The sequence below is a fragment of the Streptomyces sp. NPDC058284 genome (assembly GCF_042881135.1).
GTDB lineage: Bacteria > Actinomycetota > Actinomycetes > Streptomycetales > Streptomycetaceae > Streptomyces.
The window spans coordinates 170,877-225,580 of the sequence record NZ_JBHVYE010000001.1; the positions used below are offsets into that span (position 1 = coordinate 170,877).

Here is a 54,704-nt window from a genome sequence, read left to right on the forward strand (position 1 = left end):
GTTCGCTCGCCGGCATCGACTGGACCGGCGCGGGACTGCTCGTCCTCACTCTCGGCCTGGTCAACTTCGCGCTCACCCGCGGCGAGGACCAGGGCTGGGGCTCCGCCGCCACCCTCGTCCAGCTCGGCGTCTCCGCTGTGCTGTTGACCGGCTTCCTGCTCCTGGAGCGCCGGGTCGCGACGCCGACCCTGGACCTGACGCTGTTCAAGGTGCCGACCTTCGTGGCGGCCACCCTCATCGCCTTCTTCTCCCGCTTCGCCACCATCGGCGGTTCGGTCTACTACATCCTGTACTTCCAGAGCGCCCGCGGACTCAATCCGCTGGAGACCGGCCTGATGATGATGGCCATCTTCGCGCCGCAGCTGGGCATGGGCCTGGTCGCGGGCAAGCTGCAGGCCAAGTACTCCCCCTCGCACATCATCGGCGCCGGTTTCGGCATCCTGGCCCTCGGCGGACTCACCATGTCCTGGGCCTTCGACCAGGGCCACACCATCTGGGCGGCGCTGCCCGGCCTCCTGCTGTGGGGCGTGGGCGGCGGCCTCGCGGGCAGCCCGTCCATGTCGCTCGCGGTCAACGTGGTGCCCAAGGAGCGCGCGGGCATGGCGTCCGGCGCGATCAACAGCCTGTTCATGTTCGGCGCCGGCATCGGCGCCGCGATCTTCGGCGTGCTCTTCCGCAGCCGGATCGAGGACCAGGTGGGCGGTGACCTGCGCACGGGTACGGCCGACCACGACGACGTGGTCTCCGCCGCCGCCCAGGGCGACATCTCCCGGGCCGTGCAGGACGTGCCCGACGACCTGGCGGGCCAGGTGCGGCGTGCCCTGGAGTCCGCCATCGCCGACGGCGCCTCGTTCGTGATGCTGTGGGCCGCGGTGGTCTGCGTCGGCACGGCCGCCGTCGCGCTCACCCTCGTACGCAAGAAGGACCTGCTCACCGGCGCTCCCGAGCCCGCCAAGGAGGAGGACAACGCGGCGCCGGAACCGGCCTGATCATCCGGGGCGGCTCCCTGCCCGGAGTCGCCCCGGACCTTTCCCCGCGGTTCCCGACCTTTCCCCGCGCGCCGCACGACCACCCGACGTACGACCCACCCGACGTACGACCCACCCGACGTACGACCCACCCGACGTACGACCCACCCGACGTTCGACCGCCCGCCAGGAGCCGTGATGTCCCCGCATTCCCCCGCAGGTCCGCTGCGGCTGCTGGTCCTCGGCGGCACCGGCTTCGTCTCCGGCGCCGTGGCGGCGGAGGCCGTCGCCCGCGGCCACGACGTCACCTGCGTCGCCCGCGGCACCGGCGGCGCGGCGCCCCCCGAAGGAGCGCGGCTCCTGCGCGCCGACCGGAACACCCCGGACGGCCTCGCCCCGCTGCGCGGCACCCGCTTCGACGCGGTCGTCGAGACCGCGACACTCTCGCTGCCCTGGGTCCAGCGGGCCCTGCGCGACGTGAGCGCCGGCCACTGGACGTTCATCTCCTCGATCAGCGTGTACGCCGACACCTACACCCGCGGCCAGACGGCCCGCACCGCACGGCTGCGCCCCGTCCTGGCCCACGCCGGGACGTACGACCCGGCCCGCGACCCGGAGCCCACCCAGGCCACGTACGGAGGGGTGAAGCTCGCCTGCGAGCAGGCCGTCCGCGAGGCCACCGACGACGCGGCCTTCGTGGTACGCCCCGGCCTGGTCGTGGGCCCCGGGGACGACGTCGGGCCGTTCGGCTACTGGCCGCTGCGGATGGCCCGCGGTCGTGCCACCGCCGTGCCCCCGGCGACCGGCGCCGACGGCCTCGCCCTGCCCGCGCAATGCGTCGACGTGCGGGACCTCGCCGCCTGGATCGTCGACCGGGCGGCGGCGCGGGCGGCCGGGGTGTACGACGCGGCAGGGCCGCCGGTGGCCCTGGACCGCCTGCTCCACGAGGTCGCCGACGCCGTGGGGCACAGCAGCCTGGAACTGGTGCCGGTGCCCGAGGACGTGCTGCGGGACGCCGGGGTGCGGGCGTGGACCGGACGTCCCTCGATGCCCATGTGGCCGCCTCGCGAACTGCACGGCGCGCTCACCCGTGACGTCACGTCGTCCTTCGACGCGGGGCTACGCGTCAGGCCGGTCGCCGAGACGGCGCAGGCGGTCCTGCGCGACCGTCTCGGACGCGGCGCGGGCACACCGCCGGTGGCGGGCCTGACCCCCGTCGAGGAGGCGGCGCTGCTGCGCCTCGCGGGCGTCTGAGGCCCCCGGCCCGTACCTCCGAGAACTTTCGAGAACCCTCCGAGGCCCTCCGAGGCCCTCCGAGAACCCTTCGTGCAACCGGAGTTGGACGCCACGATGCCATCCCGGGGTGGCATACATCCGGCCATGTCCGTTGATACGTTCGGCGCGTTTTTGACGCTTCGAACATGTCAGGAGACGCCGTGGCAACGGCCGTGCCGCCCCTTCCCTCCGCCGCGAGACTGCCCTCGCTCACCGGCCTTCGCTTCGTCGCCGCGTTCGCCGTGTTCGCCTCGCACGCCTATCTGGCGATCTGGTTCGACGGGGTGTGGGAGGGCAACACCCCGGCCATGGTCGCGCTGATCACCGCGCGTTCCGGGGTCGGATTCTTCTTCCTGCTCAGCGGATTCGTCCTGGCCTGGTCGGCGCGGCCCGGCGACGGGGCGGTGTCCTTCTGGCGCAGGCGCGCGGCGAAGATCTACCCGGTGCACGCCGTGACCTGGTTCGCCGCGCTCGTGCTGATCAACTGGACCGGCGGCCAGGTCGCCGCCCGTCAGGCCGTGCCCAATCTGCTCCTCGTGCAGTCCTGGTCCCCCGCGTTCGACGTCTACGACAGCGTCAACGGCGTCTCCTGGTCGCTCTCCTGCGAGGCCTTCTTCTACCTGGCCTTCCCGCTGCTCATCCACGTCATCCGCCGCATACCCGCCCGCAGGCTCTGGGCCTGCGCCGCCGCCGCGGCCCTCGCCGTGATCGCCATGCCGCTGGTCGCCACGGCCGCGTTCTCCTCCGAGCCGGAGTTCTTCGCGTTCCCGGTGACGCTGCACCAGTACTGGTTCATCTACACCTTCCCCCTCACCCGCCTCCTGGAGTTCGTGCTCGGCATCCTTCTGGCCCGCGCGGTCCTGGAGGGCACCCGGGTGACGGTGCGCTTCCGGCACGCGCTGCCCGCGCTCGCGATCGGCTACCCCCTCGCGCTCCAGGTGCCGTTCCTGTACGCGATATCCGCGGTCCTCGTCGTCCCGATGGCCCTGCTCGTGCTCGCGGGCGCGGGGGCCGACATCCGCGGTTCGCGCTCGCCGGTGCGGCAGCGGCCGATGACGTGGCTCGGGGACGTCTCGTTCGCCTTCTACATGGTCCACATGCTCGTGCTGACGTACGTCTACCGGCTGATCGACGAGGAGCACACAGCCTCCGACGGGGTCCGGGCCGGCTCTGCCGTTCTGATCTTCGGCCTCTCCCTGCTGGCGGCGTGGGCGGTGAACGCCCTGGTGGAGCGGCCCTTGACGCGGCGCTGGGGGTCGGGGCGGCCCGCACGTCCCCAGGCCGGGGCGCCGCTCGACGAGAAGCCTGTGGCCCCCTGAACCGTGCGGACACGGCCCGGGGGGCCAACAGGCGGACCGCCCCGTCGGGGGATGCCGGGGCGGGCCGGTCCATGAGGGGTCAGCGCCTGTCTTTCAGCGGACCCCGGTCTCCTTGCGCAGGACCGTGCCGTGCGGGTCCTCGCAGTGCTGTCCGTCTTCGGTGGCTCCGGCGCCGGTCGGCCTCTCGGGAGCGTGGTCGACCTCCAGCGTCGCGTGCTTGATGCCGTGGTCCTCGCGCAGCCGGGCCTGGATGCCCTTGCGCACCGCGTGACAGTCGCCACCGGGCTCCACCAGTACGTGGGCGGAGAGCACCGGCTGACCGGAGGTGATCTCCCAGATGTGCAGGTCGTGGACCTCGACCACGCCGTCGTGGCCGACCATGCCGCTGCCCACGTCGTCCGGGTCCAGGTCGGCGGGGGCGGCCTCCAGGAAGATCCTGCCCGAGGCCCGGACGAGCGAGGTGCCCGACCTGACCATGAGCACGACCACGACCATCGAGGCGATGGTGTCGGCCCTGGCGAAGCCGGTCGTCATCACGACGGCGCCGGAGACGGCCGTCGCGATGAAGCCGTAGAGGTCGGTGAGGATGTGCTGGAAGGCGCCCTCGACGTTGAGCGAGGAGCGGTTGGCCTTCGACATGCACCACGCGGCGGCGATGTTCACCACCACACCCGCCAGCGCGGTCACCAGTACCAGGGTCCCGCCGACCTTCGGCGGGTCGAGGAGCCTCTCGATGTTCTCGTACGTCAGCCAGGCCGAGAGCAGTAGCAGGGTGAGCCCGTTGGCCTGGGCCGAGAGGATCTCCGCGCGCTTGAAGCCGTAGGTGAAGCGCCCGCGCACCGGCCTGCTCGCCAGCTTCATGGCCCACAGGGCGAGTGCGATCGCTCCCGCGTCCGAGAGCATGTGCGCCGCGTCCGCGAGGAGGGCCATCGACTCGGCGACGAACGCGACGACGACTTCCACCGCCATATAGCCGACGATCAGCGCGAGCGAGAGGGCTAACCAACGGCGGTCGGCATCCTCGGCCACCGCGTGGCTGTGCCCCGCGTGACCATGACCATGTCCGTGTCCGTGATCGTGCCCATGGCTGTGTTCGTGGTCATGATCGTGGTCGTGCGTCACCACTGCACCGTCGGCATGCTGGCGCCGATGATTCATCGAATTCCCCATCGCTCTGCGTGGCCTGGGCAAGGAAAGTGAAGCGCATCATTCACGCGATTTCAAAGGCTGCAATGAAGACGGTTATCAATTACCTGCGTCCAGGACGGAGAATTCCGATATTCCGCCAGGTGCCACCTCGGTGTGTCGACCACGCATGGCCGGAAATGAGTCCGAGAAGGGCCGGAAGAAACACGCGGAGTACCGGTCTGCCGGTCTGCCGGTCTGCCGACTCTTCAGGTTCCGTACTTGTCCGTGTATCCGCGGGCGATCTCCAACTGCTCCCGTTCCATCCACTCGGCGGCCACCAACACACCGGGAAGCGCCGCGCGCTCCGTCGTCAGGGCGCGGAACAACCGGGAGACGGTGACGTCGTGACGGGGACGGTGCACCACCTCGATCGCGTCGCCACTGCGGAACTCGCCGGGCTCGATGACCCGCAGCATGGCCCCCGGGGACGCGGCTTCGGTGAAACGCCGCACCCAGCGCGGCTCCCCGAGCCAGGCACCGAAGGTGCGGCACGGCAGGCGGCCTCCGGTCACTTCGAGGACGACCTCAGGGCCGAGCCGCCACCGCTCACCGACCAGGGCGTCACGCAGCTCGATGCCGGTCGTGGTGAGATTCTCCCCGAACGAACCGTTGGCGAGCGGACGGCCGAGGTCCCGCTCCCAGCCGTCCAGGTCCTCCCGCGCGAAAGCGTAGACAGCCCGGTCGTCACCGCCGTGGAAGCGCAGGTCGCAGACCGTGTCGCCGACCAGCCCGCTCGCTCCGACGCCCGCCGCCCCGGGACGGACGACCCGGACCGGCCCTTCGACCGGCCGCTTGTCGATCCCGGTGGTTCCGGAGGGGGCATCGGTGTAATCAACCGACCTGGCCGCACCGGCATTTACGCTCAAGATCTTCATGCGGCTGCATGGTACGTCCGGCGGTGCGTCCGTCTCCCGCCTCCGGGCGCGGTCCGCCCCGGCTGCTTCAGGCCGCTCGGTCGCGGCGACTCTCGCGGCGACTCTCGCGGCGACTCTCGTGGCGGTTCGCGTGACGTTCCCCGTGCCGGCCCTTCGATCCGTGGACGAGCCGGAGGTGACGTCGGTGACGGCCGGCCGGTGGTGAAGCGTTTCCGTTCAACCGGTCCTCGACCCGGTCCATACCGATCAGCAGAAGACCCATGACCGGCAACAACAAGAGAGCGACAACTAGCATCTGCGGCGACCTCCCCGCGGCATCCCTTCTCGCCTGCCCCGCCCGAAGGCCTTCACGGACCGGAAGATGTGAAGGTCCCGCAACGTCGTCCAGCGGCCCGGCCGTCCGCCGAATCGGCGGCCCGAGGCCAACTCGGTCCGCCCGGCGCCCCCTTGACGCCCACGGGCCGATGTTTTGTCGACGCCGACGCGGACATGCGGTTCCCACACCGCCGACGCGGAGCCCCGGTCGGCGCGCACAGCACGGATGCCGCCCGCGGCGGAGAGGACTTGAGCGAATGAACGACAGCGTCCAGGACTCCGGAATCCCGAACGGCCCCATCTCCGCCGCCGGTCTTCTCGGTTACGCGGTGGAGGCGAGCGACGGCTCGTCCGGTGAGGTCGACGCCACCACGGAGGAAGTGGCACCCGACCACCTCGTCATCGACACCGGCGGACCGCTGCTGAGCAAGAAGGTGCTGCTGCCCGTCTGGGTCATCGCGCACGTCGACGAGGCGAACCGCACCGTCCACGTGCCCCGCACGAAGGACCACATCAAGGCCGCACCGCGCTTCGACAGGGACCTCCGCGTCACCGACCCCACCTATCGGGCGCACATCGACGAGCACTACCTCGACGAGCCGGGCGCCTGACCCGGCCCGCGCACCGCGCGCCGCCCCGCGATCAGCGCGTGTCGGTCAGCCCGCCGGTGACGGCGATCATCTCGCCGACGGTGAAGCTGGAGTCCGCGTCCGACGCCAGGTAGACGTAGGCGGGAGCGACCTCCTCGGGCTGGGCGACGCGCCCCATGGGGGCCGAACTGCCCAGGTCCCGCAGGTAGTCGTCGGGGAAGCGCTGGCCCGCCAGATTGAGCACGGTCCAAGTGGGTCCTGGCGAGACGATGTTGGCGCGGACTCCGCGCTGCGCCAGATGGGAGGCGATGGACTTGGTGAACGCCACCACCGCGGCCTTCGAGGCCGCGTAGTCCATCATCATGTCGCTTCCCTTGAGCGCCTCTTCGGAGGCGGTGGCGATCACGGCGTCGCCGTGGGACAGATGCGGCAGAGACGCCATCACCAGGTGGAAGTAGGCGTAGACGTTCGTCTTGAAGACCCGGTCGAAATCGTCGGCGGTCAGCTCCGACAGGTCGTTCTGGCTGTTGAGGTACGCGGCGTTGCTCACCAGGACGTTGAGGCCGCCGAGTTCCGCCACCGTCCGCTCGACGACTTCGGCGCAGAAGGACGGATCACACAGGTCGCCCGGCAGCAGCAGGCACCTGCGTCCCTCCTTCTCCACCGCCTCCCGCGTCTCGACCGCGTCCCGCTCTTCCTCGGGCAGGTAGACGATGGCTACGTCGGCGCCCTCGCGGGCGTAGAGGACGGCCACCGAGCGGCCGATGCCGGAGTCACCTCCGGTGATCAGCCCCACCTTGCCGACGAGCTTTCCGGAGCCGCGGTAGTTCGGCGCGAGGTACCTCGGGCGTACCTCCATGTCCGCTTCGAGGCCGGGACGTTCCTGGCGGTGGAAGCGGTAGGGCGGAGAGATCTCCGCCTCCTCCTGCGGCATCGCCGGACGCTCGTTCGGCGCGCGGTCTGTGGCGTTTCCTTCCGGCATGGCTGCACCTTCACTCTCGGACTTGCCTGCAGAACCGTGGACACGCCATTGCGCCGGCAACGGACCGTGAATCCCTCGTCACCGGCACGCACACGCGTCGCACAACGGCTCGGGTGCCCCGGCCCAGGCCGGTCATTCCCGCGTGTTCACACCCGCGACCGGTCGGGGCCCGGGGCACCCGGGCAGTGCACGTCAGTCCGTGGAGAGGGCCTGGAGCAGGTCGCCGACCTGCGGGTCGTCGAGCGAGCGGGCGACGTCCGCCTGGGCGACCATGCCGACCAGGTCGTGTCCGTCGATCACCGGCAGGCGGCGCACCTTGTGCGTGCTCATCGTGCGCAGGACCTCGCTCACGTCGTCGTCCGCGCCGATGGTCACGGCCTCGCCCTGGGCCAGGTCGCCGGCCGGACAGCCGGCGGGGTCCTTGCCCGCGCCGAGGACCTTCACCACGATGTCCCGGTCGGTGATGACGCCCTTGAGCTTGTTGTCCGTGCCGCAGATCGGCAGGGCACCGACGCCGAGGTCCTTCATCTTGCGGGCCGCGTCAAGCACCGTCTCCTGGGCGCCCACGCACTCGGCCCCGCCCGTCATGATGTCCCGCGCCTTGGTCATGGCATCTCTCCCTGTGTTCGTACGTATCCCCACGCTGCTCGGGGGAACATGGTCTCGGATGTGGCATGAGTACCCGTACGTACGCAGAGGTAACGTTCTGTCCCGTTCTTGAACGGAAATCTCGGGCCGGGATCCGCGCCGCCATGTGCCCGAGGGGGCCACGGCCAGCGGTGGCGGCGGCCCGCGGCGGAGGTCCGCCGCGGGCGGCGGCTCTCGCCGTTCAGCGCCCCAGCGCCTTCTTCAGCTGCTGCTTGTTCATCGAGGAGCGGCCCTCGACGTTCTTCTTCTTGGCCTCTTCGTAGAGCTGGTCCTTCGTGGGGCCCTGGGAGCCGCTGTGCGAACGCTCCCCGCCGCGCTGCGAGGCCGACTTGGGGTCCTTGGTCGACGTCTTGCTCGCGGTCTTCGACTCGCCGGAGCGGGCCCGCTCCTTGTTGACCGTGCGGGCCGCGATCTCCTTGGCGCGGCCCTGGGAGGCTCCGCGGTCCTCGGCGCTGTCCTTGATGTGTTCGTACTGGCGCTCGCGCTTGTTGCTGGATCCAGCCGGCATGGTGACCTCGCTTTCTCATCGCCACCGCACTGCTTGTGTGAGTGTGCGCGGTGGTCTTCTTTGCGGGCATTGCGCCCAGTTTCACACCGGTACCCCTGCCTCGCGCGGTCAATCGGCCCGGTCGGCGGGGACGGTGAGGATCTGCGGTGCCAGGATCTTGATCATCGTGTTGGTCCAGCGCATCTGCCGCAGGCTCCGGGGGTGGCCCGCGGACGCCACGTCGAGCAGGTGGCTGTCGCGAGCGGCCTGCGCGGCCTGCGCGAGCGTCTCCCAGAGGAGCGAGTTCTCGGACGCCCGCAGGTGCAGATGGCGAAGGTCGTGCAGGAGAAGCGCGCCCTCGTCCCCGTCGGCGGGCCCGCAGGCCCCGGTCAGCGCCATCAGGCAACCGGTCTCGCCGGATCCGGCCTCCGGTCCGCTGTCACCGTCCTGTCGCTCGATCTCGGCGGCGAGCCTCTCCTCGTTCTCCCCCGACCAGCGGGCCAGGTCCCGGGCCACGTGGAAGATCTCCTGCTCGTCGCGGTGGCGCTCCGCGACCAGGCGCAGTTCTTCGGCCAGGGTCCGCTCTCCCCTGCGCAGCGCCCACATGGTCGTCACGATGCCGCTCATGCGGTGCCTCCGGCAGGGTCGGCGGGTCCCGGATCCGACGTGGCGTGTGCTCGCGGGCCGCCCTCCGTGGCGGGTACGGCGTCCGCGCCGGGGCCCGCGGGGGCGGACGCGCCGGTGGTCGGGGCGGGCGCTGGACGGCCCCCGCCGCGTTCGACGAGGCGCAGCGCGGCGGCGGCCGTCTTGAACAGGGGCTGCTTGGAGACCGGGTCCCAGTCGGTGACCGTCGTCTCGTTGGCCGCCCGCCCCGGTGCTCCCTCGTCGGGGGCGCACCCGTTCGGGGTGTCCCAGTAGCCGTAGTGGAAGGGGATGAAGAGCAGCCCGGCGCGGATGCCGGTGATCCGCAGCCGGCCGCGCACCGTGCCGCGCGGCGTCGAGACGTCCACCAGATCGCCCTCGCCGAGCCCGAGCGCGGCGGCGTCCTCGGCGGCGGCCTCGACCCACACATCGGGCGCGGCCTCGTTCAACTGGGGGACGCGTCCCGTCTTCGTGCGGGTGTGGAAGTGGTAGATCGTCCGGCCCGTGGTCAGCCGGAAGGGGTACTCCGGGCCCGGTTCCTCGTGCGGCGGGAGGTACTCGGCCGCACGGATCATCGCCTTGCCGTCGGGGTTGGTCGCGCGGTAGTCCGTTTCGGCGTACGCGGCGCCGGTCGCCAGGTCCTTCCCGTACGACTCGCACATGTCGGGGGCCGCCCAGGTGATCCCGTCGGAGTACAGCCGTTCGGTGCCCTCGGGGGCCTTCTCGTTGCAGGGCCACTGGATGCCACTGGCGCCGCGCAGCTTGTCGTAACTGAGACCGGTGTAGTCGCACGGGCGGCCCGCGCTGCACCGTTTCCACGCCTCGAACGCCGCTTCCGGTCCTTCCCAGCTGACCAGGGGCCCGCCGTCCTTGTCGCAAAAGTCCATGGCCTTCGCGTAGGAAAGGAAGATGTCTAGGTCGGGGCGGGCCTGCCCCGGAGGCTCCACCGCCTTCTCGGAGAGGTGCACCGTACGGTCGGCGTTGGTGAACGTTCCGGTCTTCTCGCCCCACGTCGCCGCGGGCAGCACCACGTCCGCGAGCCGCGCGGTCTCCGTCAGGAACAGGTCCTGCGCCACCACGAAGAGCTGCTCCCGCGCCAGGACCGTGCGGACGCGGGAGAGTTCGGGCAGTGAGACGGCGGGGTTGGTGCCGCTGATCCAGAGCATGCCCAGTGAGCCCTGCTCGGCGTAGCGGAAGATCTGCATGGCGTGGGTCGGCGGCGCGTAGTGCGCGATGGTGTCCGGCTCCACGTTCCACACCTTCGCCAGGTCGGCCACGTGCGCGTCGTTCTGCCAGTTGCGAAAGCCCGGAAGGTCGCCGTCGGCGCCGCACTCGCGAGTGTTCTGCGCGGTCGGCTGGCCGTTCATCTGCAGGACTCCGGCGCCTGGCCTGCCCAGCATGCCGCGCACCAGATGGAGGTTGTTGACCTGTACGGCCGCGGCGGTCGCCTGGTGGGACTGGTAGACGCCCTGGAGGACCGTCGAGAGGAGCCGGTCCGCGCCGCCGAGGAGCTCGCCGGCCGCCGTGATCCGGTCGGCCGGTACGCCGCAGATTCCCTCGGCCCACCGCGGTGTGCACCGGGCGACGCCCTCGGCGAGCTCGTCGAAGCCCACGGTGTGCGTCTCGATGAACCGGCGGTCGATCCGGTCGAGCCGGATGACCTCGTGGAGGAGCGCGTTGAGCAGCGCCAGATTGGTGCCGGGGTGCGGGGCCAGATGGACGGTGGCGCGGCGTGCCACCGGGGTGGGGCGCGGGTCCACGCAGAGCAGCCGGGGCGGATTGGATCCCTCCAGCCTGTCCAGGACGCGCATCCACTGGACCGGCTGGGTCTCGGCGATGTTGTGGCCGAACAGCGCGATGACGTCGGCGTGGTCGATGTCGTCGTAGGTGCCCGGCTGCCCGTCGCTGCCGAACGACTCCTTCAGCGCCTCCCCCGCCGTCGCCGTGCACAGCCGGGTGTTGCCGTCGAGGTGGTTGGTGCCGATGCCGGCGCGGGCCAGCACCGCGAGCGTGTAGTACTCCTCCAGGAAGAGCTGCCCGCTGGTGTAGAAGCCGATGGCGCCGGGACCGCGTCGCTCCAGGAGGTCCTTGGAGCGCGCGACGATCCGGTCCATCGCGGTCGGCCAGTCCGTCTCGACCAGCTCGGTGCCCTCCCGCACGAGCGGCCGGGTGAGGCGGTCCGGTGAGGCGTTCGCCTGCCAGCCGAACAGGTCCTTGGGTCCGAGGCGGCCCCGGTTGACGCGGTCGCCCGCCCGGCCCCGCACGCCGACGATGGCGCCGTCCCGCACGGCGATGTCCATGGCGTCCCCGTCGGAATGCAGGACGGAGGCGCTGCGGACCCAGCGCTGGACGGACGCCTCCTCGACGCCTTCGGCGAGATGCGTGTCCGCTCTGACAGGCCACGGGGCGTGCCGGCCGTAGGGCGTGCGCGAGCCCCACGGGCAGGCGATGCGGTCCTCGGAAGCCTTCACCGGTCACCTCTTTCGCGGGACCCCACCTGATCCCTCCGCCGCGGGTGCTGCATCAGCCACACGTACCCGGGCCGCCGGGTCTCACCCGATTCACTGTCGCAGCCGTCCAGGGGATGCGCCGCCTGTGAAAAGCCGTTCCGGGTATACGGCTCTGCGTGAAGGCTCCTCATACGACACTCGAGACACCACAAGCTCCCGCGCCGCTCAAGAAGGCCCTGACCACTCCTCTGCTCTACTTCTTCATCCTCGGAGACGTCCTCGGCGCCGGCGTGTACGTCCTGGTGGGCCAGGTCGCCGCCGACGCGGGAGGCGCGGTGTGGGTGCCGCTCGTCGTGGCGTTGTGCCTGGCCCTGCTGACCGCGACGTCGTACGCGGAGCTGGTCACCAAGTACCCGCGCGCGGGCGGCGCCTCGCACTACGCGACGTTGGCGTTCGGCCCCTTCGCCGGGTTCCTCGCGGGTTTCTGCATGCTCGCCGCCGGCATCGTATCGGTCGCCGCGCTGGCCCGCGGGTTCGGCGGTGACTACCTCTCCGAGTTCGTCACGCTCCCCGTGGCGCTCGTCACCGTCGTCTTCCTGGCCGTCCTCGCACTGCTCAACGCGCGGGGCATCCGCGAGTCGACGCGCGCCAACGCCGTCGCCACGGTCGTCGAGGTGAGCGGGCTGCTGCTCGTGGTCGGGCTCGGGGTCTGGATCGTCGTACGCGGCGACGGAGATCTGGGAAGGCTGACCCAGCTGGGCACCGCGAGCAAGGGGCCTGCCGCGGCCGTGCTGAGCGGCGCCGTGCTCGCGTACTACTCGTTCGTCGGGTTCGAGACGTCCGTCAACGTCGCCGAGGAGACCCGCGATCCCCGGCGCTCGTACCCCAGGGCGCTCTTCGGCGCCCTGGTCACGGCCGGCGCGGTGTACGCCCTGGTCGGCGCCGCCGCCGCGGCAGCCGTGCCGACCAGGACGCTGACGGAGTCCAGCGGGCCGCTGCTCGAAGTCGTGCACAAGGCCGGCGGCGTCCCCGCGGAGCTCTTCAGCGCCGTCGCCCTGGTGGCCGTCGCCAACGGCGCGCTGCTCACGGGCATCATGTCGTCGCGGCTGGCCTACGGCATGGCGCGGGACGGCCTGCTGCCGCGGTTCCTGACGAAGGTGCTGCCGGGGCGGCGCACGCCGTGGGCCTCGATCGCCGTCACGACGGCGCTCTCGCTGCTCCTCGCGCTCACCGGCGACGTGGCCACGCTCGCCTCCACCCTGGTCCTGCTCCTCCTCGTGGTCTTCTTCCTCGTCAACACCGCGGCTCTCGTGCTGCGCCGTGGCGCGCCGCCCGGGGACCACTTCGCGGCGCCGGCCGTCGTGCCGCTCCTGGGCGCCGCGTCCTGTGTGCTCCTGGCGACCCAGATCGAACGCGACGTCTGGCTGAGGGGCCTGGCCGTCCTCGCGGTGGGCGCGGCACTGGGCATCGTCGCCGCCCTGCGGGTACGTCGCGCCCCCGAGGCGGGCCGTTAGCCCGGAGGGATGCACAAGGGAACAGCTGGTAGCCGAAGTCCGTCACCACGCCCGGTTGCCCGTGCTCTCCTCGGTGGGTTCGTCGGCCAGGACGACGGCGGCCTTGATGCGTTTGCCGACGGGCTCGCGGTGCACCTCGAAGCTGCGGCACACCGCCATCACGATCTCCAGACCGTGCTGGCCGATACGCCCGGCGTCCGGGGGCTGCACCACCGGCATCGCCGCGCTGCTGTCCCACACCGTCACCTCGACCGCCCCCTCGCCGACCCCCAGGGTCAGCAGGCACGGTCCCGGAGCGTATTTGCGGGCGTTGGTCACCAGCTCGCTCACCACGAGCTGGATCATGCCAACCACCCGTGCCGACACCGGCACGCCGTGCAGAGTCCGCAACGATGCCAGGAAGTCACGGGCCAGTCCGCGGGCGACAGCGATCTCTTCGCTGCCGTCGAAAGCCGCGGACGTTTCGATCGGGCGGCCCGCGAGAAGCCGCTGCTTCTCGCTCTGTTCAGCCAGGTTCATACAGTTCGCCTCACTGCCGAAGCGTCGTCATTCAACCACCCGCTTACCCCGGAAACATCACCGCATTCCCCGGACATTTCTCCCCGGGATGTTTGAGCGACAGCGGCTCGCGCCGGGGTCCGTAGGGGTCGTTACGACACCCATCAGCCCTCCGGGGATCCCGGGGGTTCCGGAGGCTCCGGCGGGTCCGCCGGATCCGGCAGGTGCAGGCCTTCGTGGACGATGGCGTGGGCCACGTCGGAGAGGTCAGTATGACGCGTGTGGGCGTGGGCGCGCAGGAGGGCCAGTGCCTGGGCGGCGGTGAGGTCGTGGCGGTAACTGATCATGCCGGTGGCCTGGTGGACGAGGGCGTCGGTCGGCAGGAGCCAGGCCTCCGCGACCTCGTCCCCCTCGGGGGCGGGAACGGACAGGAGCAGCAGTTCGGCGGCGTCCGCGTGCGTGCGGGCGGTGTCCAGGTCCTGTTCGGGGAGTGTGCCGGTGCGGTCGCGGTAGAGCGAGAGGACGAGGCCGGGCTGCGGGGTGCTGGGCCGGGGGCCGACGACGGGAAGCGCGAAGACGGCCCGGATGCCGTGGGCGCGGGCCTCCGTCGCGTACATGGGCCAGTCGGCGACGACCTTCTCGTCGTCGAGGTCCGCGGCGAGGACCGGGCGGTAGCGGCGGAGGGCCTCCACGCAGGGGCCCTCGCCCAGATTGATCTGCAGGGCTTCGCCTCGTGCCGCCAGCGGGCCCTCGGCGGCGAGGGAGACGCGCTGGGCCAGCGCGGCGTCCGCCGCGAGCGTGAGACCCACCGAGCAGGACACGCTCAGCGAGGAACGGCACGCTCGGGTGAGGCTCTTTGCGGGGTCGGAGCGGTCCAGATGCAGGGCGGCGAGCTCGACGGCGGGCGCCCGGGGGCCGGTCACGGGATACAGACGTAGGGCACGGACGAGAAGAACGCGCCGGGGTGTGTGCGCATGGCCGCGCTTTCCGATCTTTGGCACTCACTGCCGATGCTGCCCAGGATCGGAAGGAAATGTCAGGGTTGCCGTTACGGGGCAAAACCATCTGATGGATGCGGGCAGCCTGCATTTCCACCCTACGCCCCGCGGACCTCCCGCGAGGTCAGTACTGCCGATGAGTCTTGGCGCCATAGACTTGGGGAAGCCGTTTCCCGTAGGGGTTCGGCCAGGCAGGAGGTGAGTGGCCGTGGCCACGAAGGGCGACCTTGCCGCCGTACTGGGGAGCCTGCGCCCGGAGCCCGGTAGCGGGGGCCTGGTCGGAGCGGATGCGGCGCGGTGCGCCGATGCGCTGGGCTTCGACGGCGTGGCCGTGTCCGTGACGGTCGGCAGCGACTTCAACGAGTTGCTGTGGGCCACCGCGGGGACCAGCACGCACCTGGAGGACCTGCAGTACACGCTGGGGCAGGGGCCGGGCCCCGAGGTCGCCGCGTCGGGTGCGGCCGTCGCGGCTCCGGACCTGGCGCGGGAGCGGGAGAGCCGGTGGCCCGCCCTGCTGCCCGAAGCCCTGGCGCTCGGGATCGGCGCGATCTTCTGCCTGCCGTTGCGGGCGGGCAGCGCCTGCCTCGGCACCATGACGTTGCAGCGTGCCAGACCCGGCCCCCCGGCGGAGCCGCCGCCCGCCGACGCGTGGCTCGTCACGCACGCCCTGACCGCCGCGCTGGTCCAGGACGGCGGCCAGTGGGAGGCCTTCGCCGCCGGAGAGGACGGCTCGCACTTCTACCGCGCCGCCGTGCACCAGGCGGCCGGGATGATCAGTGTGCAGGCGGATGTGTCACTCGCGGAAGCACTGGTCCGGCTGCGTGCCCATGCCTTCCGCCACGGCCGGCCGGTGGTCGAGGTCGCCGATGACGTGGTGGCCCGACGGGTGCACTTTCGCCAAGATGATGGAGACGAGCCGGGCGCCTATGGCCGGCGGAGGGACTGAATGGCCATGACTCGAGAAGAACGCCTGCTGGCGGCCGTCATCGACGCGGTCGACACGCTCGTCGACGACTTCGACCTGATCGACTTCCTGCACACGCTGTGCGATCGCTGCACCGAGCTGCTCGACGTGTCGGCGGTCGGTGTCATGCTCGAAGATCCCGGCGGCACGCTCCAGTTGATCGCCGCCTCGGACGAGCACACCCGGCTCCTTGAGCTCTTCGCCATCCAGCACGAGCAGGGCCCGTGCGTCGACTGTCACCGCACCGGCGCCGTGCGACTGAACATTGACCTCACGTCGCCCGTGCAGACCGCGCCGTTCGCCGTGTTCGCGGCCAAGGCCCGCCAGGCCGGGTTCACCGTGACCCACGCGCTGCCGATGCGGCTGCGCGAAGAGGTCCTCGGCGCGCTGAACCTCTTCGACGTCCGCAGGCAGGACCTGTCCGCCGCCGACGTACGGGTGGCGCAGGCGCTGGCGGACGTGGCGACCATCGCCATCCTGCAGCACCGCACGATCACCCACGCCAACCAGCAACGCGCCCAGATGCACGCGGCCCTGACCAGCCGCGTCGTCATCGAGCAGGCCAAGGGCATCCTCGCCGAGCGCTGGAACACCAACGTGGACGCCGCGTTCGACGCCCTGCGCCGCTACGCCCGTTCCCACCAGCTCGGGCTGACCCAGCTCTGCCGCCAACTCGTCGACGGCGAGGTCGACACCGCTGCCATTGGCCGCCCCTGACCCCCTCCCCCACCCGGCCTTCCACAACTCCCCGTTGGGACACCCGATGCATGAGGACGACCACGCCGCCACTTGGCGCAGGATCGGCGACGCAGGCGGCGGCATCACCCTCGCCACGGCCTCCCGGGCCTGCGCGGCGGATGTGGAGGCCGACTGCCTCGGCGTCTCCCTGGTCGTCGCGGGAGAGCTGCGGCTCCTCGGCTACGCGAGTGACGAGCGTGCCCGAGGCCTGGAGGACGCCCAGCTCACCACGGGAGAGGGGCCCTGCACCGATGCCTTCGTGCAGCGGACCCTGGTCGAGGAGGAGGATCTGCACCGGGCGCACCACCGGTGGCCCGCCTTCGCCCAGGCCGCCGCGGGGCTGAAGGTGCGCTCCGTGACAGCGCTGCCCCTGACCACCGGCCACCTGCGCATCGGTGCCCTGGACATCTACCGCACCACGCCCGGCTCCCTCTCCGACCGGGACAAGTCCGTGGCGTACGCCTACTCCCGCATCCTGGCCATGCTCGCCCTGGACGAGCACCCCTACCTGCTCACCAGCGACCACCGCCCCATCCGGCCCGGACCGCAGGGCTACCCGCCCAGCGTCCACCTGGCCGCGGGCATCCTCGCCGAGAAGTACCAGCTGCCTCCGGACGACGCCCTGGCCCGTATGCGCGCCCACGCCTTCCGCCACGACCGGCCGCTCCACCAGATCGCCGACCACGTCCTGACCCACCGCTCCCTCGACTGAGAGCCTGCCTGTTTCAGCGCGTCGCGGGGGCGGGTTCCAGGGTCGCGAGGAGGTCGGCGAGGCCGCCGGGGGCCCGCCCGCGCAGACGGGCCGCGGTGTGGACGGGGTGGCGGTCGGTGCGGGCCAGCCGATGGCCGCTCGCGGCCAGCCGCCGCACCAGATCGCGGTCCTCGCCGGTGGGCAGCGCGGCGAAGCCGCCCGCGCGCCGGTAGGCCGGAGCGGACAGGCCCATGTTGGCGCCGTGGACGTGCGGGTGCTCCCACGTCGCGGCCATGCCGGCCCGGGGCCTGGAGCGGAAGTAGTCGGCGTCGTGCCGCGCCACGACAAGGGAGCCGGACGGGTTCGGGGCCAGCCGGATGGTGCCGAGGACGGCGTCGTAGCCGCGCCGGGCCCACGCGACCTGGTCGGTGAGCCAGCACTCGGGCACGGTGGTGTCGGCGTCCGTCATCGCCAGCCACACGTCGGGACCGGCGTCCGCGAGCAGTTCAAGGGCGACATCGGTGCCGATCGCCCGTGCGGCTCCGACGTTGTGCCGGTCGATCTCCACGACCTCGGCCTCCTCCGCGGCCAGGGCCGCGGTGGCGTCCGTGCAGGCGTCCGCCACCACCACGATCAGCACGGGCAGCGGCGCCGCCCGTGCCGCCGCTCTGTGCAGGCTGCGCAGGCAGGCCGTTATGCGGTGCTCCTCGTTGTGCGCGGGGACCACCACGGCCAGGGCCCGGGGGGTCACGCAAGCCCTTCCGCGCGGGCCGGCGAGAGCGCCGGGGCCGTGTCCGGGCGGTGTTCGTGGACGGTGAGGGTGAAGTCGGGGTCGTCGTAGCGGGCCAGCGGGCTCAGGCCCGTCAGGGTGTCGAGGCGGGAGGCGATGTCCCGGCCCGTACAGGTGTGTTCGGCGACGGGATGGTTCCAGTGGACCGTGACCAGGTGGCCGCCCGCGTGCAGGCTCCGCACGCTCCGGTCGAGCAGCCGGGCACGGGTGCCTTCGTCGAAGTAGTAGAGGAGTTCCGAAAGGACCACGAGGTCGAAGGACTCCTGCGGCCACTGCTCGGGCACGGTCATCCGGCGCACGTCGACGTGGTCGAGGCCCGCGGTACGCCGGGCGGTCGTCCCGACGGCCGAGGCGGCGCGGTCGGTGGAGAGCAGGCGGTCGCACCGGGCGGCGAGGAGTTCGGTCAGGACGCCCACCGAACAGCCCGGTTCGAACGCCCGCGCGTAGCGGGGGCGGGGCAGGGCCGCGACGGTCAGGTCGTACTTGCGGCGGTCGTACCAGCGCTCGCCCAGGTGCCAGGGGTCGGCGGCGCGGGCGTACTGGTCGTCGAAGTAGGCGGCGGGCGTGTTCATCGCAGCACCGTCTCGAAGGCGCGGGTGTGGTGGGCGATCTCCTGCGCGGGCAGCACCGGGGCGCCGCCGGGCCCGCGCGGCTCCAGCTGGCTGACGAAACGCGCCACGGCCGCCTGCTTCCGTTCGAGCACCTCGTCGCTGAGCGGCAGGACGCCGGAGCGGTGCCACGGGACGCGCAGGTCGTGGGGGCGGGCCCAGTGCCACATCCACACCGGGTACGACCACAGCGGCAGCGAGCTGCGGCGGCAGGCGCGCCCCGCGGCCCGTCCCGCGGCCTCGTGGTCGCTGTGCAGATCGCCCTCCCAGGGCGCCACGCACACCGCCGCCCCGACCCGGCCGAGGAGTTCCCCGATCACATCGGTGGCGTCGTCCTCGTACGCGTCGAGTGCCGTATCGGGCAGGGCGGCGAAGACAGGGTCGGGCAGCGGCCCGAGCTCGGCCAGGGCGGCGGCCAGCTCCGCGCGGCGCCGGGCCGCCAGCTCCGACCGCGCGGACGCGGACGCGGGGCCGTGGGACGCCTCCCCGTCGGTGAGGCACACCGTGTGCACCTCGGTGTGCGCGTCGAGCAGCGCCGCGATGGTGCCGCCGAAGCCCAGGACCTCGTCGTCGGGGTGGGCCGCCACCACCACGACAGGACCGGCCGGAACGGCCAGGTGCGGAAGGCGTTCGGACAGCGCCGCCTCCTGCCACTCGGCCTCGTCGGTCCCCTGGCCGTCGATGGCCGCGGCGGCGGCCCGCCTCGTGAGGGAACGGCCTGCGGTCCGCGCCGCGCTCATCGGTCCGCTCCCGCGGCCTCCACGGTGGCCAGGCGGCCCAGCGCCGCGAGATCCGCCTCGGCGTGGTGCTGGCGTACGTAGACCGTCAGGTCCGCCACCGCGCGGGCGTGCGGTCCGTCGTGGCACAACGGCCCCGCTCCGGTGGCGCGCCCCACGCGGTCGAGGATCTCCGTGCAGGCCTGCGCGACGAACGCCCGCACCCGCAGGCCCCGTATCCGTGCTTGCGCCCGCTCGTCCAGGGGGTCGGCGTCGATGTCCTCGCCCGCCTGCCGTACCAGGGTGTCCGCGGTGTGCAGCAGCAGGTCGACGGCGCCCAGGTGCGTCGCCGCGTGGTCGTTCAGCCGTCCGGCGGCGGCCCGCTCGTACAGCGGCGCGGCCACGGCGTGGGCGCCGCCGAGCCAGCAGGCGGCTACGCCGGCCCCGCCGTGCTCGAAGCCGGGCCGGTCCAGGTAGGCGTCCGCCTCGCCGACGGCGCGCGCGGGGACGTCGGTGAAGGACACGTCGAGGCTATCGCTGCCGGCCATGCCGATCGCGGGCCACGTGCCCGGCACCGGCGCCACGCCGGGCTCCGCGAGCGACACGGCGAAGAGCCGGTAGCCGTCGTCCGCGTCCGCGCTCACCAGGGCGTGCGTGCAGGCGCGGGCGCCCGAGCAGTACGGCTTGAGGCCGCTGAGCGTCCAGCCCTGCCGCGTCCGGGTCGCGCGCACGCCGGGACCCGGCGGACGCGCCGCCCATACGCCCCACCGCTCCCCCGCTCCCGGTGAGGACCCGGCCAACTCGTCGAGGATGGCGACCGCGTCCAGATGCCCCTCGGCGAGCCGTGCCAGGGACAGGTCGCGCCGTCCCAGGGCGGTGAGGGCGGCGAACCGGCGGGCCGTCCCCCGGCCGGGCAGCGGCACACCGGCCGCCTCCTGCTCGACGAAGCGGGCGAACAGGTCCGCGGTGCGCCGCTCCGGGGTGTCGAGCGGCTGAACGGGGGCGGACAGCTCGGGGGGCGTGGTGATCACGCGGGCCTCCTGTACATCCTCGGCGACGTCGTCCCGCCTCTCGTAACCGGAGGATGGGGCTCAAAACCGACGTATACGGAGGTGACGGGCCGGGAGAACAGCATCCACCGGCGTAGGGGCCGCTGCCACTTCGGACACCGGTCCGCCGTGCGGCCGGGGCCGGCACGCCGCACCCTTGAGACATGGCACCGGCCCCGATAGTCGTCCACCGGCCGTCCCCTTCGGGCGGCCGACGGGTGACGGTGCGCGGGCAGATCCTCGGCCTCGCGCACTGCGACCGCGACGTCGTGGAGTTCCTGCGCCGTGCCGGGCTGCCGGACGCGGAGGAGCTGCTCGACGACCGTACGTGGGTGACGTGGCGGGGCGGACGCGCCCACCACTACGAGGCGGCGTAAGAGCCTGTCTTCGAGCGCGTGCGGTGCGCGAGGCGGGCCGTGCGCGTGGCGATGTCGACGGTGTACGCCTCGATCGTCATCGCCCGCTCGGACACCTTGAGCACCATGAAGCCGTGCTCCGAGAAGTTCTGCCAGGCCGAGGGGTGGTCGAAGTGGGCCTTGCCGTCGCCGGACTTGGCGGCGGCGCCGCAGACGACCTGCCGGGTGCCGCCGGTGCTCGGGGTGGGCTCCAGGATCTGCAGCGTGTGGTCGTGGCCGGACAGGATCAGGTCGGCGCGCCCGCACACCACCTCCTCGTACAGCTCCTTGAGGTGGATGCCGCTGGTGTAGTGGCCGATGACGAAGCCGTCGTACGAACCCGCGCTGCCGTGCTGCCCGTTGTTCAGGTAGGGGTGATGGCCGAGCACGACCTTCCAGCGGGCCCGTGAGGCCGTGAGCGCGCCCTCCAGCCAGCCGCGCTGTTCGCGCATGTAGGGGCCGTTCCACCGGTAGTGCGGGTCGGGTTGGGCGACGTACGACGAGACAGGATTGGTGTCGAGGGCGAAGAACTCCACCAGCGGGTCGTCGTCGGTGCCCGGCGCGGCGGGCAGGGCGACGTTGTAGTAGCGGCTCGGCATGTACCAGCGGGGGGAATGCGCGGCGTAGGCGACCTCGCGGTCGCCGCGTGCGGGGGACCCGCCGCTGCCCGGGATCAGTCCGGAGCAGTCGTGGTTGCCGAGGACCATCAACCACGGGATGTCCAGACCGGAGTTGGGGTCCTCGAACTTGGTGCGGAACTCCGAGTCGTCGGCCGACTCGGGGCCGTTCTCGTAGATGTTGTCGCCGAGGCCGACCGCGAGAGCGACACCTTCGGCGCGGCACACCTCGCGGGCCGCCGCGGCCACCGCGTGCTGGGCCTCCTCGCCGGTACCGGCGTCGCCGGTGAGGAGCACGGCGTACTCCCCTGACCGGTTCGGGGCGGTCGGCAGGGGGAACTTGCCGGTGCGGGCGGCGGGCGCGGCGGTGGCCGGTGTCCCGCCCGGCAGGACCGCCAGGGCCGCCGCTCCCGCGACCACGCCGCCGAGCACGGTCCGCCGCCGCGGTGCCCGCATCTGACGGATCCGCTCCCCCACCGGGCCTTCGGCCAGCGCCGGATCGGCCCGCAGCCACTGGTCCTCCGTCAGATCCGCGCGCGGCGGTATCAGCTCGTCATCGCACATGGAGGGTTTTCTCTCACGGGCGCGCGTGCCGATGGTGGGGAACCGATGAACTCCTGGTGGACGAATGGACACGGCTCGCCCTGCGGCAGGGCCGACGGGCCTTCAGGCCACCTCCACGACCTCCGGCGCGTCCGACGGCTCCGTCGGTTCCGTCCCCTTGGCGAACTGTGTCCGGTACAGCTCCGCGTACCGTCCGTCCACGGCGAGGAGTTCCTCGTGCGTGCCGCGTTCCACGATCCGGCCCGCCTCGACGACGAGGATCTGGTCGGCGGAGCGGACCGTGGAGAGCCGGTGGGCGATGACCACGGCGGTACGGCCCTCCAGCGCCTCGCCCAGGGCCTCCTGGACCGCGGCTTCGGAGGTGTTGTCGAGGTGGGCCGTCGCCTCGTCGAGGATGACGACCCGCTGCCCGGCGAGGAGCAGCCGCGCGATGGTCATCCGCTGCCGTTCGCCGCCGGAGAGGCGGTAGCCGCGCTCGCCGACCACGGTGTCGAGGCCGTCGGGCAGGGAGCGTACGAGGTCTTCGAGGCGGGCTCGGCGCAGTACGTCCCACAGGTCGTCCTCGCTCGCGGCCGGCCGGGCGAGGAGCAGGTTGGCGCGGACGGACTCGTGGAAGAGGTGGCCGTCCTGGGTGACCATTCCGAGGGTGGCCCGCATGGACTCGGCGGACAGGTCGCGTACGTCGACGCCCCCGATGCGGACGGCTCCCTCGTCGGTGTCGTACAGCCGGGGCAGCAGTTGCGCGATGGTCGACTTGCCCGCTCCGGAGGACCCGACGAGCGCGACGGTCTGGCCGGGTTCGGCGCGGAAGGAGATGCCGTGCAGGACCTCGTCGCCGCCCCGGGTGTCGAGCGTGGCGACCTCTTCGAGGGAGGCGAGGGAGACCTTGTCGGCGGACGGGTAGCCGAAGCGGACGTTGTCGAACTCGACGGCGACGGGCCCATCGGGCACCGGCACCGGCTCCTCCTTCTCCTCGATGAGCGGCTTCAGGTCGAGCACCTCGAAGACCCGCTCGAAACTGACGAGCGCGCTCATGACCTCGACCCGCGCGCCGGCCAGCGAGGTCAGCGGCGCGTACAGCCGGGTGAGCAGCAGCGCAAGCGATACGACGGCTCCCGCCTTCAGCGAGCCTTCGAGGGCGAAGTACCCGCCGAGGCCGTACACGAGGGCGAGCGCGAGGGCGGAGACCAGGGTGAGCGCGGTGATGAACGCCGACTGCGCCATGGCGGTGCGTACGCCGATGTCCCGCACCCGCTGGGCGCGCTCGGCGAACTCCGCGGATTCGGCACCGGGCCTGCCGAAGAGCTTGATGAGGGTGGCGCCGGGCGCCGAGAATCGCTCGGTCATCCGCGTTCCCATGGCGGCGTTGTGGTGGGCGGCCTCGCGCTGGAGGCGGGCCATGCGGGTGCCCATCCGGCGTGCGGGCACGACGAAGACCGGCAGCAGCACCAGCGCGAGCAGTGTGATCTGCCAGGAGAGCGTCATCATGACGACGAGGGTCAGCAGCAGCGTCACGATGTTCCCGACGACGCCGGACAGCGTGTTGCTGAACGCGCGCTGCGCGCCGACGACGTCGTTGTTGAGCCGGCTGACCAGCGCGCCGGTGCGGGTGCGGGTGAAGAAGGCGACGGGCATGCGCTGTACGTGGTCGAAGACGGCGGTCCGCAGATCGAGGATGAGGCTTTCGCCGAGGTTCGCCGACAGCCAGCGGCTCAGCATCCCCAGGCCGGCCTCGGCCACGGCGATGCCCGCGATGAGCAGGGCGTAGCGGACGACGACGGAGGAGTCGTCGCCCGACACGATGGCGGTGACGACGTATCCGGCGAGGACCGGCGTCGCCACGGCGAGCAGTGCGGTGACGATGCTGAGCAGGACGAACTGCCAGATGCGTCGGCGGTGGGGCCGTGCGAAGACGCCGATGCGGCGAAGCGTGGCACGGGCGAAGGGGCGGCGGTCCTGCTGGGCATGCATGACGCTGTACATCTGCGTCCATGCCGTTGTTTCCATGCTCATGCGGAGAACGTTATGACCTCAACTAAACTTGAGGTCAAGCCTTGTTCGCCTTTTTCACCCTGCGCCTGCCCCGCCGCGGGGCGCCGTGGTGCACGGCTCTCAGCGGCAGAGGGCCGTTTCCACGACGTCGTCGACACGCTGCCTGGCCGCCGCGTCGTCGAGCTGGACGGTCACGGCGATGTTGGCGGCGCGGCCGTCCTCGGTGGCCCCGCCCCGGGTCTCGTAGCCGGGGAAGCTGCCGCCGTGGCCCCAGTAGAGGCCCTCGTGGCGGCCGTCGCACACGAGCGGTTTGCTCACGAGGCCCAGCCCGTAGCGGGCGCCGGGGCCGAAGGTGACGTCGGCGGGGACGGTGTGGGCGCGCATCTGGGCGAGCTGGGCCGGCCGCAGGAGGCGGCCGTCCAGGAGCGCGGAGTAGAACCGGTTGAGGTCGGAGTTGGTGGAGATCAGCTGGCCTGCCGCCCAGCCCCAGGAGGGGTCCATCTCCGTGACGTCGAGCAGGGGCGCGCCGGCCGCGTCCCGGTAGTAGCCGTGCGGGTGGGGCTCCCGGATGGTCGCGTCACCGGGGGCGGGGAAGTAGGTGTGGCGCAGCCCGGCGCGCTTGATGACACGCTCGTCGATCTCCTGGGCGAGGGGGCGGCCGGTGACCTTCTCGACGATCAGTCCCGCCAGTACGTAGTTCGTGTTGCTGTACTTCCAGCCCTTCCCGGGGGCGAAGTCGGCCTTGTGCCGCAGCGCCATGTCCAGGAGTTCGCGGGGTTCGTAGTGCCGGACGTCGTCGTCGAGGTCGCTGGTGTAGTTGGGGAGTCCGCTCGTGTGCTGCAGGAGCTGGCGGACGGTGATGTGCCGGCCGTCGATACCGTCCCCCCGGACGACGCCCGGCAGGTAGGTGTCGACGTTGACTGGCGCGTCGAGGCCAATCTTCCCTTCGCCGACCAGTTGCAGCACCACCACCGCGGTGAACACTTTGGTGTTGCTGCCGATCCGCACCTGGCCGTCCCTGGGCACCTTCGCGCCGGTGGCGATGTCGCCGACCCCGGCGGTGTACGTACGGGTGCGGCCGTGGCGGTCCTCGACGCTGCCGAGGGCGGCCGGCGGCCCGTCGGGGCCGACCAGCGCGTTCAGGCCCTGCCGCACGGGGTCCGGCCTGCCGGTGGCGGATGCCTCGGGCGGCGGCGCCAGGGCACTCAGCGCCACGACGCCGACGGCCACCGCCGCCGCGGCCGACGCGGCCGCGCGCCGGCCGCCCTGCGGTCGCTCGGAAGAACGGAACTTCTGCCATGCCTGCGCACGCACGTGCCAACTCCTGGGGATCGTCGGGAGATATCGACGGAGATCGGGGATCAACGCCGGGACCAGCATGTGCGCAGACGATCTCCCGGACGATCCCGCTACCCGCCCTCCCTCAGGTAGGGCTATCCCCCCTGCGTCCGGCGCGCGGCTAGCCCAGTTCAAGTGAGGTGACGCCGAAGACCCGTTCCTGCGCGTAGGCCCTGACGGGGCCGGTGTACATCCGGGCCGTGTCGAACGTGGGCTTCATGCCGCGTGCCTCGGCGAGCGCCACCGCGTCCCTGTTGGTCTCGGGCACGTCCATCGCGACGAGGTCGCCGTCCGCCTCGGCGGCCAGCGCGTCCAGGAGCGCCTCGGCGTCGGCCCGGGTGTCGGCGAAGAGCGGCCCGACGCGTCGGGCGTCGCGGCCGGGCCGGAGCACGCCGTACCCGGTCAGCCTGCCGTCGACGATGCGGGCGAGCGACCGGTGCCCCGGGGCGGTGAGCCAGGATTCGAGGAAGCGCCGCCGGTCCGCGGGCAGACACGCGTTGTCGTACGCCATGAGCGCCCGCAGGCCCGCCGCCTCGACGGGGCGCACATGTCGGTCGGGCACGTCGGCCGCGGGCAGCGGGCCGACGTAGCGCACCGTCCCGTGGCTGTGCTCGAAGCCGGAGCGGCGGTAGTTGTCCTGCTGGGCGGGGACGCCGTCCAGGCCCACGGTCCGGCCCCCGGCGTGGGCGAGGCCCGCCCGCCAGGTGGCGAGGCCGAGGCCCCGGCCCCGCTGGTCGGGGCGGACGAGGTAGAAGCCGAGAAAGGCGTAGGTCTCCCCGTAGTTGACGACGGAGACCGCGGAGACCGGTTCGCCGTCGAGGCGTCCGAGGAAGAACCCGTCGGGGTCCTGGGCGAAGAACGAGGGGGCGTCGCCGAGGCCGGGGTTCCAGCCCTCGTCCGCCGCCCACTCCGTCACCACTCGCCAGTCGTCGAGCGTCGCCCGTGAGACCGCGAGCCGCCCTGGAGCCGAATCCGTCATCGCCGCACCCTTCTCGATCCGTCACGGTGCGCCGTGGGAACCGCACCGGGTGCATCCTGCCCGACCCGGTGTCAGCCGATGCCCGCCACGTGCCGTTCCCGTGCGGCGCGGAACCCGGCCACGACCTGCGGCACGAGCAGGACGAGCAGGAGGACGAGCGGCACGGTCCAGCTGTGCGAGACGTCGTGGACGGCGCCGAGCAGGGTCGGCCCGGTGGCGGCGAGGATGTAGCCGAAGCACTGGGCCATGCTGGACAGCTGGGCCGCGTGCCGGGCGTCGGGGGCCCGCTGCACGATGAACAGCAGCGCCAGACTGATCGCCGCGCCCTGGCCGAGGCCGAGCAGCGTCATCCACAGGTAGGCGCCGCCGACCGGCGCGATGAGCAGGCCGCCGAAGCCGAGCGCGCAGAGCACCGCCCCGAGCGCGGCCAGGGCCCCCGGCCGCAGCCGCCGCCCGACGATCACCGGGGCGAGGAAGGAGCCCGCGATGCCGAGCAGCGAGGAGAAGGAGAGCATCCAGCCGGCGTCCCCCGCGGCCATCCCCGCGTCCTGGAACACCGTCGGCAGCCACGCCGCCGCCGCGTAGTAGTTGAGGGACTGCAGGCCCATGTACGCGGTGACCTGCCAGGCCAGCGGGGAGCGCCACAGGCCGCGTACGGGATGCGCGGCCTGGCGGGCCGCCGCCGCGTCCACCCTCGTACGGGACCGGATCTGCGGCAGCCACACGAGCAGGGCGACCACCGCGAGCGCGCCCCAACACGCCAGCGTAGTCCGCCAGTTCATGCCACTGGACTGCTGTACGGGCAGGGTGACACCGGCCGCGAGCGCGGCGCCGCCGAACAGCGACATCGAGTACAGGCCCGTCATCAGGCCCGCCTTCGCGGGGAAGTCGCGCTTGATCAGGCCGGGCAGCAGGACGTTGGCGACGGCTATGCCCGCGCCGATGACGATCGTGCCCGCGAAGAGGGCGACGACCGAGTCGAGCAGGCGCAGGGCCGTGCCCGCGCAGATCAGCGCCATGGTGCCGAGCAGCGACCGCTCCATGCCGAAGCGGCGGCCGAGCCGCGGCGCGACGGGCGCGAGCAGGCCGAAGCAGAGCAGCGGGAGGGCGGTGAGGAGGCTGGTCGCGGCGGCCGACATGCCGCTGTCGTCGCGGATGGTGTCGGCGAGCGGGGAGACGGCGACGAGGGCGGGCCGCAGGTTGAGGGCGAGGAGCACGACGCCGAGGGCGAGGTAGAGCGCGCGGCGTCCGGGGGGCGGGGTGGAGGGGGCCGGGGGCGCCGGAACGGCGGTGGTGCCGCTGTGCACGGCAGCCTCGCCACCGGACGCCGTTACCGCTGTCTCACTCATGCGCTGCCGCTCCCGGTCCTCGTCCCGTTTCCGGTTCATGTGCGGCCCCCGCTTCGAGCCTGTCGTCGTCGGATCCGTCCAGCGGCTGCGCGCGCAGTGCGGCCATGCCCTCCGCGAGATGGGCGAGCACCGCCGCCTCCGCGGCCTCGGCGTCGCGTGCCTCGATGGCGTCGACGATCGCCGTGTGCGCTTCGAACTGGTGGCGTACCGAGTCGGGGACGGGCGCGCCGATGACGGACTGCACCGTGGAGCGCAGCGCGTCGCTGAGGTGTGCGTACAGCTCAGCGAGTACGCCGTTGTGCGCGGCCTCCGCGACGGTGCGGTGGAAGGCCATGTCCGCGTCGACGAACGCGGCCGTGTTCCCGCTCCTCCACGCCAGGTCGCGCTCGGCGAGAGCGGCCCGCAGGGTCGCGAGGTCCTCGTCCGTGCGGCGCTCCGCCGCGTACCGGGCGGCATCCCGCTCCAGAGAGGCACGGACCTCGTACGCCTCGAGAACGCCCGCCCTGCGCAGCCGGCGCTGCACGGCGGCCCCGAAGTCGCTGCTTGCCCTGACGTAGGTGCCGTCGCCCTGGCGGGGTTCGAGCATGCCGGTGTGCACGAGCGCGCGGACCGCCTCCCGCACGGTGTTGCGGCCGACGGCGAGCTGCTCCACGAGCAGCGGCTCGGCCGGGATCTTCTCGCCGACCTTCCACTCGCCGTCGGCGATGAGGCTCTCCATCTGGGCGATGACGAGTTCCACGAGGTTGGTCCTTGCGGCACTGCGCAACGGCATGGATCGGCACCTTCTCTCTTGAGGACGCCACACATGGGAACATCCCACGTATATGAGTCATGGGAACATCCCATGTTTCCGCTGTCAAAACGATCAGTCACGTGCGGGCAGCATCAGGTTTTACCTTCGCATCTGGTCTAGACCTTGACAGGTGCAGACCATTTCGCTTGAGTCGCGGCACCCCCATGGCGGCGCGGGCCCCGCGAACCGCCCCGCCCGTAAGGAGAGTTGGCATGATCAGACGCATCACCGGCTTCGCGTCCGCGCTCGCCGCACTCGGCGCCATGCTCGTCCTCGGCCCGGCCGCCGCCCCGGCGTCCGCAGCCGAGTGCGCCGCGCCGTGGAGCTCCTCGTCCGTCTACACCGGCGGCAAGCCGGCCTCGTACGGCGGGCACAACTGGACCGCCAAGTGGTGGACGCAGAACGAGACGCCGGGCCGCTCCGACGTCTGGGCGGACCAGGGCACGTGCGGCGGCGGACCGGGCCCGGGCACCCCCGACCCCTCCGGCTTCGTCGTCAGCGAGGCCCAGTTCAACCAGATGTTCCCGAACCGGAATTCGTTCTACACGTACAAGGGCCTGACGGACGCGCTCAAGTCCTACCCGGGCTTCGCCACCACCGGCAGCGACACGGTCAAGCGCCAGGAGGCGGCGGCGTTCCTCGCCAACGTCAGCCATGAGACGGGCGGCCTGGTGTACGTGGTCGAGCAGAACCAGGGCAACTACCCGCATTATTGCGACAAGACGCAGCCGTACGGGTGCCCGGCCGGGCAGGCCGCCTACTACGGCCGCGGCCCGATCCAGCTCAGCTGGAACTTCAACTACAAGGCCGCGGGCGACGCGCTCGGCATCGACCTGCTCAACCACCCTTACCTGGTGGAGCAGAATCCGGCCGTCGCCTGGCAGACCGGCCTCTGGTACTGGAACACCCAGAACGGTCCCGGCACCATGACACCGCACAACGCCATGGTCAACGGCGCGGGCTTCGGTGAGACCATCCGCGCCATCAACGGCACCCTGGAGTGCAACGGCGGCAACCCCGCCCAGGTCCAGAGCCGCATCGACCGCTACAAGGCCTTCACCCAGATCCTGGGCACCACACCGGGCTCGAATCTGAGCTGCTGACATCGCCCCGCCGGGGCGGGCCCGGCATCCGGGCCCGCCCGCACCTCACGCCGGTGGCACCAGCCGGAACACCGGATGCCGCACCGCCTCCGCGGCGAACTCCTCGTCCGTCGAGTCGGCCGTCACGTCGAAGTACGCGCGGGTGACGGGGACTTCGTCCCAGTACTGCCGCAGCACCGGCACGCTCTCCGCCGGACCGAGCTCGACCACTCCCACACTCTCCGACCTGCCGCCCCTGCTGAGGCCCACCTGCCCCGCCACACGCGCGTTGCGCACCCACTGGGCCACTCCGTAGGCGCCGACCACCCAGCGCTCGCCACCGGCGGACATGACGTCGACCGGAGTGGAGTAGAGCCGCCCGGACTTCCTTCCCGGCACGCTCAGGTTGTGCCGGTACCCCTTGCCGAACCCGAGTGCGGTCATCGTGTGGAACACCCGGTTGATCACACGCGTGCCGAACGACACGCGGTACGTCTTCGCCATCACCCCTCCTTGATCCGAACTGTCGGAGCTTAGAGCCTGTGTCATATCCCCGGTCGGATCAGTGGGCGTCGTCTGGTGCGTGCGATCGCAAGGCGCCGGGAAGTCCTCGTAGCGGAGCTACTAGGGCTTTTCGGCAACGCGGCGAGCGTGCGTGCCAGGCGGCGACCACCCGGCCGGGGATATGACACAGGCTCTTAGCCTGGCGAAGACAGGCCCTTACGGCGCGTGCCACGGCAGCCGGGTGTTTCCCCCGCGTACACGGGGCACCCGGACCGCACACCGACAGGCAAGGAGGTTCACATGACCACCGCACGCGAGATCATGACTCCGGGCGCGGAGTGCGCCGGGGCCGATGAGACGGTGCTCCGGGCGGCCGAGAAGCTCACCGAACTGGGTGTCGGGGCGCTGCCCATCTGCGGCACCGACAACCGTCTCAAGGGCGTCATCACCGACCGGGACATCGTGGTCAAGGTCCTCGGCAAGGGCAAGGACCCCGCCAAGGTCCTCGTGGGTGACCTCGCGCAGAGCGAGGCGGTGACCATCGGCGCGGACGACAGCGTCGACGAGGTGTTCGCGACCATGACCAGCCACAAGGTGCGCCGGCTGCCCGTGATCGACGGCCGCGACCTGGTGGGCATGGTCGCGCTCGCCGACGCCGCCCGCGCCCTGCACGACCCCAAGGCCGGGCAGCTTCTTGAGGCGCTCTCCACGGACTGATCCGCGCGCCCCGGGACCATGACGAACAGCCGCCGTGGGACGGGCCACCCGTCCCACGGCGGCGGGCTGTGCACCGGGCCGTCGGCGCCCCGCATGCCCGCTCGCACGGGTCGGCCTAGGCTGAGAGCCTGTCTTTGAACCCCCGGGGCCGCACCGCTTGCCACCCCCCAGGACCTGGGCACCGAGGACCCCGAGGAGGAACCGCATGCCCATCGCCACGGTCAACCCGGCCACCGGTGAGACCCTCGAGACCTTCGACCCGCTTGCGCCCGACGAGATCGAGCGCCGCCTCGCGACGGCGGAAGCCGCGTACGCCCACCACCGCACCACCGGATTCGCCGAGCGCGCCCGGCTGCTCCACCGCGCCGCCGATCTCCTGGAGGAGGACACCCCGGAGATCGCCCGCACCATGACCACCGAGATGGGCAAGCCGGTGAAGGCGGCCAGGGCCGAGGCGGCCAAGTGCGTCAAGGCCATGCGCTGGTACGCGGAGCGCGCCGAAGGGCTGCTCGCCGACGAGCATCCCGCCCAGGACGATGTGACCGACTCGGGCGCGTCCCGGGCGGTCGTCCGTTACCGTCCGCTCGGCGTCGTGCTGGCCGTGATGCCGTGGAACTTCCCGCTGTGGCAGGTCGTACGCTTCGCCGCCCCCGCCCTGATGGCGGGCAACGTCGCCCTGCTCAAGCACGCGTCGAACGTTCCGCGCACCGCCCTCTACCTCCAGGACCTCTTCACCCGCGCCGGCTACCCGGAAGGCTGCTTCCAGACGCTTCTGATCGGCTCCGGCGCCGTCGAGGACGTCCTGCGCGACCGGCGGGTGGCCGCGGCCACGCTCACCGGCAGCGAGCCCGCGGGCCGCTCGGTGGCGTCCGTCGCGGGCGACGAGATCAAGAAGACCGTCCTCGAACTGGGCGGCAGCGACCCCTACCTCGTCCTGCCCAGCGCCGACGTCGAGCGCGCCGCGACGACCGCGGTGACCGCCCGCGTGCAGAACAACGGCCAGTCCTGCATCGCCGCCAAGCGCTTCATCGTGCACACCGACGTCTACGACGCCTTCCGGGACCGATTCGTCTCCGGCATGCGGGAGTTGACCGTCGGCGACCCGATGGACGAGGGCACCGACGTGGGCCCGCTCTCCTCGGAGCAGGGCCGCGACGACCTGGAGGAACTCGTCCAGGACGCGCTGGGCCGGGGCGCCACCGCGCTGTGCGGCGGGCAGCGGCCCAAGGAGCAGGAGCGGGGCTGGTACTACTCCCCGACCGTGCTGGCGGACATCACCCCGCAGATGCGGATCCACCGGGAGGAGACGTTCGGCCCGGTGGCCACGCTCTACCGCGTGGCGAGCCTGGACGAAGCCGTGGAACTGGCCAACGACACGCCGTTCGGGCTGAGTTCCAATGTGTGGACCCGCGACGATGCGGACGTCGAGCGGTGCGTACGGGACCTCCGGGCGGGCGGCGTCTTCTTCAACGGCATGACCGCCTCCCACCCCGGCCTCCCCTTCGGCGGCGTCAAGCGCTCCGGCTACGGCAGGGAACTCTCGGGCCACGGCATCCGCGAGTTCTGCAACGCGACGACGGTGTGGCACGGCAGCGACTGACCGAGCGCGGGCACGAGAAATCCCGGGGCGCCCTCTTGGCACCCCGGGATACGCGTGCGAGACCGTCCGCCCACCGTTCGACGACAGGCCCTCAAGCCGTCAGCAGCTCAAGCCGTCAGCAGGGAGTCGTCCAAGGTCCGTGCGCCCGGCAGCCGGTGGCCTGCCGCGACGACGGCGGCGTCGATATCGCTGGTGCCGGTCGCCAGGCACAGGCTGTACACGATGTCCTCGTACGCCTGTCGGCTCTCGGCACTGCCCTGGTCGGCGCGGAGCACGGCCAGGGCCTTGTAGCGCTCCAGCAGGTCTTCCAGTACGACGGGGTGCGCCAGCAGCACTAGGGGCCTCCCTCTGGGTCGGGGGTGATGATCGTCGGGGATGAAGATCACTCTGCCTCCCGTCTGCCCGCCCGCGCCGACTCGAATCACTACAGCCGTGTGCGTTTGTTCAGCCGGTCTTTCGTGGGCAGACTCGTGATGTGAACGCGTCGAACAGCGAGGCAGAGGCAGGGAACGGACCCGGTACGCGCGCCCCGGGCGACGACCGTCGCGAGACGGAGAGCGAGCGCGCCGATCGCCGCTGGGGAGAACTGATCCAGGAAGTGCGGGTGGCGCAGACCGGTGTGCAGATCCTGTTCGGCTTCCTCCTGACGGTCGCCTTCACTCCACGCTTCGCGCAGCTGAGCGACACCGACCGCACGATCTACGTCGTGACGGTGATCCTCGGCTCGACGGCGACGGGCGCCCTCATCGGCCCGGTCTCCTTCCACCGCATCGTCTCGGGTCGCAAAATCAAGCCCGAGGCGGTGGTGTGGGCGTCCCGCCTCACGTTCATCGGTCTCGTCCTCCTGCTCGGCACGCTGACGGCCGCCCTCCTGCTCATCCTGCGCGTAGCCACCGACAACGCCGTCGTGCCCTGGCTGGTGGCCGGTGTCGTCACCTGGTACCTGCTGTGCTGGTTCGTGCTGCCCGCGTGGGCGCGACACCGACACACGTCCGCGGACTGAACCGAGCCGGGCTCCGGGGGGCTCAGGTATCGGTGTTCTTGCCGACGTACAGCTCGGCGAAGGCCGCCGCGCCGGTCGGCGAGCCGAGGAGTCTGCGCAGGCGGGCACCGGCGTGGCGGTGGTCTCCGGGGAAGCGGCGCCTCCCCCTCCACTGCGCGCAGGTGTGGATCACCGCGCCGGGGGCACCCAGAGTCAGGACCGAAGCAGGCAGCAAATCCGCACTGTTCACGAAAAGTCACCACCTGTCACCGTTCGAGTGGTGGGCGACCGCGAACTGGCGGAGCGTGGAAGGAGGAGCGCCCTCGTGGAGTTCCCGCAGACGGGAGATGCCGCATGACCACGCACACACGCACACCGATGCCGACGACGGCCCGCCCGGCGCCCCTGCTCACGCTGCCGGGCGTCTACGCGCCGCAACACGACACCGCACTGCTGGTCCGCGCGCTCGACCGGGAGGGCATCGACGACGGCACCTCCGTACTGGACCTGGGAACCGGCTCGGGCGCACTCGCCGTGGCGGCCGCCCGGCGGGGGGCCCGGGTCACGGCCATCGACATCTCCTGGCGAGCGGTGCTCACCGCCCGGCTCAACGCACGGCTCAGCGGCCAGTCGGTCGCCGTGCGCCGCGGCGACCTCACTGCCGAAGTGCCGTCCGGACCGTACGACCTGGTGGTCAGCAACCCGCCCTACGTACCCTCTCCTTCACCTCGGCTGCCCCGGCGCGGGCCCGCCCGCGCCTGGGACGGCGGGCCCGCGGGCCGGTTGGTCGTGGACCGCGTCTGCGACGCCGCTCCCCGGGCCCTGCGGCCCCGAGGCGTCCTGCTGATGGTGCACTCCGCGCTCTGCGACGTGGACGCCACGCTCGACCGGCTCGCGTCGCGGGGCATGGACGCGGAGGTCGCCGACCGGCGGTCCGTCCCCTTCGGCCCGGTGCTGCGATCGCGCCAGGCGTGGCTGCGGCGCCGCAACCTCATCGGCGCCGACGAGACGAGCGAGGAGTTGGTGGTCGTCCGTGCCGAACGCCGCTGAACGCCCCCGCCGCGTCACGGTCGACCCCGAGGGGCCGCTCCTGGTGGAGGGGCCCGTCGAGGTGGTCGCCGACGACGGGACCGTCTCCGCTTCGCGGCGTTTCGCCGTCGCGATCTGCACCTGCCGACGCAGCCGCACCTACCCGTGGTGCGACACGAGCCACCGCCGGCGGGTGAAGCGCCGGCAGGAGGACAATCCGTCCACGACCGACACCGAGGAGCCGGAGGCCTCGTCATGACCGCCCCCGCCGCAACCACCACCACGGCCGCCACGACCGCCGCCGAATCCCGCCACCACAGCCCCGAACTCCCCGCGCCCCGCGGCGAATTGTCCCGCGACGTCCTCACCGCTCTGCGGGGCGGCGGCCCGGTCCCCGAGCCGCGCGAGGCCGAGCGGCCCGCCGCGTACGGAGAAGATCTCCAGCTCACCCTCTACGTCCTCTACGAGCTCCACTACCAGGGGTTCTCCGGGGTGGCCGAGGAGTGGGAGTGGGACCCGGACCTGCTGGCCCTGCGGCGCACGCTGGAGCGGCGCTTCCTGAGCGCCCTGCACGCCGATGTGCCCCGCTGCGAGGACGCCGAAGAGGCCCTGGCCGCGCTCCTCGTGGAACCCGTCGGGCACGACGCGACGAGCGTCAGCCACCACCTCCAGCGCGACGGCGAGGCGTGGCAGGTCCGGGAGTACGCGGCGCTGCGCTCCCTGTACCACCTCAAGGAGGCCGACCCGCACGCCTGGGTCATTCCCCGGCTGCACGGCCGGGCGAAGGCGGCGATGGTGGCCATCGAGTACGACGAGTTCGGTGCGGGGCGCCCCGAGGAGATTCACGCACGGCTCTTCGCCGACCTCATGACCGACCTCGGCCTGGAGACGGCCTACGGCCACTATCTCGACGCCGCCCCCGCCGAGGTCCTCGCCACCGTGAACCTCATGTCCCTGTTCGGTCTGCACCGTGCCCACCGCGGGGCGTTGGTCGGTCACTTCGCCTCGGTCGAGGTGACGTCCTCGCCCGGCTCGCGGCGGTTGGCCGCGGCGCTGCGCCGGATCGGCGCGGGGCCTGCCGCGCAGCGCTTCTACGACGAGCACGTGGAGGCGGACGCCGTGCACGAGCAGGTGGTGCGCCGGGACGTCGTCGGCGGTCTGCTGGCCGCCGAACCCGCTCTCGAAGCCGACGTCGCCTTCGGCGTGCGCGCGACCGGCTTCCTGGAGGACCGCCTCGCCGCCCGGCTCCTCGACGCGTGGCGGGAAGGGCGGAGCGCCCTGCGCGCCCCGCTGCTGCCCGACGGGCCGCAGGCGTCCGGCTGAGCCGTCAGCCGCCCTCGACGCCGGTCGCGTCGTGCGCCGCCCCGACCGGCTTTGACTCCGGTGATCCGCGCTGGCGCAGGTAGACGGAGAAGACGGCCATCGATCCGACGGCGAGGAGTTCGGACTGCCAGTTCTGCAGGGTGCGGCCCCAGAAGTCGGCGGCCCCGAGGTACTGGAACCAGCTGACCGGCGCCTGCAGTTCACGCAGGTGCTCCTCGTTGTACGCGGCGACGCCCGCCACGGACTGGGCCAGCCAGGAGAGCAGGAAAAGGGTGCACATGACGATGCCGAGCGACCTGGCGTACCAGGCCTGGCGCAGGCCGCCCACGGAGGCCCAGCGGGGCGAGTCGGGCCTCGCGTGCGCGCCGACTCTCTGCCGCTCGTCGGACTCCGGGCCCGCCTTGTCGACCTCCTTGGACTCGGGCGAGCCCCGCTGGAGCAGCCAGACCGTGCCGAAGATGTAGAGGAAGAACTGCAGGTACTCGGACTGCCAGTTCTCCGTCACGTCCACGGCGAAGTCGGAGGTCATGACGTAGCCGCCGAAGCTCACCGGGGCCAGCTCGGCCGCGGTGAGCTGATTGTTGAAGTCGGCGTACCCGGCGATCGCCTGTCCGGCCAGGCTGAGGAGGAACCCGGCGCCGAACGCCAGGGCGAGGCCGTTGTCCCGCAGGAAGCGCCGTGCCCGCCTCACCGCCGCATCAGCCCAAGCGCCAGGCAATAGGCAAGACCGGCCGTCACCATCAGCAGATACAGCAGGAACATCGTCCGCATCCGTCACCCGCCCTTGATCAGACACTGGTACGGCTTCTCGGGGCGCGCGGTGCAGCCGGCGGCCGTGACCTTCCAGCCGCGCGGGAAGGACGACAGGAAGAGCGTGTCGCGGTCGGTCACGACGCGTGCCTGGCGCCCGTACACGTCGACGTGCCGCACCTTGGTCGCCGTGGGCAGTCCCGCGTCGGGCAGGGCCCGTGCGCAGGGCAATCCGGCGGACTGCTCCAGTTCGTCGAGCGTGCCGGGTGCGAGTTCCCGGCAGCCGCGCGCGGCGTCCGGGGTCCGCAGGCTTGCCTCGAAGCGGGTCACCGCCCGGGCGGCGGCGTCCTCGCGTGCCGTGACGTCACCGCATCCGGCGAGCGCACAGCACAGCAGCGCCACGGCCACGCCCTGTCTTGTTCCGCGCACCGGCTCCGCGCTCCTTCACTGCACCGTCGGTCGGTGGCTGCCGCACCGCGACGGGAACGCGTGCGGATACGGGTCCTTCCGACGATGCCGCACGACTGTCCGGTGGGCGGAAGAACCTCGTGGTCCGACACGCGGGCATACGCCCGATCGGAGCGCACCCGGTGCACCCGGTCAGGCGTCCTCGGCGGGCGCGCCGTGTTCGACACCGGTCAGGCGCAGCTGTACCTCGACCTCCTGGTCGCCGGAGACGGTGCCGACGGTCGAGACGACGAAGGCGGATTCGAGCGCCTCGCGCAGGCGGGCCACCGGGACGGGGCCGCCCTGGAGGTCGGCGGTGACGGAGCCCGCGAGCAGGACTCCCCGGGCGGGGCGCGGGCTCCCGGCGACCCGGAACTCGCCGGTCCAGACGGCGGGCGTCTCCTGCTCGGTCTGGCGGGGCGCGTCGGCCCCGCGGTCGGTGGGGAAGTGGGAGCGCAGGACGTTGAAGACGGTGTCGGCGTCGGCCACCGAGCACTCTCCGAGGACCACTTGGACGAGGTCCGCAGAGGACGGGGGCAGGGGGTCCGGGGCAGGTGTGGCGGGGCTCGCTGTGTTGTGCACGGTGTCTCCTTGGGTGGTGGGCTCCCGGCGCGTCACAGTTCCCGCAGCGCGGGCAGCAGCTTGCGCTCGGCCCAGTCGATGAAGGGGCGCTGGTGGTCGCCGCCCACCTGGACGAGGGCGATCTCCGTGAAGCCCGCCTCGGCGAAGGGGCGTACGGCTTCGACGAAGTCGTCGACGTCGTCTCCGCAGGGGATCTGCTCCGCGATGTCCTCCTTGGTGACGTACTGCGTGGCACCGGCGAAGGCCGCGGGCCCCGGCAGCTCGGCGTTGACCGGCCAGCCGCCGACGGACCAGCGGAACTGGTCGTGGGCGCGGGCGATCGCCGCGTCCTTGTCGGTGTCGTAGCAGACGGGGAGCTGACCGACCCGGGGCTTGCCGCGGCCCCCGTGCCGGTCGAAGGACTCGACGAGGTCGGCCTTGGGCTCGGTCGCGATGACGAGGTCCGCGTACTTCCCGGCCAGTGCGCAGGAGCGTTCGCCGGAGACGGCGATGCCGATGGGTGGCAGCTCGTCGGGCAGGTCCCACAGGCGGGCGTTCGCCACGTCGAAGTGGGTGCCCTCGTGGTTGACGTTCTCGCCGGTGAAGAGCGCGCGGATGATGCCGACGGCCTCCTCGAACATGTCGAGGCGGACCCGGGCGGAGGGCCAGCCGCCGCCGACGACGTGCTCGTTGAGGTTCTCGCCCGAGCCGAGCCCCAGCCGGAAGCGGCCCTCGGAGAGCAGCTGCATCGTCGCGGCCTTCTGCGCCACCACGGCGGGGTGGTAGCGGGTCGTCGGGCAGGTCACGTACGTCATGAGCGGAATGCGCGAGGTGGCCTGCGCCGCCGCGCCGAGCACGCTCCACGCGTACGGGGAGTGCCCCTGCGAGGTGAGCCACGGAAAGTAGTGGTCGGAGGTGACGGAGAAGTCGAATCCCGCCTGCTCCGCCGCGACCAGATCATCGACGAGCGCGCGCGGTCCGGCCTGCTCGGTCATCATTGTGTAGCCGATTTGCACCATAAATGAACGGTTTGCCGAACCGCCTCCGCTGAAACCTCCGTCGGACTGTTGTACTACCGGACGGCTGCATACGCGGTGCGGGGGTACGGGAGGGATCCACAGCACGACGGAACAGAGAGGCAGCCACCATTGCGCACCGTAGGAGTGGAGGAAGAACTCCTCCTGGTCGACCGTAACAGCGGCGAGCCGCGAGCCCTTTCCTCGGCGGTCCTGGCGCGAGCCGCCAGGAACACCGCGGAGAACCCTGACAGCGAGAAGCAGGAGACCGACTACCGCGAGCCCGAGGACGAGGCCTTCGAGAGGGAACTCCACGGGCAGCAGCTCGAATTCGCCACGCAGCCGCGGACCAGCATGGACAGCCTCACGGAGGAGGTCGTCCGGTGGCGCGCGGACGCGGCGCGGCACGCCGGTGACGTGGGCGCCTCGGTCGCAGCCCTCGCCACCTCGCCCCTGCCGGTGAGCCCCGCGGTCAACACGGGCAGCCGGTTCCAGTGGATGGAGGAGCAGTTCGGGCTGACCACGCAGGAGCAGCTGACCTGCGGCTGCCACGTGCACGTGTCGGTCGACTCGGACGAGGAGGGCGTGGCCGTCATCGACCGCATCCGGCCCTGGCTCCCGGTCCTGGTCGCCCTGAGCGCCAACTCACCCTTCTGGCAGGGGCACGACAGCCTGTACAGCAGCTACCGCAACCGGGTGTGGGGCCGCTGGCCGATGGCAGGCCCGACCGAGCTCTTCGGCTCAGCCGAGCGGTACGAGGAGCAGGTCCGCGACCTGGTCGCCACCGGCGTGCTGCGCGACCGGGGCATGGTCTACTTCGACGCACGCCTCTCCCACCGCTACCCCACCGTGGAGATCCGGGTCGCGGACGTCTGCCTGGAGGCGACCTCCACCGTCCTGGTCGCGGCTCTCGCACGGGGACTGGTCGAAACGGCGGCGCGCGAATGGCGGGCCGGCCGGCCACCGGCGGCGCACGCCGTCGGCCTGCTGCGCCTCGCCGCCTGGCGGGCAGCGCGGTCCGGTCTCGACGACACCCTGCTCCACCCGCTGACCATGCGGCCCGCACCCGGGCACGAGGTGCTGCGGGCGCTCATCGACCACGTGCGCGACGCGCTCGAGGACAGCGGCGACCTCGACATGGTCACCACGGTGGGCGGGAACCTGCTGGAGCACGGCAACGGCGCCCGCGTCCAGCGGGAACTGCTGGCCCGGACGGGGAGCCTGAGCTCGGTGGTCGCGGAGTGCGTGCGCCGCACCCAGGCGGGGTGAGCGCGAAGAGGTGACACGGTGCGGCCTGCGGTATAAGGGAAGTCCGGGCAGGGAAGTCCTCGCAGGGCAACTCCGACCCGTACAGCAACTGACCCGTGTCGAACCCGGCGGCCCGGGTACCGGTGCTACCTGAAGCAGGGATCGTCGGAGACCGGCGGCCTGCACGGTGAGTGCAGCGCGGCCGGGGTCCGGAAACGGAGCAGCAGGTGACGCCGAACGCAGAAGACACCACTCGCGACGCACAGAAGCCGGTGACGGAGCTGCGTCCGACAGGAGGAACCGCCGCAGGACCGGTCGGGGGCTCCCCGCACCACGAGATGTGTGCCGAGGAGCTTCCGCCCGATCTCAACCAGGCCATCCTGGAGGCGACCAAACAGGTCGCCGCCATCCTCAAGAGGCGCGAGCACGACTTCGCCCTCGCCGGCAGTGTCGCGGTCTACGCCCACGGCGGCACCGGCAACCTCCAGCACGACGCCGACTTCTGCATCAAACCGGAGGACGCCGCAGCGGTGGCGGCCTCGCTTGAGGAGGCGGGGCTCCCGGTGTACGCGCCACCGGAGGACTGGCTGCTCAAGGCCAAGTGCCTCGGCCAGGACATCGACCTCATCTTCCGGCTGGCGGGCGAGCCGGTCACCACGGAACTCCTCGGCCGCGCCGCGCAACTGCCGGTCGACTCGGTGCACATGCCGGTCCTGGCGCCCACCGATCTCGTACGGGCGCTGCTCGCCGCGTTCTCCGAGCACCACTGCGACTTCGGCGCCGTGCTGCCGATCGCGCGGCAGCTGCGCGAGATGGTCGACTGGGAGGCGCTGCGCGACGAGTACGGCGACATGCCGATGCCCGCCGCCTTCCTCTTCCTGCTGGAACGGCTGGAAGTCATCGCGCCGCGAGAAGGAGACCGATGAACGACCAATCCAACGTCGAGTACCGCATCGCCCACCTCAAGGACCGGCTCGCCGCGGAGGAACCGGGTGAGCTGGGCATGCGCGTCGAGGCCCGCGGATCGTCCGTGATGGTCGTCGGCACCGTGTCCACGGCGCAGTGCCGCGAGGAATTGCTGCGCACCGTGAACGAGGAACTGGCCGGCCTGACGGTCCACTTCGATGTCGCGGTGGCCGACGCGACGGCCCCGGACCACTCGGAGGAAGTGACATGATCCGCATCGCGGCCGTGGGGGACATCCATATCGGGCTGGAGAGCCAGGGAGTGCTCCGGCCCGCCTTCGAGACGCTCGACGACTGCGCGGACCTGCTGCTTCTCGCCGGGGACCTGACCCGCCACGGCACCCCCGAGGAGGCGCGGGTGGTCGCCCGGGAGGTGACCGGCCTGCCGGTGCCCGTGGTGGCCGTGCTCGGCAACCACGACCACCACGACGAGCGGCCCGACGAGGTCACCGCGATCCTGCGCGACGCGGGCGTACGCGTCCTCGAAGGGCAGGGCACGGTCGTCGAGGTCGACGGGGCCCGGGTGGGCGTCGCCGGCACCAAGGGCTTCGGCGGCGGCTTCGTCGGCCGCAGCGGCAGCGAGTTCGGCGAACCGCTGATGAAGGAGTTCATCCGGTACACCCGCCACTGCGCCGAGGGCCTGCGGACCTCGCTCGACGAACTGGCCGAGCAGGGCTGTGACACACGGGTGGCGCTGACGCACTTCGCGCCCGTGCCCGACACCCTCGCGGGCGAACCCCTGGAGATCTACCCGTTTCTCGGCAGCTACCTCCTGGCGGAGGCGGTCGACGCGGCGGGCGCGAACCTGGCCGTCCACGGCCACGCCCACGCGGGCACCGAACACGGGATCACGAGCGGCGGCGTACCGGTGCGCAACGTCGCCCAGCCCGTCATCCGCAAGGCGTTCAACGTCTACCACCTGCGCGGCGACCACGCCGCGGAACCGGCGTCGGCCGCGCGCAGCGCGACGTAGTCGGCGGGCCCGCCGACCGGTGCGGCCGTTCCGGTCGGCAGGTGGAGCCGGTTCAGTGCCCCTCGGTGGTTCAGTCCCCTCGGTGGTTCAGTCCCCTTCGGCCTCGAAAGTGCGCAGCAGATCGGCGGCGACGCTCACGGCGATCGTCGCGGGCTCCTTTCCGGTGATGTCCGCGAGACCGATCGGGGTCTTGATCCGGTCGATGGTGGCCTCGTCGTGGCCGCCCTCGGTGGCGAGGCGGCGGCGGAACCGCACCCATTTGGCCGCCGACCCGATGAGTCCGACGGAGCCGAGGTGGGGCGTGCGCAGGGCGGCGTCGCACAGCGCGGCGTCCTCGGCGTGATCATGGGTCATGATCAGCACGTGGGTGCCCCGGGGCAGCTCCGCGAGGACCTCCTCGGGGAGCAGCGGCGTGTGATGTACGTGCACCTGCCCCACCGCGTCCGCGAGGACGCCGAGACGCTCCTCGGTGAGAATGTCGGAGCGGGTGTCGACCAGATGGAGGTCGAGGTCCTGACGTGCCAGGATGCGCGCCAGTTCCAGCCCCACGTGCCCGACGCCGAAGATCGCCACGGCCCTTGCCACCGCCAGCGGTTCGAGCAGTACCGTGACCGTGCCGCCGCAGCACTGCACGCCGTGCCGGTTGGTCACCTTGTCGTTCAGGGCGAAGTCCATCAGCTCCGGCTCCGGTTCGGCCGCGGCGATCATCTCCCGGGCCCGGTCGACCGCGACGGCCTCGACGTTGCCGCCGCCGATCGAGCCCCAGGCGCCGGTCTCCCCCACGACGAGTTTCGCGCCCGCGTCGCGCGGGGCGTGGCCGCGCACGGCCGCGACGGTCACCAGCACGCCGGGCTCCCGGCGCGCCCGCAGCCGCCCGACCGCCGCGACCCATGACATGTCAGGCACCGCTCAGTACGTCGGCGTCGCTGCGGATCCCGCCGTCGGCGGCGGAGCCGTCGCCGGAGACCTCGTGCCGACGGGCCGCCTGGATCGCCCAGTACACCGCTTCCGGCGTCGCGGGTGAGGCCAGCTCGACGCCGAACCCGCTCGGCCCGAACACGGCGGCCGCCTGCCGCAGCGCCTCGCGCACCGAGAACGCCAGCATCAGCGGGGGCTCGCCGACCGCTTTGGAGCCGTAGACCACGCCGTCCTCGGTGGCGTTCTCCAGGAGCGTGACGTTGAACTCCTCGGGCATCTCCGAGAAACTCGGCAGCTTGTAGGTGCTCGCGGCCTGGGTGAGGAGACGTCCACGGTTCGGCCCGTCGCCGCTGTCCCAGCGCAGATCCTCGAGCGTCAGCCAGCCCGCGCCCTGCACGAATCCGCCCTCGACCTGGCCGATGTCGATCATCGGGGAGAGGCTGTCGCCGACGTCGTGCACGATGTCCACCCGCCGGATGCGGTACGCGCCCGTGAAACCGTCGACCTCCACCTCGGCCGCGGCGGCGCCGTAGGAGAAGTACTTGAACGGCGTGCCGTGGAACAACTTCGCGTCCCAGTGCAGCCCCTCGGTCCGGTAGAAGCCGGCCGCCGACAACTGCACCCGCTGGAAGTACGCGGTGCGCACCAGGTCGTCCCAGGCCAGCGCCTTGTCACCGCCCAGGGAGCGTGCGACGCCCCCGACGATGCGTACGTCCGACGCGTTCGCACCCAGCTGGACCGCGGCCACCTGCGACAACCGCTCGCGCAACTGCTCACAGGCGTTCTTCACCGCCCCGCCGTTGAGGTCGGCCCCCGCGCTCGCGGCGGTGGCGGAGGTGTTGGGCACCTTGTCGGTCCGGGTCGGGGCGAGCCGCACCTTGTGCAGCGGGATGCCCAGCGTGGTCGCGGCCACCTGCAGCATCTTGGTGTGCAGGCCCTGGCCCATCTCGGTACCGCCGTGGTTGATCAGGACCGAGCCGTCCTTGTAGATCAGCACCAGCGCGCCGCCCTGGTTGAAGGCGGTGAGGTTGAACGAGATGCCGAACTTGACGCCGGTCAGCGCGAGGGCCCGCTTGGTGTGCGGGTGCGCGGCGTTGAAGGCGGCGATCTCGCGTCGGCGGTCGGCGATGCCGCCGTTCTCCTTGACCTTCTCCCAGACGGCGGAGATCCGCTCGTGCTGGGTGACCAGCTGGCCGTACGGTGTCGTCTGACCCTGCCGGTAGAAGTTGCGCTCGCGCAGCTCCATCGGGTCGAGGCCGAGCAGTGGCGCGCACCGGCCCATGATGTCCTCGATCACCAGCATGCCCTGCGGCCCGCCGAAGCCGCGGAACGCGGTGTTGGAGACCTTGTTGGTCTTGGCGATGCGGCCCGCGACGCGCGCGTTGGGGATCCAGTACGTGTTGTCGATGTGGCACAGCGCACGGGCCACCACCGGTTCGGAGAGGTCCAGGCTCCAGCCGCCGTCCGCGGTCAGGGTGGCGTCCAGGGCGCGGATGCGGCCGTCGCCGTCGAAGCCGATCCGCCACTTCGCGTGGAACCCGTGCCGTTTGCCGGACATGGTCAGGTCCTGGGTGCGGTTGAGCCGCAGCCGGACCGGCCTGCCGGTCAGTCGGGCGCCGAGCGCGGCGACGGCCGCGAATCCGTGCGGCTGCATCTCCTTGCCGCCGAACCCGCCGCCCATGCGCAGACATTGCACGGTCACCTCGTGGCTGGGCAGCCCGAGCACGTGCGCGACGATCTCCTGCGTCTCCGAGGGGTGCTGGGTGCTGCTCTGGACGAACACCTGCCCGTTCTCGTCGACGAGGGCCAGCGCCGCGTGCGTCTCCAGGTAGAAGTGCTCCTGGTCGGAGAAGTGGAACTCGCCGGTGAACACGTGCGCGGAGTCGGCGAGGCCCGCGTCGACGTCGCCGGTCACCATGACGGGCCGTGCCCCGTGGAAGCTCCCGGCCGCGATCGCCTCCTGAAGGGTGATCAGGGAGGGCTGTTCGTCGACGGTCACCTCGACGGCCGCCGCGCCGAGCCGGGCCGCCTCCAGGGTCTCGCCGAGCACCCAGGCGACCGCGTGGCCGTGGAACATGACCTCGTCGGGGAAGAGCGGCTCGTCGTGCTTCATCCCGGCGTCGTTGACGCCCGGCACGTCGGCGCCGGTCAGCACGCGCACCACGCCGGGCACGGCGAGCGCGGGCCCGGTGTTCAGCGCGGTGACCCTGCCGCAGGCCTTCATGACCTGGACCGGGTACGCGTGCAGCACGTCCTTGGTGCGCTGGACCAGGTCGTCGGTGTAGAGCGCGGTGCCGGTGACGTGCTGGTACGCACTTTCGTGCGGCATGGGGACGCCGACGACGGGCTTTTCGGGGCGTTCGGACAACTGGCTCATGACGAAACCGCCCCGGTGGTCCGCGCGTACGACTTCAGCAGGCTCTGACCGAGCATCGCGGAGCGGTAGCGCGCGCTGGCGCGGTGGTCGTTCATCGGCGTTCCTTCCTTCTCCAGCAGCCTGGCCGCGGCCCCTACGGTCGCGGCGTCCCAGGGTCTGCCCTCCAGGGCCGCCTCGACGGCGAGCGCGCGAAGGGGCGTCGCGGCCACGCCGCCCAGGCCGATCCGTGCCTTGCGTACGATCCCGTCGTCGATGTCGAGCGCGAAGGCGACCGCGACGCTGGAGATGTCGTCGAAGCGACGCTTGGCGATCTTGTGGAAGGCCACGACCGGCGACAGCGGCAGCGGGACGCGCACCGCGCGGATCAGCTCGCCAGGACGGCGCACGCTCTGCCGGTAGCCGGTGAAGTACTCCGCCAGCGGGACCTCGCGCTCGCCGTCGGCGTCGGCGAGCACCAGGGACGCCTCAAGGGCGAGCAGCGCCGGCGGGCTGTCGCCGATGGGAGAGCCGGTGCCCAGATTGCCGCCAAGAGTCGCGCTGTTGCGGATGAGCCGGGACGCGAACTGCGGGAACAGTTCGGCCAGCAGCGGTATGCGGCCGTCGAGGCGGCGTTCGATCTCGGTGAGCGTCAGGGCGGCCCCGATCTCGACGTGGTCGGACGCGACGCGCAGCTCCCGCAGTTCGGGCAGCCGGTCGATGGCGACCACGACATCCGCGCGGCGGGAACGGATGTTCACCTCGACGCCCCAGTCCGTGGATCCCGCGACCACCACCGCGTCGGGCCGCTCGCGCAGCAGCCGCAGCACGTCCGCGAGGGTGGCCGGCCGGTGGAACGCTTGGCCGTCCCTGGTGTACTCGGTGGCGACCGGCGGGGGCGGAGCCTGCTCACGGCGCCGGGCCAGGGGGTCGTCGTCGGTGGGCGTGCCGACGGCGAACGCGGCGTCGCGAATGGGGCGGTAGCCGGTGCAGCGGCACAGGTTGCCGCTCAGGGCGTGCAGGTCGAAGCCGTTCGGCCCGTGCTCGGCGTCGCCGCTTCCGGTCCGCACGGCGCTCGCCGCGTCGGCGTGCGCGCAGCGGTCGGGCCGGTAGTACTCGGACGCCATGCTGCACACGAAACCCGGTGTGCAGTACCCGCATTGGGAGCCGCCGCGGGCCGCCAGCTCCTCCTGCACCGGGTGCAGGGTGGCAGGTGTGCCGGGTTCGCCGGCGGTGGCGAGGCCTTCGGAGGTGATGACCTCCTGGCCGTCGAGCGCCGCGGCCGGCAGCAGGCAGGCGTTGACCGCCACCCAGTCGGTGGGCTTGTCCACGCCTGGCCGGGCGACCAGGACCGAGCAGGCGCCGCATTCGCCCTCGGCGCAGCCTTCCTTGGTGCCGGTGAGGCCTTGCTCGCGCAGGAAGTCCAGCGCTGTGGTGTGTGGCGGAGCCGGTGAGAGCAGTGCTTCTTCCCCGTTGACCGTGATCCGGGCCTCTGTCATGACAGGCCTTCGTTCCGGTGCGCGGTCGGTCGCTTCATGATGTTCGCCAATTTCGGGCAGCTTTCTGTGTTCAGGCGCGCCGGACGAGGAGAGGGGCGCAGGACGGCACGCGACGGTGGCGCGCCGAAGGAGAAGAGGAAACCGAAGAGGAAGAGGGAAGGGCGGGCCCGAAGACCCGCGACGTGCCGCGGGCGGGCAGCCACGAACGTGCCACGTACGGGCACAGCAGAACGGCGTACTCAGGCGCCGTGTGCGATGCGACCCGGGACCCAGACCGTGCGCTGGGCGAGGCGACCGAGATCAGAGTCGGTGTTCATCCGCTGGTCGCCCCCTTTCGTCAGCAACAGGTCGACGGCCACCGCAACCTATGGGCTGGCGCCACCGGGGTCAAGAGGGGAACGGGACGGCGGCAGCGGGGGCCGGGCACCGGATGGCGCCGCCGTACCGTTTGCCGGTCTCCCATGATCGGCTCAGACTTACGGCGACACGGCTTTCTCTCGGCAGGCAAGAGGAGAAAAGCTCCATGGTGAAAGGCCACTCGCGCGGCGCTCCCCGAAAGCCCCGCGCGACGGAGGGCGAATCGCGCGCCTCGCATTCGGCGACCGACCGTATGGCACGCACGCTGCTGCGCCGCAGGAAGAAGGCGCTGAGCAGCGAGGACATCATGGTCTCGGACCGCCCGAAGGTGCGGCGCGCCGTCACGGCGGCCGCACTCGGAAACACCATGGAGTGGTTCGATTTCGGTGTCTACGCCTATTTGGCGGGCACCATCGGCAAAGTCTTCTTTCCCTCCAGTTCGCCGGGCGCGCAGGTGGTCTCCACGTTCGCCACATTCGCCGCGGCATTTCTCGTCCGCCCCTTGGGCGGTCTCGTGTTCGGGCCGCTCGGCGACCGCATCGGCCGACAGCGGGTGCTCGCCGCGACCATGATCATGATGGCTGTGAGCACCTTCGCGGTGGGCCTGCTGCCGACGTACGCCTCCATCGGCTTCGCCGCCCCGCTCCTGCTCCTCCTGTGCCGCCTCGTCCAGGGCTTCTCCACGGGCGGCGAGTACGCGGGCGCCACCACCTACATCGCCGAGTACGCCCCCGACCAGCGGCGCGGCTTCCTCGGCAGCTGGCTCGACTTCGGCACCTTCGTCGGCTACTCGCTCGGTTCGGGCCTTGTCACGGTGCTCACCCTGACGCTCGGGACCGACGGCCTGGAGAGCTGGGGCTGGCGCATCCCGTTCTTCGTCGCGGGACCGCTCGGGCTCATCGGTCTCTACATGCGGATGAAGCTGGAGGAGACGCCCGCCTTCCAGCAGGAAGCGGCGGCGTCGGCGGCCGAGCGGGAGACGGAGGCCGAGGAGGGTGAGAGCGACCCGGTCGAGCAGGCCCGCCAGTCGGGCCAGGGCCGCCTCAGGGAGATCTTCTCCCGCCACTGGCAGGCGATCCTGATCTGCATGGGCCTCGTGCTGCTCTACAACGTCACCAACTACATGGTGACGTCGTATCTGCCGACGTTCATGACGGTGACGCTCGGCGAGAGCGACACGACCGCACAGCTGCTGGTCCTCGGCACCATGCTGCTCGTGGTGCTCGCCATCACCACGGTGGGCCGCAGCTCGGACCGGTGGGGCAGACGGCCGATGTTCATGGTCGGCAGCATCGCGATGATCGCCCTGGCCGTTCCCGCGTTCCTGCTGATCCGCGAGGGCGGCATCCTCCTGCCCGCGTTCGGCTGCGCGATCCTCGGCCTGCTCCTGGTCTGCTTCGCCGGTACGGCCGCGGCCACGCTGCCGGCCCTCTTCCCCACCCGGCTGCGCTACGGAGCCCTGTCGATCGCCTACAACATCTCCGTCTCCATCTTCGGCGGCACCACCCCGCTGCTCGCCTCGTTCCTGGTCGACACGACGGGCAACACGCTGGTCCCGGCGTTCTACCTGATGGTGGCCGGGGTGATCGGCCTGATCTCGACCTTCTTCCTCCACGAGACGGCCGGCCGCCCCCTGCGCGGCTCCGGCCCCATGGTCGAGACCCACGACGAGGCCCGCGAGATGGTGGCCCGCAGCCGATCGGAGGCGGGCCGCCACGCACGGGACGTATGGCTGCGGCTGTGGCATCCGCGCGGAGGCGGGCGGGGCGGCTCCAAGGGCCGGAGGGGGGAACGGCACGGTCGGGAGTGACAGGCCACAGGCTTTCCGAGTGCAGAAGGTGCCTCCCGGCGTCCCGACGGCTGAGCGAGGCGTCCCCCACACGCACCTCCGCCGTCGCTTCGGCCGCATCCGTCGCCGGTTCGTCCTTCTCGCGCACCGCACGGAAGCGGCGGGCCCTAAGCTCCCCTGGCAGATGACAGCGGGTCACGGATGACAGCGGGTCACGGTGAGTGACCGCTCACGGGCAACGGGGGGACGGGACCACATGACCGTCGAGGAGTACTGGAGCAGGAGCGACGACGAGCTGTACGCCTTGCTGGGAGCGGAGCTCCTGGGTGCGGGCGTGGGGCTCTCCCCCGCTGATGACGAGGACAAGCGCCGGTTCGGGCAGCAGTGGTTCGCCAACAAGCACCGGGAACTGCAGAGCAAGATCTGTCATCACGAACGGGCCCAGGCACTCATGGGCACCACCGGTTCGGACCGGCTCCTCGACGCCTACGCCCTCCAGGAACTGCTCCAGCAGTCCATCGGCGACCCCATGACCGCCACCCTCATCGCCGTCCTCGTCGCCAGAATCGGACTCGGTACCTTCTGCCACAACGCGCCCGCGCGCCCATGAAGACCCTGGCGGACCGCAAGCGCGCGCTCCTCCAGGCGGACCGCGAGGCGGCGCTGGCGGAGAAGCGGCGGCAATTGCGGGAACTCGGAGCCCACGACCTGCTGCGACGGGTCGACGACTACTCCACCGACTGGCGACAAGACCCTGGGTACAAGCCGGGCACCGACCTGTCCGTCGGCTTCGTGGACATGGTGGGCGAGGAGTTGAGGGCCGCGATGGCCGACCTCGGGGCGAGCGCCGCCCGGCTCGACTCGGTACGCGTCGTCACCACGCTCGACCAAGCCGTGTCGGCCCAGGTGACCCCCTTCGCCGACGGTTCGGGCCTGGTCATCGTCGCCGACGGGATCTTCGGCATGTGCTCCAGCTACTGCCAGTACCTCGCTCTCTGCGCCGACAAGAGGTCCCACGCCACGTCACGGCCGACGGCCCTCTGGCGGCTGCTGCGCGACCTGGGCAAGGGGGAGGTCTTCGGGTACGAGGACGTGCTCACCGCCCTGCTGCGCTACCACACCGCCCATCAGCGAGCCCTGGCCGTGTCGACGCAGTTGGGAGTGCGGCTCAGCCCGGCGGGTGAGCGGTACGCCTCGCAGCTCAGTCACTTCGCCTATCGCTTCGTCATCGGCCACGAGATGGCCCACCACGTTCTCGGACACTCCCACGGCCCGAGCGCGTTCGTGCCGGACGAGCACCTCCCGGCCTGCTCCGCGGACGACCGCAGGGAACGGGAGGCGGACCGGCTCGCCTTCCAGGCCACCAGACGGGCCAGTGAAAGGCAGAGCAACGGCCGGTGGGAAACCATGGTCATGCTGGAGCGGGCCACCATGGCCGCGCTGATGGCCATGATGGCCCTGCACGTGGCGGAGCGGACGGTGTTCGTCCACCGCGGTTGCACGCATCCCCCGGCCGCGGTCCGGACGGGCTGGCTGCTGGAGCAGCTCAAGCCGGGCAAGCAGCGATCCACACGCCGTCTCCTGTGCGTACCGATGAAGGCCACGGAGGCCGCCACCGATCTGTCGGAGCATGCCCGGCCCTTCTCCTGGCAGGCGTTGGACCCGGACCTGGTGTACAGCCCCATGCCCCGCTCCCACCTGGAGGCGATCGGCGAGCTCGACGCGCTGCAGTGCGAACCGGAGGGCTTCCACGTCGCCTGGCTGGAACGGCACGCCACGGCCGACACCGCCTGGCTGGGCGAAGGAGCGCGGCTGGCCGCCGCCGGGGAACCGGTGCCCGCGCTGCGACGCTGGGGCGTGGACGAGGACACCGCCAGCACGCTGTGCGACCCTCAACGGGCGCTCACCTTCTACACGTTGAAGGAGCACATCGCCCGGTCCTTCACCGAGCGGGGCATCGCGGAACCGTGGGTGGCGCCACACGCGCTGGCGGCGGCCATGCTGATCGCCAGACGCGTGCAGCCGCGCCGAGCCCACCTCGCGCAGGGCCCGGGGTAAGCCGACGACGAGCGCGGCGGACGCCGTCAAACATGGCGATGTCCACCGGGGCAGCTCCGCAGGCCCCCAAGATCACCGCCGGCGAACCACTGAGGGCGCCCACCGCCCGCGGCGGCGAATGACCAGCGGGGTGCGGACGACGGCCTTCTCTCCACCACGAACCCGGCAACACGGCGGCGATACGGGGTAGTTGACATGCCGACACAGGTCGGGCCGAGGGGGCTTGGCCGCGACGTATGAACGGGGCGCTGCGATGATGAGTCTCGCTGTCTCGGCCACGGTGATGGCGCGCGGGAACAGCATGGACGGGCCGACCGACTGGGCCCTGTTGGTCGGGGTCCTCGTGCTCTACCTGGCGATCGGCTTCGGCCTTGAGTACCGGGCGAAGCGGCGCCGGGGTGCGGACGAGCCGGTGAAGGCGGCGGCGAAAGGGCTCTTCGCGGAGCGGGACGGCAGCGCCGGCGCCGACCCGCAACAGTACTTCGCCAGTCGCATGGTGATGCTGGTGGGCGCCTTGGCCACGGGCCTGGCCGGCTACTTCACGCACAGCGCGCCCACTGCCGTACAGGCCCTGGTGATGAGCGCGGTGGCGGTCGTGGCGATCTCCGCGTGGGCGTACTTCGACTACCGCACGGAGCCGCGAGAGGAGTCGTGACCTGTAGTTCCGCTGTGCCGCGAGAAGGCAGCCCCGGCCCCCGGGCAAATGTAAAAATTCCGGTGCCACCCGACCGAAGAAGTCCGTAGCGCCAAGGACAAGGCAGCGGCGGACGCGCCATAGGCCAGGCGAAGCGGCCCGCCGCACCCAATGCTGGACCGACCAAGGGCCGGTTTTCGTTCCGGATTACCGGCACAGACCTCCGACTGCTGTACAGCGCGCGAGAGTACAGCGAGGAGTACGGGATCGAAGACCAACGAGATTACGGCCGCCTGTCCGAGTGGGAGGGCCTTGAGAACTTCCGCTCCGTTTCCTGGGAAGAGGACGAGCAGCAGAGCGCTGAGGATCTACGTCAAGTCGAGTCCGACATGTCCGAGTTCTTCGGCCTGTAGCGGCATCGGGCCCAGGAGCGAGCCGTCCCCAGAGACTTTCCGAAGGGTGACGTGGAAGGCAAGCCGCTCCGCGTTGCCCGTGGTCGCTGATGAGCACTTGTGCGCTCATGCCTGGGGCGCCCATGGACAGGCGTGTTGCTCGCAGCGTTCGCGGGAGATGAGCTCGGCGATAGCACTGATGGCGGCTACAGGGTCCGGGGAGTCGGCGACGACATCGATGACTCCCTCGTCAAAGGCGTCCAGGACTGGGCTGCCGAGCCCGATCGCACCAGCAGCGACATGGTCGGCCTCGAGCTGGGCAATGACGTGCGCTGCGGGCGATTAGGTCATGCTGTCACCTCTGCTTCCACTCCGATTCGCTTGGCGAGGTAGTGGAAGACGGCACTGATTCCGGCCAACGGGTCGCCGCCGGGCACCAGCGGCGCGCAGATGATCACCGCATTGATGAAGTCCTCAATGCGCTCGTCAAGGCGTCCGGCTTCCCGCATGCGGGTACGGAAGCCTTCCATGACCTCGCTGACGGCGTCGGTGCGATCGGTACTGTCGGCGCACGAAGCACACAACCCGTACTGGTCGCCGGTCTTGCCGGAGCGGACCGTGACGGCTGGGCTGCCCTCATAGACGCACACGGAGGTGTCGGTGAGTGTCATACCTGTGCCACCTCAAGGTGCGTGATGACCTGATTGAGGGCCGAAAGGCGAAGGTGCGGGTCCTGGCCGATGGGTACGACGAAGACCCGATCGCCTTGCTGCTCCACGAAGTGTGCGACGTAGCTTTCGCGGAGTTTAGGATCCATTGTGGATAGGTCCCACTCAACCACCCGGAGCCCGTACTCGGCGGTGAGGGCCTCGAACGCCATCACCGGGTTGGGTGCAACGTCCCTAGAGTGATTCAGGTCGTCGATTTCTGACGCCAGAACCTCTCCGACTGCCCGGTGACTTGAACCGTCGGACTCCGTGCGCTTGGCGTTGGGGATTGTCGCAGCCGTCTTCGGCATACTGCGCCTCCTGGGAAAGGGTAAAGGGATTTGGTTTCCTGGCGGGACGAGACCCGCGACTGCGTTCCCTGTATTGATAGATGTCCCGTCGGGACACGGTCGAGGTGGAAACCTCGTTCGGGGGACCACTCCTGGAAGTAGGTAGCCTCTTATGCGATTTGCGCGTACACTGCGCCGCTTCAGTACGGCAGCCCATGCTCCCCAGTCCATGTGCGAAGCCAATGCTCAACGTCACCTCATCGAGCGCGCCGGGTGATTCTGGTATCGATGGGCTGGGTTGAGAAAGCGAAGAGAGTGACGAGTGACCTCCTTACGAGAGGTCAAGCCACTCAGTCGACGTGATCCCTTCCGTGGTGGAACTACTGCGGCATAGAGCGGAATTAGCTCCTGCGTCTCTGCGTCGATGAACGTCGCCGGATCGCGTTCGCTCGTGGAGTCCACCCCGCTCGCAAAGCGCTCATGGCACTGCGATCTGCCGGTCGGCAACAGCGAACCTGGCGAGCCCATCACCGAGACCTCGGTTTGAGAGCTGCACGAGGAGACCAACCTGACGGAGAAGTATCTTTGCAGCCCATGAGTGGACCGGCTCGCTGCCGCGGTCCTGGCTGAACTCCACAGCGAGTGGCAAGTCTTCGACCGCCGCCACCTCTCCAAAGGCCGCATGCCCGAACTCTTCGCCGAGAGGGCCACCCCGCAGCGGCAGATCCCCGCAAAACCGATTCACACGAGCTCGACTGAATCACCACTCGGCGGGACGCCACCTATAAACGTAACCGCCGCTGGTCGGCGGACGGAACGTTGGCGATCCTGCTGTCCAATCCGCGGGCCGGATCGACTGGCGCGTGTCGGTGGAACTCCACAGTGGTGAGAACTCACCCGCATGCCGCCTACGCGAGGAGAGCGTCGCCGGGGCGCTTCCTCAAAAGGGGCACGGCGAAGGCTGCACTCAAGACGTCGCGTACGGGTGAAGAGCGCACCCTTTCGGCCTCACCGCCGTACCCAGCGCGTTCACCGGACCGCGTGCAACAAAAGACCAACACTGCCCCGCAGGCCTCCGATTCACCACTGGAGAAGCGGATTATACCGCTGGATAGCCAGCTTCGCGACAAGTGCTGCTCGAACGGAGCACGTATGCCTGCACTGGGCGAAGCTTAATAGGGAGCCGAGCAACAGAGGGCGTGCAGCCGCTGGTTGCCCCCATAAGCCGAGCTCTCCGGCCCAACCTTTCCACTACAAGGAGAAAGATCGTGAGCGTCGCTATCCCGACAACCCCAAATAGCGTGGAAACCAAGGACCTCGCCGCCGTTGCCTTCCAACTCGCCAAGTCGTCCCCACTACCGGCAAACGCCGACCACGACCACAGCAACCAGCAGCTGTGCACCGTCCACCCGGACTGGTGCATCGAGACCGGCGTCCACGATGCTCACCTCGGAGCCTGCCACGTTGTCATAGGCAATGACGGTCGGGAGCTGCTGGACGCGCGGCTACTGGACTTTCACGGTTCAGAGACAGTCATCTGCCTGGGTGAAACGGACACGGATGCGGTCGAGGCCCGCCTAAAAGCGACGGAATTGCGCAGGTTCGCCGACAAGCTCGAGTTCCTCGCGGACAAGGTGAACGTCTCCAATGACCATGAGCAGCCGCGCAGCACAGAGATGACCGCCTGCCCCAACGGCGTCTCCTTCTGCGATGGAAACCCCAGGGACCACAAGGACCCACACGAGCGCTTTCATCACGGCCCGCTCATCTCCATGGGCGCCCACCGCCCGTACTCCAGTCGGCACGGGGAGGGCATCATGGCCTTCCATCCATCTCAGATCAATGACGAAACGCCCAGACTGGTTTTCGTCGCCGACGGCGACTGGCCGACGCTCAGCCTCGGAGAAATCGACGAGCTGATCAGCGACATGAGTAGGCACCTGGCGAAGCTCCGGGCTGCAGGTGCGCAGATCGCAGTCCTGATGTCCGAGCACTGTGGCGCGACAACCTCAGCGCCTGACCACACTTGGACGTAAGACGACATCTACGAGACCCGGCACACCATCACCTGCCCGTCCTGGTGTACGACTGACCACGCCGGGGACACGGACGGTAAGCGCCATCCGGCCGACCTCCACCACCAAATGTATGGCGCCGTGGCTTACGCCGAATACACCG

The 54,704-nt window shown here is 71.1% G+C and carries 57 protein-coding genes (2 of these 57 cut by a window edge); 26 read left to right on the forward strand and 31 right to left on the reverse strand.

Annotation, left to right across the window (positions count from 1 at the left end):
- The 3 genes from ACFVYR_RS00640 to ACFVYR_RS00650 form a co-directional block, all read left to right on the forward strand.
- A protein-coding gene (locus ACFVYR_RS00640; RefSeq protein WP_384247087.1) for an MFS transporter crosses the window boundary here: on the forward strand, window positions 1-989 show its 3' portion. 586 nt of this gene lie to the left of the window's left edge; the window shows 989 of its 1,575 coding nt (coding positions 587-1,575); the start codon falls outside the window, past its left edge; the stop codon is at window positions 987-989.
- Window positions 990-1,166: 177 nt separating this feature from the next.
- Window positions 1,167-2,222: an NAD-dependent epimerase/dehydratase family protein gene (locus ACFVYR_RS00645; protein ID WP_384247089.1), complete on the forward strand. Its 1,056-nt coding sequence runs from the start codon at window positions 1,167-1,169 to the stop codon at window positions 2,220-2,222.
- A 167-nt stretch (window positions 2,223-2,389) separates the two neighbouring features.
- The gene (locus tag ACFVYR_RS00650) at window positions 2,390-3,562 is read left to right on the forward strand and encodes an acyltransferase family protein (RefSeq protein ID WP_384247092.1); all 1,173 of its coding nucleotides are present in this window, start codon (window positions 2,390-2,392) and stop codon (window positions 3,560-3,562) included.
- Between the two features lie 93 nt (window positions 3,563-3,655).
- Here ACFVYR_RS00650 and ACFVYR_RS00655 read toward each other — a convergent pair whose 3' ends face one another.
- Together ACFVYR_RS00655 and ACFVYR_RS00660 are read right to left on the reverse strand one after the other, a co-directional pair.
- Entirely contained in the window at window positions 3,656-4,591 is a 936-nt protein-coding gene (locus ACFVYR_RS00655; RefSeq protein WP_384247094.1) for a cation diffusion facilitator family transporter, read from the reverse strand.
- A gap of 365 nt (window positions 4,592-4,956) precedes the next feature.
- Window positions 4,957-5,625, reverse strand: coding sequence for an MOSC domain-containing protein (locus ACFVYR_RS00660; RefSeq protein WP_384247097.1), 669 nt, complete (start codon window positions 5,623-5,625; stop codon window positions 4,957-4,959).
- Window positions 5,626-6,197: 572 nt separating this feature from the next.
- Between ACFVYR_RS00660 and ACFVYR_RS00665 the strand changes: the two genes are divergently transcribed.
- Entirely contained in the window at window positions 6,198-6,551 is a 354-nt protein-coding gene (locus ACFVYR_RS00665) for a PRC-barrel domain containing protein (protein WP_384247099.1), read from the forward strand.
- 31 nt (window positions 6,552-6,582) lie between these two features.
- Here the strand turns inward: ACFVYR_RS00665 and ACFVYR_RS00670 are convergent, their stop codons facing one another.
- The 5 genes from ACFVYR_RS00670 to ACFVYR_RS00690 form a co-directional block, all read right to left on the reverse strand.
- Window positions 6,583-7,512, reverse strand: a complete 930-nt coding sequence (locus ACFVYR_RS00670) for an SDR family oxidoreductase (RefSeq protein ID WP_384247101.1) — start codon at window positions 7,510-7,512, stop codon at window positions 6,583-6,585.
- A gap of 192 nt (window positions 7,513-7,704) precedes the next feature.
- Window positions 7,705-8,121, reverse strand: coding sequence for a CBS domain-containing protein (locus ACFVYR_RS00675; protein WP_384247103.1), 417 nt, complete (start codon window positions 8,119-8,121; stop codon window positions 7,705-7,707).
- 220 nt (window positions 8,122-8,341) lie between these two features.
- Window positions 8,342-8,668 carry a plasmid stabilization protein gene (locus ACFVYR_RS00680; RefSeq protein WP_384247106.1) on the reverse strand — a complete coding sequence of 109 codons (327 nt, stop codon included), beginning with the start codon at window positions 8,666-8,668 and terminating at the stop codon, window positions 8,342-8,344.
- Window positions 8,669-8,776: 108 nt separating this feature from the next.
- Window positions 8,777-9,274, reverse strand: coding sequence for a hypothetical protein (locus ACFVYR_RS00685; RefSeq protein WP_384247108.1), 498 nt, complete (start codon window positions 9,272-9,274; stop codon window positions 8,777-8,779).
- Window positions 9,271-11,760 carry a molybdopterin-dependent oxidoreductase gene (locus ACFVYR_RS00690; RefSeq protein ID WP_384247111.1) on the reverse strand — a complete coding sequence of 830 codons (2,490 nt, stop codon included), beginning with the start codon at window positions 11,758-11,760 and terminating at the stop codon, window positions 9,271-9,273. Before ACFVYR_RS00690 ends, ACFVYR_RS00685 begins: the two co-directional genes overlap by 4 nt.
- A 155-nt stretch (window positions 11,761-11,915) precedes the next feature.
- On the opposite strand from ACFVYR_RS00690, the gene ACFVYR_RS00695 reads away from it, so the two are divergent.
- Window positions 11,916-13,253, forward strand: coding sequence for an APC family permease (locus ACFVYR_RS00695; RefSeq protein WP_384247113.1), 1,338 nt, complete (start codon window positions 11,916-11,918; stop codon window positions 13,251-13,253).
- Window positions 13,254-13,295: 42 nt separating this feature from the next.
- Here ACFVYR_RS00695 and ACFVYR_RS00700 read toward each other — a convergent pair whose 3' ends face one another.
- Window positions 13,296-13,772, reverse strand: coding sequence for an ATP-binding protein (locus ACFVYR_RS00700; RefSeq protein WP_384247115.1), 477 nt, complete (start codon window positions 13,770-13,772; stop codon window positions 13,296-13,298).
- A 143-nt stretch (window positions 13,773-13,915) separates the two neighbouring features.
- The gene (locus tag ACFVYR_RS00705) at window positions 13,916-14,674 is read right to left on the reverse strand and encodes a GAF domain-containing protein (RefSeq protein ID WP_384247118.1); all 759 of its coding nucleotides are present in this window, start codon (window positions 14,672-14,674) and stop codon (window positions 13,916-13,918) included.
- 283 nt (window positions 14,675-14,957) lie between these two features.
- On the opposite strand from ACFVYR_RS00705, the gene ACFVYR_RS00710 reads away from it, so the two are divergent.
- From ACFVYR_RS00710 to ACFVYR_RS00720, 3 genes are read left to right on the forward strand one after another with little or no spacing between them, the layout of a single operon-like run.
- Window positions 14,958-15,695 (forward strand): ANTAR domain-containing protein, encoded by a 738-nt coding sequence (locus ACFVYR_RS00710; RefSeq protein WP_384247121.1) that lies wholly within the window; start codon window positions 14,958-14,960, stop codon window positions 15,693-15,695.
- 6 nt (window positions 15,696-15,701) lie between these two features.
- On the forward strand, window positions 15,702-16,430 hold the full coding sequence (locus tag ACFVYR_RS00715) for an ANTAR domain-containing protein (RefSeq protein ID WP_384247123.1): 729 nt from the start codon (window positions 15,702-15,704) through the stop codon (window positions 16,428-16,430).
- A 46-nt stretch (window positions 16,431-16,476) separates the two neighbouring features.
- On the forward strand, window positions 16,477-17,163 hold the full coding sequence (locus tag ACFVYR_RS00720) for a GAF and ANTAR domain-containing protein (RefSeq protein WP_384247126.1): 687 nt from the start codon (window positions 16,477-16,479) through the stop codon (window positions 17,161-17,163).
- Window positions 17,164-17,176: 13 nt separating this feature from the next.
- Here the strand turns inward: ACFVYR_RS00720 and ACFVYR_RS00725 are convergent, their stop codons facing one another.
- From ACFVYR_RS00725 to ACFVYR_RS00740, 4 genes are read right to left on the reverse strand one after another with little or no spacing between them, the layout of a single operon-like run.
- Entirely contained in the window at window positions 17,177-17,893 is a 717-nt protein-coding gene (locus ACFVYR_RS00725) for a glycosyltransferase (protein WP_384247129.1), read from the reverse strand.
- Complete coding sequence (locus ACFVYR_RS00730; RefSeq protein ID WP_384247132.1) at window positions 17,890-18,504, reverse strand: SAM-dependent methyltransferase; 615 nt, start codon at window positions 18,502-18,504, stop codon at window positions 17,890-17,892. Before ACFVYR_RS00730 ends, ACFVYR_RS00725 begins: the two co-directional genes overlap by 4 nt.
- Window positions 18,501-19,280 (reverse strand): PIG-L deacetylase family protein, encoded by a 780-nt coding sequence (locus ACFVYR_RS00735; protein WP_384247134.1) that lies wholly within the window; start codon window positions 19,278-19,280, stop codon window positions 18,501-18,503. Before ACFVYR_RS00735 ends, ACFVYR_RS00730 begins: the two co-directional genes overlap by 4 nt.
- Entirely contained in the window at window positions 19,277-20,284 is a 1,008-nt protein-coding gene (locus ACFVYR_RS00740; RefSeq protein ID WP_384247973.1) for an acyl-CoA dehydrogenase, read from the reverse strand. The genes ACFVYR_RS00735 and ACFVYR_RS00740 overlap by 4 nt, the downstream gene beginning before the upstream one ends.
- Before the next feature lie 185 nt (window positions 20,285-20,469).
- Between ACFVYR_RS00740 and ACFVYR_RS00745 the strand changes: the two genes are divergently transcribed.
- Window positions 20,470-20,682 carry a hypothetical protein gene (locus ACFVYR_RS00745; RefSeq protein WP_384247136.1) on the forward strand — a complete coding sequence of 71 codons (213 nt, stop codon included), beginning with the start codon at window positions 20,470-20,472 and terminating at the stop codon, window positions 20,680-20,682.
- Here the strand turns inward: ACFVYR_RS00745 and ACFVYR_RS00750 are convergent.
- From ACFVYR_RS00750 to ACFVYR_RS00775, 6 genes are all read right to left on the reverse strand, one after another.
- Entirely contained in the window at window positions 20,667-21,881 is a 1,215-nt protein-coding gene (locus ACFVYR_RS00750; protein ID WP_384247138.1) for a metallophosphoesterase, read from the reverse strand. The two genes, ACFVYR_RS00745 and ACFVYR_RS00750, sit on opposite strands and share 16 nt — an antisense overlap.
- 102 nt (window positions 21,882-21,983) lie before the next feature.
- Window positions 21,984-23,894, reverse strand: a complete 1,911-nt coding sequence (locus ACFVYR_RS00755) for an ABC transporter ATP-binding protein (protein ID WP_384247140.1) — start codon at window positions 23,892-23,894, stop codon at window positions 21,984-21,986.
- Window positions 23,895-23,993: 99 nt separating this feature from the next.
- Window positions 23,994-25,187: a serine hydrolase domain-containing protein gene (locus tag ACFVYR_RS00760; protein WP_384247142.1), complete on the reverse strand. Its 1,194-nt coding sequence runs from the start codon at window positions 25,185-25,187 to the stop codon at window positions 23,994-23,996.
- A 145-nt stretch (window positions 25,188-25,332) separates the two neighbouring features.
- Entirely contained in the window at window positions 25,333-26,190 is an 858-nt protein-coding gene (locus ACFVYR_RS00765) for a GNAT family N-acetyltransferase (RefSeq protein WP_384247145.1), read from the reverse strand.
- 71 nt (window positions 26,191-26,261) lie between these two features.
- Window positions 26,262-27,539, reverse strand: coding sequence for a CynX/NimT family MFS transporter (locus ACFVYR_RS00770; RefSeq protein WP_384247147.1), 1,278 nt, complete (start codon window positions 27,537-27,539; stop codon window positions 26,262-26,264).
- Entirely contained in the window at window positions 27,532-28,311 is a 780-nt protein-coding gene (locus ACFVYR_RS00775; RefSeq protein WP_384247150.1) for a FadR/GntR family transcriptional regulator, read from the reverse strand. Before ACFVYR_RS00775 ends, ACFVYR_RS00770 begins: the two co-directional genes overlap by 8 nt.
- A gap of 233 nt (window positions 28,312-28,544) precedes the next feature.
- On the opposite strand from ACFVYR_RS00775, the gene ACFVYR_RS00780 reads away from it, so the two are divergent.
- On the forward strand, window positions 28,545-29,435 hold the full coding sequence (locus tag ACFVYR_RS00780) for a glycoside hydrolase family 19 protein (protein WP_384247153.1): 891 nt from the start codon (window positions 28,545-28,547) through the stop codon (window positions 29,433-29,435).
- A 45-nt stretch (window positions 29,436-29,480) separates the two neighbouring features.
- Here ACFVYR_RS00780 and ACFVYR_RS00785 read toward each other — a convergent pair whose 3' ends face one another.
- Window positions 29,481-29,918: a nitroreductase/quinone reductase family protein gene (locus tag ACFVYR_RS00785; RefSeq protein ID WP_384247156.1), complete on the reverse strand. Its 438-nt coding sequence runs from the start codon at window positions 29,916-29,918 to the stop codon at window positions 29,481-29,483.
- A gap of 300 nt (window positions 29,919-30,218) precedes the next feature.
- Here ACFVYR_RS00785 and ACFVYR_RS00790 point away from each other — a divergent pair, with 300 nt between their 5' ends.
- Window positions 30,219-30,635: a CBS domain-containing protein gene (locus ACFVYR_RS00790; RefSeq protein WP_384247159.1), complete on the forward strand. Its 417-nt coding sequence runs from the start codon at window positions 30,219-30,221 to the stop codon at window positions 30,633-30,635.
- Window positions 30,636-30,840: 205 nt separating this feature from the next.
- Window positions 30,841-32,235 carry an NADP-dependent succinic semialdehyde dehydrogenase gene (locus ACFVYR_RS00795; protein ID WP_384247161.1) on the forward strand — a complete coding sequence of 465 codons (1,395 nt, stop codon included), beginning with the start codon at window positions 30,841-30,843 and terminating at the stop codon, window positions 32,233-32,235.
- Window positions 32,236-32,342: 107 nt separating this feature from the next.
- Here ACFVYR_RS00795 and ACFVYR_RS00800 read toward each other — a convergent pair whose 3' ends face one another.
- A complete protein-coding gene (locus tag ACFVYR_RS00800; protein ID WP_384247163.1) occupies window positions 32,343-32,570 on the reverse strand; it encodes a DUF5133 domain-containing protein in 228 nt (75 codons plus the stop codon).
- Between the two features lie 140 nt (window positions 32,571-32,710).
- On the opposite strand from ACFVYR_RS00800, the gene ACFVYR_RS00805 reads away from it, so the two are divergent.
- Complete coding sequence (locus tag ACFVYR_RS00805) at window positions 32,711-33,238, forward strand: DUF6328 family protein (protein ID WP_384247166.1); 528 nt, start codon at window positions 32,711-32,713, stop codon at window positions 33,236-33,238.
- A gap of 22 nt (window positions 33,239-33,260) precedes the next feature.
- Here ACFVYR_RS00805 and ACFVYR_RS00810 read toward each other — a convergent pair whose 3' ends face one another.
- Entirely contained in the window at window positions 33,261-33,467 is a 207-nt protein-coding gene (locus ACFVYR_RS00810; RefSeq protein WP_384247168.1) for a hypothetical protein, read from the reverse strand.
- A gap of 104 nt (window positions 33,468-33,571) precedes the next feature.
- Here ACFVYR_RS00810 and ACFVYR_RS00815 point away from each other — a divergent pair, with 104 nt between their 5' ends.
- Genes ACFVYR_RS00815 through ACFVYR_RS00825 form a run of 3 tightly spaced genes read left to right on the forward strand, consistent with a single transcriptional unit; the run spans window position 33,572 to window position 35,569 of the window.
- Window positions 33,572-34,267 carry a HemK2/MTQ2 family protein methyltransferase gene (locus ACFVYR_RS00815; protein ID WP_384247170.1) on the forward strand — a complete coding sequence of 232 codons (696 nt, stop codon included), beginning with the start codon at window positions 33,572-33,574 and terminating at the stop codon, window positions 34,265-34,267.
- Entirely contained in the window at window positions 34,251-34,505 is a 255-nt protein-coding gene (locus tag ACFVYR_RS00820; protein WP_384247172.1) for a CDGSH iron-sulfur domain-containing protein, read from the forward strand. Before ACFVYR_RS00815 ends, ACFVYR_RS00820 begins: the two co-directional genes overlap by 17 nt.
- On the forward strand, window positions 34,502-35,569 hold the full coding sequence (locus tag ACFVYR_RS00825; RefSeq protein WP_384247174.1) for an iron-containing redox enzyme family protein: 1,068 nt from the start codon (window positions 34,502-34,504) through the stop codon (window positions 35,567-35,569). Before ACFVYR_RS00820 ends, ACFVYR_RS00825 begins: the two co-directional genes overlap by 4 nt.
- A 4-nt stretch (window positions 35,570-35,573) precedes the next feature.
- Here the strand turns inward: ACFVYR_RS00825 and ACFVYR_RS00830 are convergent, their stop codons facing one another.
- The 4 genes from ACFVYR_RS00830 to ACFVYR_RS00845 all read right to left on the reverse strand — a co-directional run bounded on the left by ACFVYR_RS00830 (window position 35,574) and on the right by ACFVYR_RS00845 (window position 38,346).
- Complete coding sequence (locus ACFVYR_RS00830; protein ID WP_384247176.1) at window positions 35,574-36,260, reverse strand: DUF6766 family protein; 687 nt, start codon at window positions 36,258-36,260, stop codon at window positions 35,574-35,576.
- Window positions 36,261-36,343: 83 nt separating this feature from the next.
- Window positions 36,344-36,748 carry a hypothetical protein gene (locus ACFVYR_RS00835; RefSeq protein ID WP_384247179.1) on the reverse strand — a complete coding sequence of 135 codons (405 nt, stop codon included), beginning with the start codon at window positions 36,746-36,748 and terminating at the stop codon, window positions 36,344-36,346.
- 171 nt (window positions 36,749-36,919) lie between these two features.
- Complete coding sequence (locus ACFVYR_RS00840) at window positions 36,920-37,348, reverse strand: hypothetical protein (RefSeq protein ID WP_384247181.1); 429 nt, start codon at window positions 37,346-37,348, stop codon at window positions 36,920-36,922.
- Between the two features lie 32 nt (window positions 37,349-37,380).
- A complete protein-coding gene (locus tag ACFVYR_RS00845) occupies window positions 37,381-38,346 on the reverse strand; it encodes an LLM class F420-dependent oxidoreductase (RefSeq protein WP_384247184.1) in 966 nt (321 codons plus the stop codon).
- 129 nt (window positions 38,347-38,475) lie between these two features.
- Between ACFVYR_RS00845 and ACFVYR_RS00850 the strand changes: the two genes are divergently transcribed.
- From ACFVYR_RS00850 to ACFVYR_RS00865, 4 genes are all read left to right on the forward strand, one after another.
- A complete protein-coding gene (locus tag ACFVYR_RS00850) occupies window positions 38,476-39,612 on the forward strand; it encodes a glutamate--cysteine ligase (protein ID WP_384247186.1) in 1,137 nt (378 codons plus the stop codon).
- Window positions 39,613-39,818: 206 nt separating this feature from the next.
- Entirely contained in the window at window positions 39,819-40,517 is a 699-nt protein-coding gene (locus ACFVYR_RS00855; RefSeq protein ID WP_384247188.1) for a hypothetical protein, read from the forward strand.
- Window positions 40,514-40,768, forward strand: a complete 255-nt coding sequence (locus tag ACFVYR_RS00860; RefSeq protein ID WP_384247190.1) for a hypothetical protein — start codon at window positions 40,514-40,516, stop codon at window positions 40,766-40,768. The genes ACFVYR_RS00855 and ACFVYR_RS00860 overlap by 4 nt, the downstream gene beginning before the upstream one ends.
- Complete coding sequence (locus ACFVYR_RS00865) at window positions 40,765-41,529, forward strand: metallophosphoesterase (protein WP_384247193.1); 765 nt, start codon at window positions 40,765-40,767, stop codon at window positions 41,527-41,529. The genes ACFVYR_RS00860 and ACFVYR_RS00865 overlap by 4 nt, the downstream gene beginning before the upstream one ends.
- 87 nt (window positions 41,530-41,616) lie before the next feature.
- Here the strand turns inward: ACFVYR_RS00865 and xdhC are convergent, their stop codons facing one another.
- The 3 genes from xdhC to ACFVYR_RS00880 are packed head-to-tail and all read right to left on the reverse strand — an operon-like array spanning window position 41,617 to window position 46,299.
- A complete protein-coding gene (gene xdhC / locus ACFVYR_RS00870; protein WP_384247195.1) occupies window positions 41,617-42,426 on the reverse strand; it encodes a xanthine dehydrogenase accessory protein XdhC in 810 nt (269 codons plus the stop codon).
- Window position 42,427: 1 nt separating this feature from the next.
- Window positions 42,428-44,824, reverse strand: coding sequence for a xanthine dehydrogenase molybdopterin binding subunit (gene xdhB, locus ACFVYR_RS00875; RefSeq protein ID WP_384247198.1), 2,397 nt, complete (start codon window positions 44,822-44,824; stop codon window positions 42,428-42,430).
- Window positions 44,821-46,299, reverse strand: a complete 1,479-nt coding sequence (locus ACFVYR_RS00880; RefSeq protein ID WP_384247200.1) for a xanthine dehydrogenase small subunit — start codon at window positions 46,297-46,299, stop codon at window positions 44,821-44,823. Before ACFVYR_RS00880 ends, xdhB begins: the two co-directional genes overlap by 4 nt.
- A gap of 610 nt (window positions 46,300-46,909) precedes the next feature.
- On the opposite strand from ACFVYR_RS00880, the gene proP reads away from it, so the two are divergent.
- From proP to ACFVYR_RS00900, 4 genes are all read left to right on the forward strand, one after another.
- A complete protein-coding gene (gene proP / locus ACFVYR_RS00885; protein ID WP_384247202.1) occupies window positions 46,910-48,466 on the forward strand; it encodes a glycine betaine/L-proline transporter ProP in 1,557 nt (518 codons plus the stop codon).
- Window positions 48,467-48,701: 235 nt separating this feature from the next.
- Window positions 48,702-49,055: a hypothetical protein gene (locus ACFVYR_RS00890; protein WP_384247204.1), complete on the forward strand. Its 354-nt coding sequence runs from the start codon at window positions 48,702-48,704 to the stop codon at window positions 49,053-49,055.
- Window positions 49,052-50,503, forward strand: coding sequence for an ImmA/IrrE family metallo-endopeptidase (locus ACFVYR_RS00895; protein WP_384247206.1), 1,452 nt, complete (start codon window positions 49,052-49,054; stop codon window positions 50,501-50,503). Before ACFVYR_RS00890 ends, ACFVYR_RS00895 begins: the two co-directional genes overlap by 4 nt.
- Window positions 50,504-50,756: 253 nt before the next feature.
- Window positions 50,757-51,158: a hypothetical protein gene (locus ACFVYR_RS00900; protein ID WP_384247208.1), complete on the forward strand. Its 402-nt coding sequence runs from the start codon at window positions 50,757-50,759 to the stop codon at window positions 51,156-51,158.
- A gap of 718 nt (window positions 51,159-51,876) precedes the next feature.
- Here the strand turns inward: ACFVYR_RS00900 and ACFVYR_RS00905 are convergent.
- Complete coding sequence (locus ACFVYR_RS00905; protein WP_384247211.1) at window positions 51,877-52,200, reverse strand: hypothetical protein; 324 nt, start codon at window positions 52,198-52,200, stop codon at window positions 51,877-51,879.
- A complete protein-coding gene (locus ACFVYR_RS00910) occupies window positions 52,197-52,547 on the reverse strand; it encodes a hypothetical protein (protein ID WP_384247213.1) in 351 nt (116 codons plus the stop codon). The genes ACFVYR_RS00905 and ACFVYR_RS00910 overlap by 4 nt, the downstream gene beginning before the upstream one ends.
- A gap of 1,247 nt (window positions 52,548-53,794) precedes the next feature.
- On the opposite strand from ACFVYR_RS00910, the gene ACFVYR_RS00915 reads away from it, so the two are divergent.
- Both ACFVYR_RS00915 and ACFVYR_RS00920 read left to right on the forward strand, forming a co-directional pair.
- Window positions 53,795-54,562: a DUF6907 domain-containing protein gene (locus tag ACFVYR_RS00915; protein WP_384247215.1), complete on the forward strand. Its 768-nt coding sequence runs from the start codon at window positions 53,795-53,797 to the stop codon at window positions 54,560-54,562.
- 27 nt (window positions 54,563-54,589) lie between these two features.
- On the forward strand, window positions 54,590-54,704 hold the start of the coding sequence (locus ACFVYR_RS00920) for a DUF6907 domain-containing protein (protein WP_384247975.1). Its footprint extends 272 nt past the window's final position; the window shows 115 of its 387 coding nt (coding positions 1-115); it begins with the start codon at window positions 54,590-54,592; its stop codon lies off the right edge, out of view.

Bases quoted from the DNA above. Each gene is read 5' to 3' on its own strand.
- ACFVYR_RS00645 (WP_384247089.1), top strand. From the start codon at position 1,167: ATGTCCCCGCATTCCCCCGCAGGTCCGCTGCGGCTGCTGGTCCTCGGC.
- ACFVYR_RS00650 (WP_384247092.1), top strand. From the start codon at position 2,390: ATGTCAGGAGACGCCGTGGCAACGGCCGTGCCGCCCCTTCCCTCCGCC.
- ACFVYR_RS00660 (WP_384247097.1), bottom strand. From the start codon at position 5,625: ATGAAGATCTTGAGCGTAAATGCCGGTGCGGCCAGGTCGGTTGATTAC.
- ACFVYR_RS00665 (WP_384247099.1), top strand. From the start codon at position 6,198: ATGAACGACAGCGTCCAGGACTCCGGAATCCCGAACGGCCCCATCTCC.
- ACFVYR_RS00670 (WP_384247101.1), bottom strand. From the start codon at position 7,512: ATGCCGGAAGGAAACGCCACAGACCGCGCGCCGAACGAGCGTCCGGCG.
- ACFVYR_RS00675 (WP_384247103.1), bottom strand. From the start codon at position 8,121: ATGACCAAGGCGCGGGACATCATGACGGGCGGGGCCGAGTGCGTGGGC.
- ACFVYR_RS00680 (WP_384247106.1), bottom strand. From the start codon at position 8,668: ATGCCGGCTGGATCCAGCAACAAGCGCGAGCGCCAGTACGAACACATC.
- ACFVYR_RS00685 (WP_384247108.1), bottom strand. From the start codon at position 9,274: ATGAGCGGCATCGTGACGACCATGTGGGCGCTGCGCAGGGGAGAGCGG.
- ACFVYR_RS00700 (WP_384247115.1), bottom strand. From the start codon at position 13,772: ATGAACCTGGCTGAACAGAGCGAGAAGCAGCGGCTTCTCGCGGGCCGC.
- ACFVYR_RS00715 (WP_384247123.1), top strand. From the start codon at position 15,702: ATGACTCGAGAAGAACGCCTGCTGGCGGCCGTCATCGACGCGGTCGAC.
- ACFVYR_RS00720 (WP_384247126.1), top strand. From the start codon at position 16,477: ATGCATGAGGACGACCACGCCGCCACTTGGCGCAGGATCGGCGACGCA.
- ACFVYR_RS00730 (WP_384247132.1), bottom strand. From the start codon at position 18,504: ATGAACACGCCCGCCGCCTACTTCGACGACCAGTACGCCCGCGCCGCC.
- ACFVYR_RS00735 (WP_384247134.1), bottom strand. From the start codon at position 19,280: ATGAGCGCGGCGCGGACCGCAGGCCGTTCCCTCACGAGGCGGGCCGCC.
- ACFVYR_RS00745 (WP_384247136.1), top strand. From the start codon at position 20,470: ATGGCACCGGCCCCGATAGTCGTCCACCGGCCGTCCCCTTCGGGCGGC.
- ACFVYR_RS00750 (WP_384247138.1), bottom strand. From the start codon at position 21,881: ATGTGCGATGACGAGCTGATACCGCCGCGCGCGGATCTGACGGAGGAC.
- ACFVYR_RS00755 (WP_384247140.1), bottom strand. From the start codon at position 23,894: ATGAGCATGGAAACAACGGCATGGACGCAGATGTACAGCGTCATGCAT.
- ACFVYR_RS00765 (WP_384247145.1), bottom strand. From the start codon at position 26,190: ATGACGGATTCGGCTCCAGGGCGGCTCGCGGTCTCACGGGCGACGCTC.
- ACFVYR_RS00770 (WP_384247147.1), bottom strand. From the start codon at position 27,539: ATGAGTGAGACAGCGGTAACGGCGTCCGGTGGCGAGGCTGCCGTGCAC.
- ACFVYR_RS00775 (WP_384247150.1), bottom strand. From the start codon at position 28,311: ATGCCGTTGCGCAGTGCCGCAAGGACCAACCTCGTGGAACTCGTCATC.
- ACFVYR_RS00780 (WP_384247153.1), top strand. From the start codon at position 28,545: ATGATCAGACGCATCACCGGCTTCGCGTCCGCGCTCGCCGCACTCGGC.
- ACFVYR_RS00785 (WP_384247156.1), bottom strand. From the start codon at position 29,918: ATGGCGAAGACGTACCGCGTGTCGTTCGGCACGCGTGTGATCAACCGG.
- ACFVYR_RS00790 (WP_384247159.1), top strand. From the start codon at position 30,219: ATGACCACCGCACGCGAGATCATGACTCCGGGCGCGGAGTGCGCCGGG.
- ACFVYR_RS00795 (WP_384247161.1), top strand. From the start codon at position 30,841: ATGCCCATCGCCACGGTCAACCCGGCCACCGGTGAGACCCTCGAGACC.
- ACFVYR_RS00815 (WP_384247170.1), top strand. From the start codon at position 33,572: ATGACCACGCACACACGCACACCGATGCCGACGACGGCCCGCCCGGCG.
- ACFVYR_RS00825 (WP_384247174.1), top strand. From the start codon at position 34,502: ATGACCGCCCCCGCCGCAACCACCACCACGGCCGCCACGACCGCCGCC.
- ACFVYR_RS00845 (WP_384247184.1), bottom strand. From the start codon at position 38,346: ATGGTGCAAATCGGCTACACAATGATGACCGAGCAGGCCGGACCGCGC.
- ACFVYR_RS00860 (WP_384247190.1), top strand. From the start codon at position 40,514: ATGAACGACCAATCCAACGTCGAGTACCGCATCGCCCACCTCAAGGAC.
- ACFVYR_RS00865 (WP_384247193.1), top strand. From the start codon at position 40,765: ATGATCCGCATCGCGGCCGTGGGGGACATCCATATCGGGCTGGAGAGC.
- xdhC (WP_384247195.1), bottom strand. From the start codon at position 42,426: ATGTCATGGGTCGCGGCGGTCGGGCGGCTGCGGGCGCGCCGGGAGCCC.
- xdhB (WP_384247198.1), bottom strand. From the start codon at position 44,824: ATGAGCCAGTTGTCCGAACGCCCCGAAAAGCCCGTCGTCGGCGTCCCC.
- ACFVYR_RS00880 (WP_384247200.1), bottom strand. From the start codon at position 46,299: ATGACAGAGGCCCGGATCACGGTCAACGGGGAAGAAGCACTGCTCTCA.
- proP (WP_384247202.1), top strand. From the start codon at position 46,910: ATGGCACGCACGCTGCTGCGCCGCAGGAAGAAGGCGCTGAGCAGCGAG.
- ACFVYR_RS00890 (WP_384247204.1), top strand. From the start codon at position 48,702: ATGACCGTCGAGGAGTACTGGAGCAGGAGCGACGACGAGCTGTACGCC.
- ACFVYR_RS00895 (WP_384247206.1), top strand. From the start codon at position 49,052: ATGAAGACCCTGGCGGACCGCAAGCGCGCGCTCCTCCAGGCGGACCGC.
- ACFVYR_RS00900 (WP_384247208.1), top strand. From the start codon at position 50,757: ATGATGAGTCTCGCTGTCTCGGCCACGGTGATGGCGCGCGGGAACAGC.
- ACFVYR_RS00905 (WP_384247211.1), bottom strand. From the start codon at position 52,200: ATGACACTCACCGACACCTCCGTGTGCGTCTATGAGGGCAGCCCAGCC.
- ACFVYR_RS00910 (WP_384247213.1), bottom strand. From the start codon at position 52,547: ATGCCGAAGACGGCTGCGACAATCCCCAACGCCAAGCGCACGGAGTCC.